Genomic DNA, 57671 nt, shown 5'->3' on the forward strand with positions numbered 1-57671 from the left:
TCGGCCACTTCCAGAACCGGCAGGCCGGTGAGGCGGCGGGCGGCCACCGACGGCTCCGCGGCCGTCGCCGAGGCCAGCAGGAACACGGGCGACGCGCCGTAGCGGGCACACAGGCGGCGCAGCCGGCGCAGCACCTGGGCGACGTGCGAGCCGAAGACACCGCGGTAGGTGTGGCACTCGTCGATGACGACGTACTTCAGCGACTTCAGGAAGGAGGACCAGCGGGGGTGGGAGGGCAGGATGCCCCGATGCAGCATGTCCGGGTTGGTCAGGACGTAGTTGGCGTACTGGCGGATCCACTCGCGTTCCTCGAACGGAGTATCGCCGTCGTACACGGCTGCGCGCACCGAATGGCCCAGAGGGTGTGAAAGTTCCTTCACCGACCGGCACTGATCCGCCGCGAGCGCCTTGGTCGGAGCCAGGTAGAGGGCGGTCGCGCCCCGGCCGTTCGGGGCCTCCGCGCCCTCCATCAGGGTGGACAGGACCGGCACGAGGTAGGCCAGGGACTTGCCGGAGGCCGTGCCGGTGGCGACGACGACGGACTCGCCGTCCAGGGCGTGCTCGGCCGCCCGTGCCTGGTGGGCCCAGGGATGCTCGATGCCGGCGGCTCGCACGGCCGCCACGACCTCCGCGCGGATCCGGTCGGGCCAGACGGCATGCCGACCCTCACGTGGGGGCAAGTGCTCCGTATGAGTAATGCGCGAAGCCCTGCTCGGACCGGACGCGAGCCGGTCCAGGACCACGCCCGGCGCGGGCCGGGAGGCGGGCTCGGTCGGGGTTCGATCGGATCGGTGATTCTTGGCCATCGGCACCGAGTGTGTCACTGGAGTGACGGACAATGGAGCCAAGGCGTCGTGCACGCCTGCCGGTAAGTGATTGAATGCCATCGCGGCTGGCGAAGCGTCCAGGGGCTGAAGCCGAATGCCCCTAGGGCGACCGCTCGATAGCAAGGTGCTGGAGGATCCGTGGACCTGTCCCTGTCGACCGAAACCATGGGCGATCGCACGATCGTCAGGGTCGGTGGCGAAATCGACGTATATACCGCGCCCAAGCTGCGCGAGCAGTTGGTCGAGCTGGTGAACGACGGCAGTTTCCACCTTGTCGTCGACATGGAGGGCGTGGACTTCCTCGACTCCACCGGGCTCGGCGTACTGGTCGGCGGCCTGAAGCGCGTGCGGGCCCATGAGGGCTCCCTGCGCCTGGTCTGCAACCAGGAGCGCATTCTGAAGATCTTCCGCATCACCGGTCTCACCAAGGTGTTCCCGATTCACACCTCGGTCGAGGAAGCGGTTGCGGCCACCGACTGACGCCGGTCCCGGGCCGTGTGCCCGGGTCGGCCGATGGTCGGCGAAAGAAGACCGAGGGGGCCCGGGCTTCGGCGGCCCGGCGCCTCTCGACAGCACGCCCGTAGTTGCGAGGGGGATGCATGGCCACCGTTGAGCTCCGCTTCAGCGCGCTGCCCGAGCACGTCAGGACCGCCCGGCTGGTGGCGGCCGCGGTGGCGCGCAGGGCCGGAGTGGACGAGGCCGTCCTCGACGAGGTCAGGCTCGCCGTCGGCGAGGCGTGCACCCGGGCAGTCGGGTTGCACCAGACCGTCGGGATCTCGGCACCGGTGAAGGTGCTGCTGATCGAGGAGGAGAAGCAGTTCTCCATCGAGGTCGGCGACGAGGCTCCGCACACGGTGGCCGGCGACCGCGCTCCCGGCGCGGGACCCGGCGGCCCCGAGGGTGAGGCCGACGAGGACGAGATGGGCCTCGCGGTCATCAGCGGACTCGTCGACGACGTCGAGGTCAGCGCGGGCGAGCACGGCGGGCTGATCAAGATGACCTGGCCGACCACGCCGCCGCCGACGATTCTGGTCTGATTGCGCCACCGCACATCCCCGTTCTTCCGAAGGGCCCCACCCGTGGGGCCCTTCGTCATGTGCGGGTGTCAGTGCTCGCCTTTACAGTGGTTCCTGTGCTGTTCATCGCGTGAATTCGTTCACGATCATTCGCGCGCCTTCCGGCAGCCTCAGAATGCTTTCAGGGCATTACCTCGGAAGGCCAATTCCGTTTATCGCGCTCTGTTTTGATCAGGTTCCGGTACCTACAATCCCGTCCACATCTTGAGCTCAGCCCAAGCGTCAAGGAGGACGAATGGCGGGGCTTTCCCTCTCACAACAGTCGGGCCATCCCACCGACCTCGCAGCCGCCGTGCTGACCGATGGCAACCGCGTTCTCATCGTGGTCATCGCGGTCGTGGCACTGGCGGCACTGGCGGTCGCGGGCGTCCTGGTGCGCCAGGTACTCGCGGCCGGCGAGGGCACCGACAGCATGAAGAAGATCGCGGCAGCGGTCCAGGAAGGCGCGAACGCCTATCTGGCCCGTCAGCTGCGCACGCTCGGCGTATTCGCCGTGGTCGTGTTCTTCCTGCTCATGCTGCTGCCCGCGGACGACTGGAGTCAGCGTGCCGGACGTTCGGTGTTCTTTCTGATCGGAGCGGCGTTCTCGGCGGCCACCGGCTATATCGGCATGTGGCTCGCCGTGCGCAGCAATGTGCGTGTCGCCGCGGCGGCACGTGAAGCCACTCCGGCCGAAGGCGAGCCGGAAAAGGATCTGACCGCCGTCTCGCACAAGGCGATGAAGATCGCCTTTCGCACGGGTGGCGTGGTCGGCATGTTCACGGTGGGCCTCGGCCTGCTCGGCGCCTCCTGTGTGGTGCTGGTGTACGCGGCCGACGCGCCGAAGGTGCTCGAGGGCTTCGGCCTCGGGGCCGCGCTGATCGCGATGTTCATGCGTGTGGGCGGCGGCATCTTCACCAAGGCCGCCGACGTCGGCGCCGACCTGGTCGGCAAGGTCGAGCAGGGCATTCCGGAGGACGACCCGCGCAATGCCGCGACCATCGCCGACAACGTGGGCGACAACGTCGGAGACTGCGCGGGCATGGCGGCGGACCTCTTCGAGTCGTACGCCGTGACCTTGGTGGCCGCGCTCATCCTGGGCTCGGCGGCCTTCGGCGACGCCGGGCTCGGCTTCCCGCTGCTCGTGCCGGCGATCGGTGTGATCACCGCCATGATCGGCATCTTCGCGGTGGCGCCCCGGCGCACCGACCGCAGCGGCATGAGCGCCATCAACCGCGGGTTCTTCATCTCCGCGGTGATCTCGCTGGTGCTGGTGGCGGTGGCCGTCTTCGTCTACCTGCCGGGGAAGTACTCCGAGCTCGACGGCGTCACCGACACCGCGATTGTGGGCAAGGACGGCGACCCGCGGGTCCTCGCGCTGGTCGCGGTGGCCATCGGCATCGTGCTCGCCGCCCTGATCCAGCAACTGACCGGCTACTTCACCGAGACCACCCGCCGCCCCGTCAGGGACATCGGCAAGAGCTCCCTCACCGGCCCGGCCACCGTCGTCCTCGCCGGTATCTCCGTCGGTCTCGAATCCGCCGTCTACACCGCCCTGTTGATCGGTCTGGGTGTGTACGGGGCGTTCCTGCTCGGCGGCACGTCGATCATGCTGGCGCTGTTCGCGGTGGCACTGGCCGGCACCGGCCTGCTCACCACGGTCGGTGTGATCGTCGCGATGGACACCTTCGGGCCGGTCTCCGACAACGCGCAGGGCATCGCGGAGATGTCCGGCGACGTCGAGGGCGCGGGCGCGCAGGTGCTCACCAACCTGGACGCGGTCGGCAACACCACCAAGGCGATCACCAAGGGCATCGCCATCGCCACGGCCGTGCTCGCGGCGGCGGCGCTGTTCGGGTCGTACCGCGATGCGATCTTCACCGGCGCGCGGGACGTGGGCGAGAAACTCAGCGGGGACGGTGCCCCGATGAGTCTGATGATGGACATCTCGCAGCCCAACAACCTGGTGGGTCTCATCGCCGGCGCGGCGGTCGTCTTCCTCTTCTCGGGGCTGGCGATCAACGCAGTGTCGCGGTCGGCGGGTTCCGTGGTCTACGAGGTGCGGCGCCAGTTCCGGGAGAAGCCCGGGATCATGGACTACAGCGAGACTCCGGAGTACGGCAAGGTCGTCGACATCTGCACCAAGGACGCCCTGCGCGAGCTCGCCACGCCCGGTCTGCTGGCCGTGATGGCGCCCATCTTCATCGGGTTCACGCTCGGCGTCGGCCCGCTCGGCGCGTTCCTGGCGGGTGCGATCGGCGCGGGCACGCTGATGGCGGTGTTCCTCGCCAACTCCGGTGGCGCCTGGGACAACGCCAAGAAGCTCGTCGAGGACGGCCACCACGGAGGCAAGGGTGGCGAGGCCCACGCGGCGACCGTGATCGGCGACACGGTCGGCGACCCGTTCAAGGACACCGCGGGCCCCGCGATCAACCCGCTGCTGAAGGTCATGAACCTGGTGGCCCTGCTCATCGCGCCCGCGGTGATCGAGTTCTCCTACGGTCCGGACAAGAGCATCGGGGTACGGATCCTGATCGCCGTCCTCGCGTTCCTCGTGATCGCCGGGGCGGTGTACGTCTCAAAGCGGCGAGGAATCGCCATGGGTGACGAAGACAACGCCGGATCGGAGCCCAAATCGGCGGATCCGGCGGTGGTTTCGTAGGGAGGTTTCTCCAGCCCAGCTCAAGGTGCGGGCGGGCGGCACGCGTTGGCGTGTCGTCCGCCCGCGCTGTGTGGGTACACGATCACGCGTGAGCCTTCTCTCGCTTGGTGCAAAAGGTTACAAAAAGGTCTTAATAGACGTCTGGCGTGCGGTTGTCGTGCATCTGGCGTGTATGTTCCGGGGCCGAGAGCCATGGAAGGGACCAAACCGGTGAACAAGAAGCTCGCGGCCGCACTGTCCGGCGGTGCGGTACTGGTACTGGCGCTGTCGGGCTGCGGCGGCGACGACGGCAACGACAAGCTGGACTCCTGGGCCAAGCAGGTCTGTGACGCCGTGCAGCCGCAGGCCAAGAAGATCGAGTCGGCCAATGCCGCGATCCAGAAGGAGACCTCGGACAACAGCACGCCGAAGGACGTCCAGAAGACCGACGCACAGGCCTTCCAGGACATGTCCGACGCCTACAAGGCGATCGGCACCGCTGTGAACAAGGCCGGGGCGCCTGACGTCGAGAACGGCGAGAAGAAGCAGAAGGAAGCGGTCAAGGAGCTCAACTCGATCTCCGCCTCGTACGCCTCCCTGAAGAAGCAGGTCGACGAGCTCGACACCAAGGACCAGGGCAAGTTCGCCGACGGGCTGAAGGACATCGCCACCGAGCTGGACAAGCTGAGCCAGAGCGGGAGCGACGCCCTCAGGAACCTGGAGGAGGGCGAAGTCGGCCAGGCGATGGCCCAGCAGTCCAGCTGCAAGGCGGCCACGGCGTCGGCGGGTGCCACGCAGAGCTGAGAGGCCATGAGGCCGGCGGGGCTGCACGAGGCTGACAGGCCACGACGTCGGCGAGGGCTGCCCGGAGGCTGAGAGGCCACGAGGTCGGCGAGGGCTGCCCGGAGGCTGACAGGCCACGACGTCGGCGAGGGCTGTCCGGAGGCTGAGAGGCCACGAGGTCGGCGAGGGCTGTCCGGAGGCTGAGAGGCCACGAGGTCGGCGAGGACTGCCCCGAAGCCGAGATGCCACGAGGCCGGAAGAGGCCACGACGTCGGCGGGTGCCACGCAGGGCTGAGAGGCCACGGCATCGGCGGAGGTCATGGCGGAGTTGAGAGGCCGGGCGGCACGGTGACGACGGTGTGACGGCTGTGTCGAGGGCGACCGTGGGCGCCTCATGTGCCGAACGGCAGAAACGTATGCGCTCCTCCGCACGGGCGCGTGCGGCGCCGGAACCGGCGGCCACAATAGGGGGCGTGAGTAACGCCAGCCAGTCACCCCTGCCCCCGCTGCCCTCCTCCGACCGCCCCGAGGTCGCCGCCCGGCTCCGGGACGCCCTGCTCGCGGCCTCCTTCACCGCCGACGGACTGCTCGAACTGCTCGGCGCCCCCGCATACGCGGCGCTCGCCCGGAGCGAGACCGTGCCCGCGCTCCGGGCGACCCGCGGGGACACGCCGCTGGAGGTGCTCGTCCGGCTGTTCCTGCTCCAGCAGCCCGTGCCGCACGCGCGCGTGGCGGACGTCCTGCCCGTGGACGCCTGCCTGGAGACCGGCTGGCTGGCCCGGACCGGCGGGAACGACATCTCTGCGACGGTCGACGTCCGGCCCTACGGCGGTCCCGGCGGCGAGGACTGGTACATCGTGTCGGACCTCGGCTGCGCGGTCGGCGGCGCCGGCGGTATCGGCCGGCGGGACGAAGGCGTCGTCCTCGGAGTCGGCGGCGCCTCCACGACCCTCGCCGGCATCACCGTGCGTACGCCCGTCGCCACGGCGCTCGACCTCGGCACCGGCTCCGGCATCCAGGCCCTGCACGCCGCACAGCACGCGACGCGCGTGGTGGCCACCGACCTCAACCCGCGCGCCCTGCACATCACCGGCCTCACGCTGGCGCTGTCCGGCACCGCGGCCGCCGACCTGCGCGAGGGTTCCCTCTTCGAACCGGTCCGGGGGGACGAGACGTACGACCTGATCGTCTCCAACCCGCCGTTCGTGATCTCGCCCGGCGCCCGGCTCACCTACCGCGACGGCGGGATGGGCGGGGACGATCTGTGCCGCACGCTCGTTCAGGAGGCAGGGGAGCGCCTGAACCAGGGCGGGTTCGCGCAGTTCCTCGCCAACTGGCAGCACGTGGAAGGGGAGGACTGGCAGGACAGGCTGAGGTCATGGGTGCCCCGCGGGTGCGACGCGTGGATCGTGCAGCGCGAGGTGCAGGACATCAATCAGTACGCCGAGCTGTGGCTGCGGGACGCCGGTGACCACCGGGGCGACCCTGCGGAGTACCAGGCGCGGTACGACGCATGGCTCGACGAGTTCGAGGCGCGCAAGGTGAAGGCCGTCGGCTTCGGCTGGATCACCCTGCGCAGGACGGACGCCGCCGTGCCCTCGCTCACGGTCGAGGAGTGGCCGCACCCGGTCGAGCAGCCGCTCGGCGACACGATCCGGGCCCACTTCGACCGGCTCGACCACCTGCGCGGCCACGACGACGCCGCCCTCCTCGAAGGGCGTTTCCGGCTCGCCGCCGAGATCGTGCAGGAGCAGGTCGGGCTGCCCGGTGCGGAGGACCCCGAGCACGTCGTGCTGCGCCAGAACCGCGGTATGCGCCGGGCGACCCGGGTGGACACGGTCGGCGCGGGCTTCGCGGGCGTCTGCGACGGCACGATGACCGCCGGCCGCATCCTCGACGCCATCGCCCAGCTGATCGGCGAGGACCCGGTGCTGCTGCGCGACCGCACCCCGGCCCAGATCCGGCTGCTGGTCGAGCAGGGGTTCCTGGAACCGGTCCGCTGAGCGGCCCCCGCCGAGGGGCGACCGCGGGGGTGCCGAGGCGACCTGCCAACAAATTCGAGTCGATTTGAACACCTCGACCGGAACGGGTCACGAGGAAGCGGACGCCCTTGATCCACCGTCGTGTCGCCCCGGCGTTCACCTCGGGTTCGCCTGCCCGCCGCCCGCGCGTGTCAGCCTCCCGTCGCTGGGAATGCGCGACAGGGGAAAAGGGGCACGACGGGTCATGGAGAGCGAACCGGCGATCTTCGCGGGAGTGGTGTTCTCCCTGTTCGGAGGCGCACTGCTGGCCTGGACCGTGATGCGCGTGCGTCGGCACCTGCCCGTCGCCGAGGGTGTGAGTCCGGTCCCCTCGGCGGCCCTCGCGAGCGTCGTCGCGGTGCTCGCCCTGGCGCTCGGCGCGTGGTGCTTCAGCCGCCTCTGAGGCCCGCGTCGGGGACACAGCTGCCGGTGACCGGGAGGTCGCAGTCCGCACAGGGCAAGGCCTGCCCCCGGCACTCCGGGCGGCAGGATCGGTGGTAGTCGGGTTACCGTTCGAGTGGCCGTTGCGGGCTTTTCCCGTTTGACACGGGGGCGGGATGTACCGTCACACTCCGCAGCGTCACCACGTACCCAGCCCCGGTAAGCGACTCCGGGGAGGCCCCAGCGTCGACCGGAGAGAAGAGCGAAGTTGTCCCCGACCAGCGAGACCGCGAAGGGCGGCCGCCGACTCGTCATCGTCGAGTCGCCTGCCAAGGCGAAGACGATCAAGGGCTATCTCGGCCCCGGCTACATCGTCGAGGCGAGCGTCGGGCACATCCGCGACCTTCCCAACGGCGCCGCCGAGGTGCCCGAGAAGTACACCGGTGAGGTCCGCCGCCTCGGTGTGGACGTCGAACACGACTTCGCGCCGATCTATGTGGTCAATGCCGACAAGAAGGCGCAGGTCAAGAAGCTCAAGGACCTTCTGAAGGAGTCCGACGAGCTCTTCCTCGCCACCGATGAGGACCGCGAGGGCGAGGCCATCGCCTGGCACCTCCAGGAGGTGCTCAAGCCCAAGGTCCCGGTCAAGCGGATGGTCTTCCACGAGATCACCAAGGCCGCGATCCAGGCCGCCGTGGCCAACCCGCGCCAGCTCAACCAGAAGCTCGTCGACGCCCAGGAGACCCGCCGCATCCTCGACCGCCTCTACGGCTACGAGGTCTCGCCGGTCCTGTGGAAGAAGGTCATGCCGCGGCTGTCCGCGGGCCGTGTCCAGTCCGTCGCCACCCGACTCGTGGTGGAGCGGGAACGCGAGCGCATCGCCTTTCGTTCGGCTGAGTACTGGGACCTGACGGGCACCTTCGCGACCGGCCGCGCCGGAGACTCGTCGGACCCGTCGTCGCTGGTCGCGCGCCTGCAGACCGTCGACGGCAGGCGGGTCGCGCAGGGCCGCGACTTCGACTCCCTGGGACAACTGAAGAGCGCGAACACCCTCCACCTCGACGAGGCGAACGCCCGCGCCCTGGCCGCCGCCCTGGAGCAGACGCGGTTCGCCGTCCGCTCGGTCGAGTCCAAGCCGTACCGCCGCTCGCCGTACGCCCCGTTCCGTACGACGACGATGCAGCAGGAGGCCAGCCGCAAGCTCGGCTTCGGTGCGAAGGCCACGATGCAGGTCGCGCAGAAGCTGTACGAGAACGGCTACATCACCTATATGCGTACGGACTCCACGACCCTGAGCGACACGGCGGTCGCCGCCGCCCGCGCCCAGGTCACGCAGCTGTACGGCGCCGACTACCTGCCGCCGCAGCCGAGGACGTACGCCGGGAAGGTCAAGAACGCGCAGGAGGCCCACGAGGCGATCCGCCCCTCGGGTGATCGTTTCCGCACTCCCGCCGAGACCGGACTGACCGGTGACCAGTTCAAGCTGTACGAGCTGATCTGGAAGCGGACCGTCGCCTCCCAGATGAAGGACGCGACCGGCAACAGCGTCACGGTGAAGATCGGCGGCACGGCGGCCGACGGCCGCGACGTCGAGTTCAGCGCGTCCGGCAAGACGATCACCTTCCACGGCTTCCTGAAGGCCTACGTGGAGGGCGCCGACGACCCGAACGCGGAGCTCGACGACCGCGAGCGCCGGCTGCCGCAGGTCTCCGAGGGCGACGCCCTGAGCGCCCAGGAGATCACGGTCGACGGGCACGCCACCAAGCCCCCGGCCCGCTACACCGAGGCCTCCCTGGTCAAGGAGCTGGAAGAGCGCGAGATCGGCCGCCCCTCGACGTACGCGTCGATCATCGGCACGATCCTGGACCGCGGCTACGTCTTCAAGAAGGGCACGGCCCTCGTGCCGTCCTTCCTGTCCTTCGCCGTGGTCAACCTCCTGGAGAAGCACTTCGGGCGGCTCGTCGACTACGACTTCACCGCCAAGATGGAGGACGACCTCGACCGCATCGCCCGCGGTGAGGCGCAGTCCGTGCCGTGGCTGAAGCGGTTCTACTTCGGCGAGGGCACCGCCAGTGGTGGCGCGGCCGACGCCGGCAACGGCGACGGGGACCACCTCGGCGGCCTCAAGGAGCTGGTGACGGACCTGGGCGCGATCGACGCGCGCGAGGTGTCGTCGTTCCCCGTGGGCAACGACATCGTGCTGCGGGTCGGCCGCTACGGGCCGTACATCGAGCGCGGCGAGAAGGACACCGAGCAGCACCAGCGCGCCGACATCCCCGACGACCTGGCGCCCGACGAGCTGACCGTCGACCTCGCGGAGGAGCTGCTCGCCAAGCCGAGCGGCGACTACGAGCTGGGCACGGACCCGGCCACCGGCCACACGATCGTCGCCAAGGACGGCCGCTACGGCCCGTATGTGACGGAGATCCTCCCCGAGGGCACCCCGAAGACGGGCAAGAACGCGGTCAAGCCGCGCACGGCGTCCCTGTTCAAGACGATGTCCCTGGACACGGTGACCCTCGACGAGGCCCTCAAGCTGATGTCGCTTCCGCGTGTCGTCGGCGCCGACGCCGAGGGCCAGGAGATCACCGCGCAGAACGGCCGCTACGGCCCGTACCTGAAGAAGGGCACGGACTCGCGTTCGCTCCAGGCCGAGGAGCAGCTCTTCACGATCACGCTGGAGGAGGCGCTGGCGATCTACGCCCAGCCCAAGCAGCGTGGCCGGGCCGCGGCCAAGCCGCCGCTGAAGGAGCTGGGCACCGACCCGGTGAGCGAGAAGCCGGTCGTGGTCAAGGACGGCCGCTTCGGCCCGTACGTCACCGACGGGGAGACCAACGCGACCCTGCGCTCCGGCGACAGCGTCGAGGAGATCACCCCGGAGCGCGGTTTCGAGCTGCTCGCCGAGAAGCGCGCCAAGGGGCCGGCGAAGAAGACCGCGAAGAAGGCGGCCAAGAAGGCGCCGGCGAAGAAGACGACGACGGCGAAGAAGACCGCGGCGAAGAAGACCACGACCGCGAAGAAGACGACGGCGAAGAAGACCACCGCGAAGAAGACGGCCGCCAAGACGGCGACCGCCGCCAACTCCGCGGAGGACTGAGCGACGGATTCGTCCCAGGTTCCGCGGAGGGCTGAGCGACGGATTCGTCCCAGGTTCCGCGGAGGGCTGAGCGACGGATTCGTCCCAGGTTCCGCGGAGGGCTGAGCGACGGATTCGTCCCAGGTTCCGCGGAGGGCTGAGCGACGGATTCGCCCCAAGTCCGCGAAGGACTGAGGCCGTTCGAGCCCTGTCCGGAAACCGGACCGCCGCGTCCGGTTATTCGCCCAGGGTTCGGAATGCGAACGCCCCGGCAACACTTCGGTGTCGGGGCGTGCGCATGCCAGCCCGCGCCCTCCGGGGTGTCGGTGGCTCCCGATAGGCTGAACGCATGACGCGAGCCGACCACCCAACGGCCCCTCAGCCCGCCCCCGACGACGCCCTGGTCGCGGACTCCCGCGAGCGTGCCGTCCGCGCCCTGCTGCGACGACCGCAGCTGAAGCGGTTGTGGAGCGCACAGCTCGTGGGCGGCGTGGGGGACACCCTCGCCCTTCTCGTGCTGGTCCTCCTGGCACTCCAGGCGTCCGTCGCCGAAGGATCGTTCGGGGGCGGCTACCGGGGCGCGGCGTTCGCAGTGGCGACCGTTCTCGGGGTGCGCATCCTCGCGACCCTCCTGTTCGGCGCCGTTCTGCTCGGCCCGCTCACCGCCCTCACCTCGCAGGACGGTCCGCTCGACCGCCGCTGGACCATGGTGGGCGCCGACGGGCTGCGCGCGGCACTGCTCATCGTCGCCCCCCTGTGGATCGACTGGACGCCCGACAACGCACTGCCCCTCCTCCTCGTCACGGCGTTCGTGACGGGAGTCGCCGAGCGGTTCTGGACGGTGTGCCGCGAGAGCGCGGCCCCCGCGCTGCTCCCCGCCCCGCCGCCGGAGGGGGCGACGGTCCGGCCGCTGCCCGACCACATGGACGCCCTGCGCCGCCTGTCGCTGCGCACCGGCTTCGCGGCGATCCCCCTGGCGGCCGTCGTGCTGGTCGTCGCGGCCCTGTTCAACAACCTGCTGGGCGCCGGCATCGACTGGTTCGGCCAGCACCAGGCAGCCCTCGCCTCCTACGTGGCCGCCGGGCTGTTCGCCGCGTCCCTGTCCGTGCTGACCTTCCTGGAACTGCCCGGCACGCGCACCCCGCGCGCGCGGTCGCCGCTGGAGGGACTGCGCCGCCCGAAGACCACCACCGGCGCCGACAAGGGCCGCACCGGCGCGATGCCGCTGCTGGTCCTGTCCTGCGCGGCCGTCGCGGCGGCGGTGGCGGCCGCCGTCGCCGTGGCCGTGCTGCACGCCAAGGACCTGGGCGGCGGCCCGGTGCTCTACGGCCTGTTCGTGGCCGCGCTGACCGGCGGCGTGGTCGTCGGCATCCGTACCGCGCCCGCCCTCGTGCCCGCCTTGTCGCGCCGCCGGCTGCTCGCGTTGACGATCGCCTTCACCGGTGTCGCCCTGCTGGCCGCCGGGCTGGTCCCGGACGTCACGACCGTGCTGCTGATCCTCGCGCTGGCCGGCATCGGCGCGGGCCTGTCCGCCAACATCGGGCACACCCTGCTCGACCAGGAGACCGAGGAGAACCGGCGCGCCCGCACGACGGAGCACCTGCACGCGGTCGTGCGGGTCTGTGTCGCGCTCGGCGCGGTGATCGCCCCGCTGGTGGCGGCGGCGATCGGACCGCACCGGCTGGAGAGCGGCAAGTTCGTCTTCGCGCACGGCGGCGCGGCCTTCACGCTGATGCTGACCGGCGCCCTGCTGTTGCCCGTCGCCGCGCTGGTGCTGGCCAAGGTCGACGACCGTTCCGGCGTGCCGCTGCGCCAGGACCTGAAGGACGCGCTGCTCGGGGGCGACGACCCGCGGCAGGGGGCCGCCGCCTCCGGCTTCTTCATCGCCCTGGAGGGCGGCGACGGGGCCGGGAAGTCCACCCAGGCCGAGGCGCTCGCCGAGTGGATCCGCGCCAAGGGCCACGAGGTGGTGCTGACGCGCGAGCCGGGGGCCACGCCCGTGGGCAAGCGGCTGCGGTCGATCCTGCTGGACGTGTCGAGCGCGGGCCTGTCGCACCGCGCGGAGGCGCTGCTGTACGCGGCCGACCGGGCCGAGCACATCGACACCGTCGTACGGCCGGCCCTGGAGCGCGGAGCGGTCGTCATCTCCGACCGGTACATCGACTCGTCCGTCGCCTACCAGGGTGCCGGCCGCGACCTGTCGCCGACCGAGATCGCCCGGATCAACCGCTGGGCGACGAACGGACTGGTGCCGCATCTGACCGTGCTGCTGGACGTCGCCCCGGAGACCGCGCGCGAGCGGTTCACCGAGGCACCGGACCGGCTGGAGTCGGAGCCCGCGGAGTTCCACGCGCGCGTGCGGGCCGGTTTCCTGACCCTGGCCGCGGCCGACGCCGGGCGGTACCTGGTGGTGGACGCCGGCCAGGAGCCCGAGGCCGTCACGACCGTCATCCGGCACCGCCTCGACCAGGTGCTGCCGCTCTCCGAGGCCGAGATCAAGGCCCAGGAGGAGGCACGGAAGAAGGCCGAGGAGGAAGCCCGCCGCAAGGCCGAGGAAGAGGCCGCCCGCAAGGCCGAGGAGGAGCGCCTGGAGCGCGAGCGCCAGGAGCAGCTCGCCAAGCTGCGCGCCGAGGAGGAGGAGCGCAAGCGCCGCGAGCTGGAGGAGGCGCAGCGCCGCGAGGCCGAACGGCAGGCGGAGGAGGCCCGGCGCCGGGCGGAGGAAGCGCGCAAGAAGGCCGAGGAGGAGCGGGCCCGGCTCCTCGCGGAGGAGAAGGCCCGCGCCGAGGAGGAGGCCCGCCGCAAGGCGGAGGAGGAGCGGCGCCGCAAGCAGGCCGAGGAGGAGGCGCGACTGCGTGCCGAGGCCGAGGCGCTCCGCCTGGAGAAGCAGCGCAAGGCCGAGGCGGCGCTGCTGCGGGCCGAGGAGGCCCGGCGGCTCGCGGAGGCGGCTGCCGCGGCGGCCGAGGCCGGCCCGAAGAGCCCCCCTGCGAAGAAGGGTGCCGCGGGCTCGGCGCCCGCTCAGGACGCGGCGACCGTGCCCACGCCGGTGGTGACACCGGGCGGTGCGGCCGACGACACGACCGTGCTGCGCCCTGTACGGGACGAAGAGCGGCGTGCGGACCGGGGCCGTGCCTCCGGTGAGTCCGATGCCGAGGTGACGGCCGAGCTGCCGAAGCCGCCGGTTCCGCCGGCGGCCGGGGAGGGGACGGAGGCCCTGCCGCCGTTCTCGCCTCGCGCCGGGGACGAGACCGAGGTGCTGCCGCGGGTGCGCGAAACCGACTCCTCCGGTGCTGCCGACGAGACGGCGGTGCTGCCTCCGGTCCGGCCGGGTGACGCCGAGGAGACGGCGGTGCTGCCCCCGGTCCGGTCCGAGGACGCCGAGGAGACGGCCGTACTCCCGCCGGTGCGCGGAGACGAACCGGCGGACCGGGTTCCGCCCGGGTACTTCCGGAAGGAGGCCCAGGCCGCCCGGCCCGACGGCACCGAGGACCGTACGCGGGAGATGCCCCAGGTCGACGCCGAGGGGACGCCGCGCCGCCCCCGGTCCGACTGGGCCGAGGAGACGCCGCTGGACGACCTGCCCTCGCTCGCGGACGAGCTGCTCGGACCGCACGACGACGAGCCGGACCAGGGCCGCGGGCGCCGCGGGAGGGGCGGGAGGGGCGGCCGGGGGCGCTGAGACCTCCGGCGGGCCGATGCGGGAGCCCGGGCCCCGGACCGCGAGGCCGGGTGGGGGCGGCGGGCGTTGTCAGTGGTCGCCCCCACAATGGATCTCGCAACGCGGAACGTGACGGAAGGGCGGCGTGACCCATGACCGTGTGGGACGACCTCGTCGGGCAGGAGAGGGTGAGCGACCAGCTGGCCGCTGCCGCCCGGGACGCCGACGCCCTGGTCACCGCGGCCACCACCGGCACCCCGCCGCCCGAGGCGTCGAAGATGACGCACGCGTGGCTGTTCACGGGCCCGCCCGGCGCCGGGCGCAACCAGGCGGCGCGCGCGTTCGCGGCGGCGCTGCAGTGCGTCAGCCCCGACCGGGCACTCGGCGGCTCCCCGGGCTGCGGCTTCTGCGACGGATGCCACACGGCACTGATCGGCACACACGCCGACGTCACCACCGTCGCCGCCGTCGGCACGCAGATCCTCGCCGACGACATGCGCGACACCGTCCGCAAGTCGTTCACGTCGCCGGCGAACGGCCGCTGGCAGATCATCCTCGTCGAGGATGCCGAGCGGCTGAACGAGAAGTCGGCCAACGCCGTCCTCAAGGCCGTGGAGGAACCCGCCCCGCGTACGGTCTGGATGCTGTGCGCCCCCTCCATCGAGGACGTCCTGCCGACCATCCGCTCCCGCTGCCGCCACCTGAACCTGAGCACGCCGAGGGTCGACGCCATCGCCGACATGCTCGTACGCCGCGAGGGCATCGAGCCGGACGTCGCCGCCGCGGCGGCCCGCGCGACCCAGGGCCACGTCGACCGGGCGCGCCGCCTGGCCACCGACCCGGCCGCGCGCGAGCGCCGTGCCGCCGTGCTCAGGCTGCCGCTGCGCGTCGAGGAGATCGGCGGTGCGCTGAGGGCCGCCCAGGAACTCGTCGACGCGGCCGCCGAGGATGCCAAGCAGCTCGCGGAGGAGACGGACGCGAAGGAGACCGAGGAGCTGAAGGCCGCTCTCGGCGCCGCCCAGGGCGGGCGCATGCCGCGCGGCACCGCAGGCGTGATGAAGGACCTGGAGGACAAGCAGAAGCGCCGCAGAACGCGCACGCAGCGTGACAGCCTCGACCTCGCCCTCACCGATCTCACGGCCTTCTACCGCGACGTCCTCGCCCTCCAGCTCGGCTCGCGCGTGGCCATCGCCAACGCGGACGCCGAGGACGCCCTGGAGCGCCTCGCCCGCGGCAGCTCCCCGGAGGCCACGCTCCGCCGTATCGAGGCGATCGCGGCCTGCCGGGACGCCCTCGACCGCAATGTGGCGCCGCTGCTCGCGGTGGAGGCGATGACGATGGCGCTCAGAGCGGGCTGAGGCCGGGCAGGACATCCGGGTCGGGCAGGCGGTTGACGTCGTAACTCGTACGAGGCACGACGTGCGCGCAGAGCACCCATTCCGTCGCCCAGAGTTACGATCGCTGGATGGACACACGGCGTACCTCCCGTTCCGCCTCCGGCGCGGGTCTCCACCGCAGGACACGCAACCGGGCCGAGACCGCCGCCGGTCTCCTCGCCACGGCCGCGCTGCTCGTCTCCGCCTGCTCCTCGGGCAGCGCGACGACCTCCGCCGCCTCCGCGGCGCAGGAGGCGGCCCTGGTCGCGTTGCCGAAGGCCACGCCTGCGGCGCTCTCGTCGTACTACGGGCAGAAGCCGGCCTGGCGCGGCTGCGGTACCCCCGGTTTCGAGTGCGCCACCCTCAAGGCACCGCTCGACTACGCCGAGCCGTCCGCCGGCGACGTCCGGCTCGCCCTCACCCGCAAGAAGGCCACCGGCCCGGGCAAGCGGCTGGGCTCGCTGCTCGTGAACCCGGGCGGGCCGGGCGGCTCGGCGATCGGCTACGTGCAGACGTACGCGGGCATCGGCTACCCGGCGGATGTGCGGGCCCGCTACGACATGGTGGCGGTCGACCCGCGCGGCGTGGCCCGCAGCGAGCCCGTGGAGTGTCTGGACGGGCCGGGGATGGACATGTACACGCGGACGGACACCACGCCCGACGACGCGAAGGAGACGGACGGGCTGGTCGCGGCGTACCGGACGTTCGCCGGGGGCTGCGGTGCGGACGCGCCTCGGCTGCTGCGCCATGTGTCCACCGTGGAGGCCGCCCGGGACATGGACATCGTGCGGGCGGCGCTCGGCGACGAGAAGCTGAACTTCGTCGGGGCCTCGTACGGCACGTTCCTCGGGGCGACGTACGCCGGGCTGTTCCCCGACCGGGCGGGCCGGCTGGTGCTGGACGGCGCCATGGACCCGTCGCTGCCGGCCCGGCGGCTGAACCTCGAACAGACGGCGGGCTTCGAGACGGCGTTCCGGTCGTTCGCGAAGGACTGCGTGCGGCAGACCGACTGCCCGCTGGGCGGCAAGGGCACCTCGCCCGGGCGGGCGGGCGCGAACCTCAGGGCGTTCTTCGAGAAGCTGGACACTCGGCCCGTCCGCACCGGTGACGCCGACGGCCGCAGGCTCACCGAGTCGCTCGCCACGACCGGCGTGATCGCGGCCATGTACGACGAGGGCTCCTGGGAGCAGCTGCGCGAGGCGCTGACATCCGCGATGAAGGAGAACGACGGATCCGGACTCCTCGTGCTGTCCGACGGCTACTACGAGCGGGACGCCGACGGCGCCTACAGCAACCTGATGTTCGCCAACGCGGCGGTGAACTGCCTGGACCTGCCGGCCGCCTTCGACACCCCCGACCAGGTGCGCAGGGCCCTGCCCGAGTTCGAGAAGGCGTCGCCGGTCTTCGGTGAGGGCCTCGCCTGGGCTTCCCTGAACTGCGCCTACTGGCCGGTGCACGCCACGGGTGAGCCGCACCGCATCGAGGCGAAGGGCGCGGCGCCCATCGTCGTGGTCGGCACCACCCGGGACCCGGCGACCCCCTACCGCTGGGCACAGGCCCTGGCCGGCCAGCTCTCCTCGGCGCGCCTGCTCACCTACGAGGGCGACGGCCACACCGCCTACGGCCGCGGCAGCTCCTGCATCGACAGGACGATCAACGCCTACCTCCTGCGCGGCACCCCGCCCACGGACGGAAAGCGCTGCTCATAGCCCTGCTGCCGGCCCCGGAAGGCCTGCCTCCGGGACCGGTACGGAGCACCCTCGGAAACTGTGTAGACTTACCGTCGTTGCTGATCGCACCATAGTGCGGACAGCGCGCCGCCTTAGCTCAGATGGCCAGAGCAACGCACTCGTAATGCGTAGGTCTCGGGTTCGAATCCCGAAGGCGGCTCCACCTGAGGCCAGGTCAGACTCTTCTGACCTGGCCTTTTGTGTTGCCCCTCTGAGGGGCGGCCAGCTTGCGTGACGGCGTCACCACACCGATGACCCAACCGGTCGGCAGTCACGACAGACACCGTTGCGGTATCAAGCCCCCGGAGACACGGGCGTGCGGTAGCGCGGACGGGGCTTTTGTGCGATATACAGTCATTTGGGTGCCCAAGCTTGCCGTCAGGCCTGATTCTCTGGAGTCCTCCCGATGACGTCGATGAGCTGCCTGCCATGAGACCCCACCCGGCGCGGGGGCGGATCACGGCGCTGGACGCCTGCGACATCCGGTTTCCCACGTCGCGTCGGCTCGAAGGGTCGGACGCCATGAATCCCGATCCCGACTATTCGGCGTCCTACGTGATCATCCGCACCGATGCCGGGGACGGGCTGGAGGGGCATGGGTTCTGCTTCACCATCGGCCGGGGCAATGAGGTCGAGGTGGCGGCGATCGACGCGTTGCGCCCGCATGTGGTGGGGCTGCGGCTGGGAGAGGTCCTGTCCGACCTCGGGGGGTTCTGTCGCTCGCTCGTCGGCGACAGCCAGCTGCGCTGGCTGGGGCCGGAGAAGGGCGTGGTGCACATGGCCATCGGGGCCGTGGTGAACGCCGTGTGGGACCTGTACGCGAAGCGGGAGGGGAAGCCGCTGTGGAAGCTGCTGGCCGACCTGTCGCCCGAGCAGGTGGTCGGGTTGATCGACTTCCGCTATCTCGAAGACGCGCTGACCCCCGATGAGGCGCTGGAGATTCTGCGGCGGGCGCGGGGCGGGACGGCGGAGCGGGAGGCGCGGCTGCTCGCTGAGGGGTATCCGGCGTATGCCACGTCTCCTGGCTGGCTCGGTTACCCGGACAGCAAGGTCGCCGGGTTGGCCCGGGAGGCCGTGGACAGCGGGTTCGGGCAGATCAAGCTCAAGGTCGGCGCCGATCCGGAGGACGATGAGCGGCGGTGCCGTACCGCGCGGGGGGCGATCGGCCCCGGGGTGCGGATGGCGCTGGACGCCAATCAGCGCTGGGGGGTCGACGAGGCGGTCGGGTGGATCCGGCGGCTGGCGGAGTTCGACCCGTACTGGATCGAGGAGCCGACCAGCCCGGATGACGTTCTCGGCCTCGCGGCGATCCGCCGGGAGGTGGCGCCGGTGCGGGTGGCGACCGGCGAACATGTGCACAACCGGGTGATGTTCAAGCAGCTGCTCCAGGCGGAGGCGCTCGACTTTCTGCAGGTGGACGCCTGCCGGGTCGGGGGAGTCAACGAGAACCTGGCGATCCTTCTGCTCGCGGCCAAGTTCGGGATCCCGGTGTGCCCGCACGCGGGCGGGGTGGGCCTGTGCGAACTCGTGCAGCACCTGGCGATGTTCGACTGTCTGGCGGTCTCCGGCACCCTCCAGGGCCGGGTCATCGAGTATGTGGATCATCTGCACGAGCACTTCCTCGACCCGGTCGTGATCGTCCGCGGGCGGTACGCGGCCCCGACCGCCCCCGGCTTCAGCTCGGCGATGCGGCCCGAGTCGCTCGCCGCGTACGCGTTCCCCGACGGCGCCGCCTGGCAGGCCTCGTACGACGTGCCTGCGGCCGAGGGCCCACCGGCATGAACCCCGGCGAGGAGTTCCAGGGACTGGCCGCGGTCATCACCGGCGGGGCGTCCGGGATCGGCCTGGCCACCGCCGAGACCCTGGCCGCGAGGGGGTGCCGGGTGGCGGTGCTCGACCGGAGTCCCGGGCCCGTTCCCGCACGGCTGCACCCGGTACAGGCCGATGTCGGGGACGCCGTCTCGGTGGCCGACGCCGTGAGCCGGGTGGCGGACTTGTTCGGGGGCCTGGATGTGCTGGTCAACAACGCCGGCATCGGCGCGCTGGGCACCGTCGAGGACAACGCGGACGAGGAATGGCACCACGTGCTGAACATCAATGTGCTCGGCATCGTCCGCACCAGCCGGGCGGCACTGCCTCATCTGCGCCGGTCTCCCAGCGCGTCCATCGTCAACACCTGCTCGGTCGCGGCGCTGGCCGGGCTGCCGCAGCGGGCGCTGTACGCGGCCAGCAAGGGCGCGGTGCTCGCGCTGACCCTGGCGATGGCCGCCGACCTCACCGGCGAGGGCATCAGGGTCAACTGCGTCAACCCAGGAACCGTGGACACCCCCTGGGTGCGTCGGCTGCTCGAACACTCCGACGACCCGGAGGCCGAACGCGCCGCTCTCGTCGCCCGTCAGCCCACCGGCCGCCTGGTCACCGCCCAGCAGGTCGCGGACGCCATCGCGTATCTCGCCGGGCCGCTGGCCGGTGCCACCACCGGGACGGCACTCGCCGTGGACGGAGGGATGCAGGGCATCCGCCCGCTTCCGGATTCCTTCCACTGACATGACCGACCACTGACCACGTACCGGAGCCGAGCACCATGAAGCGACGCATCGCCGCTGTCGGAACAGCCCTCGCTCTCGGCTGCGGGCCGGCCGTCACCGCCTGCGGTGGGGGCACGAGCAGCACCACCGAGACCGCTTCGGGCAAGGTCGGGGTGGTGCTGCCGCTGCTCACCTCACCGTTCTGGGAGTCCTACGACTCCTACGTCCCCGAGCAGGCCGCCGCCCAGGACGTCCGCGTGCTTCAGACGGTGAACTCCGACTCCGATCCGAGCAAACAGATCACCGACATCCAGAATCTGCTCGCCCAGAACGTGAAGGGCCTGGTCGTCTCGCCGCTGGACTCCGCGGCGATCGTCGCCGGGCTGAATGCCGCGCAGCGCAAGGGCGTGCCGGTGGTGGCCGTCGACGTGGCGCCGGACAAGGGCAAGGTCGCGATGGTGGTCAGGGCCGACAACCGTGCCTTTGGGGAGAAGGCCTGTCGGCAGATCGGCGACGCGGTGAGGACGGGCAAGGTCGTACAGATTCAGGGCGATTTGGCGTCGGTCAACGGGCGGGACCGGTCCGAGGCGTTCAGCGCGTGCATCAAGAAGAACTATCCCGGCATCAGGGTGCTGGACATTCCCGCCGCCTGGAAGGCGGAAAGGGCGGCGGCCGGTCTGGAGGCGCTGTACACCGCAAACCCCGATATCAAGGGCATCTACCTGCAGTCCGGCGGCGTGTACCTGGCCCCCGCGTTGAGCACGCTGCGGCGGCACAACGCGCTGGTGGCGGCGGGTAGTCCCCGGCACATCGTGATGGTCTCCAACGACGGCATCCCGCAAGAGCTGGATGCGATCCGCAAGGGCCTGATCGACGCGACCGTCTCCCAGCCGGCCGACCAGTACGCCAAGTACGGCATCTACTACATCAAGCGGGCGATGGAGGGCCAGACCTTCCGCCCCGGCCCGACCGACCACGACAGCACCATCGTCCGGCTGCCCAGCGGGATCCTGGAGGACCAGCTCCCGGCACCGCTGGTGACCGAGGACAATGTCGACGACGCGTCGCTGTGGGGCAACCGGATCGGCAAGAGCTCCTGATCACCCGGAAGACGGTCTCCCCGGGCCCCCAGGAAGCGAGAGCGCGATGAACCAGACGCCACTGACCCGCCCCCGCGCCGATGGCGACGGCCGCCGCGTGGTGGCCGAGGCCCGCGGGATCCGGAAGCGCTACGGGCCCACCGTGGCCCTGGACGACGTGCGGATCGCCGTCCGGGCCGGTGAGTCGCACGCCCTGGTCGGCCGTAACGGGGCCGGCAAGTCGACCCTGGTGGCGATCCTGACCGGACTGCAGCGGCCGGACCGCGGCGTTGTCCTGTTCGACGGCGAACCCGCGCCCGGCCTGGCGGACCGTGAGGCGTGGCAGCGGCGGGTCGCCTGCGTCTACCAGCAGTCAACGATCATCCCTGATCTCACGGTCGCCGAGAACCTGTACGTCAACCGGCAACCCACGGTTCGCGGCCGGGTGATCAGCTGGCGGCGGATGCGCGCGGCGGCCCGCGAGCTGCTGGACCAATGGGGTGTGGAGGTCGACGAGAACGTGCCTGCCGGCGGGCTGACCGTCGAGGACGCCAAGATGGTGGAGATCGCACGGTCGATCTCGCGCGGAACCCGGTTCATCATTCTGGACGAGCCGACCGCCCAGCTGGACAGCCGGGCCATCGACCGGCTGTTCACCCATGTTCGGCGGCTGCAACGGGTCGGGATCACCTTTCTCTACATCTCCCACCATCTGGAGGAGGTCTACGCCGTCTGCCAGGCCGTCACCGTCTTGCGGGACGCCCACTGGATCACCACGGCGCCCGTGGGCGAGCTGGGCAGGAGCGAACTCGTCCAGGCGATGACCGGAGAGCGGAGCGCGGGTGCGGTCCCCGGCTTCGGCGCGATCCGGTCGCGGCCGGCGGACGACGCGCCCGCGGCCGTACGGGTGGACCGGCTGAGCGGCGCGCATTTCACAGAAGTCAGCTTCGCCGTCCGGTCCGGGGAGACGGTGGGGCTGACCGGGCTCGCGGGCTCGGGGAGCCGTCAGGTCGCCGAGGCGGTGGCCGGGCTGTACCGGCCCGACAGCGGACGGATCGAGGTTCTCGGCCGTCCGACGCGGCCGGGCAGCGTGGCCTCGGCGCTCGCGGCGGGCGTGGGCTGTGTGCCGCGCGACCGGCACCATGAAGGGCTGGTACCGGAACTTTCGGTGGCCGAGAACGCCTCCATGACCATCATGGACCGGCTGGGGCGACTGGGTGTGATCTCGCGCCGGGCCAGGGACGCCTTCGCCCAGCGGACGATCACCGGTCTCGACATCACGACGGACGGCCCGGCCCAGCCGGTCAAGGACTTGTCGGGCGGCAATCAGCAGAAGGTCGTCATGGGCCGGGCGCTGGCCAACGACCCGGGGGTACTGGTGCTCATCAACCCGACGGCGGGTGTCGACGTGAAGTCCAAGCGGGCGCTGTTGGCGGTCGTCGACCGGGCCAGGGCCGCGGGACGTGCGGCGATCGTCGTCTCGGACGAGCTGGCGGACCTGCGGACCTGCGACCGCGTCCTGGTGATGTTCAACGGCTCTCTCGCCGCCGAGTACACCGGCGGCTGGACCGACGAAGAACTGGTGGCCTCGATCGAAGGGGTCAGCGGCGGCCATGAATGACACCGCGCCGAACGGCCCGACGCCCGGTGGCGGGCCGGACCTGGCGGTCCGCCGCCCCGTCCGCGCGATCGCCCTGGGCCGGATCCGCGACCTGGCGCTGCTGCCCGCGGTGCTTCTGCTGCTGGTCATCGGTGCGGTCAGCAACGAGAGCTTCCTCGAGCGGGACAACCTGCTGAATGTGCTCAGCGCATCTTCGGCGCTCGGACTGCTGGTGCTCGCCGAGGCGGTGATCCTGATCAGCGGCAAGATCGACCTCTCGCTGGAGTCGATCGCGGGGCTCGCCCCGGCCCTCGGCTTCATGGCCGTGATCCCGGCCGCCTCGGCGGGATTCGGCAGCGAGTTGCCCGCCTGGTTCGGCCTGCTGATCATTCCGCTCGCCGGAGCGCTGATCGGGGTCGTGAACGGTCTGCTGATCGTCAAGCTCCAGCTCAACGGCTTCATCGTGACCCTGGCGATGAACATCGTGCTGCGCGGAGTCCTGGTCGGCCTGGTGTCCGGCAAGACCTTGTTCGATGCCCCGGCCGCGTTCTTCTCCCTGGGGTCCGACAACTGGCTCGGCGTCCCCGTCTCCGTATGGGTGACCGGCGCCTGTTTCGCTGTCGCCGGGTGGGCGCTGCACTACCACCGGCTGGGGCGCGCGGTGTACGCGGTGGGCGGCAACGCCCCGGCGGCGCGGGCGGCGGGCATCCGGGCCGACCGGGTGGCCTGGGGGGTTCTGGTCATCGGCGGGACGCTGGCCGCGCTGGCGGGTCTGGTGATCGCCGGACGGGTCGGGGCGATCAACGCCAATCAGGGACAGGACCTGATCTTCACCGTGTTCGCGGCCGCTGTCATCGGCGGCATCAGCTTGAACGGCGGCAAGGGATCCCTGGCCGGGGCGTTGCTCGGGGTCCTGCTGCTGGGCATGCTGGAGAACCTGCTCACCTTGGCGCAGGTGTCGTCCTTCTGGATCCAGGCCATCTACGGCGCGATCATCCTGGTGGCGCTGATGATCGCCCGGCTCACCACCGGCGAGGGCCAGGAGTAGCGCACGGCCCAGAAGCGGCCCGAAGGGCGCAACGCCATGTGATACGCCCTAGAATGGCGCATATGCCATCCGCCAGTTAGGACGGCTGCCATGGTGTTCCACGCGGAGGTAACACCGAACGGAACGCATGGACCGTTCGAGACGGCGAACGTAGCTGCTGCGGTGATCGACGCGGAGGGCAAGGTCATCGGCTGGACAGGGGCCGCTGAGCGGCTCCTGGGATACGGCGCGGCGGAGATCCTCGACCGCTCCGCCGCAACGCTGCTGGCGCAGTCCGAAGACGCCTCACGGGCGGCCGAGGTCGCCGAGGAGTGCGGGACCCGGGAGAGCTGGGGCGGCCTGGTGGGCGCCCGGCACCGTGACGGCCGGCGTCTCGAGGTCGGGCTGCGGGTGACCGCGATGTCCGACACCGACGACCGCAAGGCCTGGCTCGTGTCGGCGATCGATGTGTCGAAGGCCCCGACCTGGGCGGTCAGCGGGGAGGTGCTGGAGGGTTTCCTCACCCGCTCACCGCTCGGCATGGCCGTGCTGAGCCCCGACCTGCGGTACGTGTGGTTGAACGACACCCTGGAGCGCTACGGCGGCGTGCCGCGCGATGAGCGGCTCGGGCGCCGGATGTCGGACTCGTTGCCGGGCCTGAACACCGAGGCGCTCGAAGCGCAGATGCGGCGGGTGCTGGAGACCGGCGAGCCGGTCGTCGACTACGAGTACCGGGGCTGGACCTGGGCAGATCCGCACCAGGAACACGCCTACTCCACCTCGTTCTTCCGGCTCGACGCCCCGGACGGCAGCCCGCTGGGCGTGTGCTACATGGGCATGGACGTCACCGACAGATGGCGGGCCCGGGAGCGCCTGGCCCTGCTCAGCGAGGCCAGCGCCTGTATCGGGGGCACGCTGAATGTGATGCAGACCGCCCAGGAGCTGGCCGACTTCTCGGTGCCGAGGCTCGCCGACTTCGTGACCGTCGATCTGCTGGAAGCGGTGCTGCACGGCGACGAACCCGGTTCGGGGCCGGCTGACAGCACGTACGTGGTGCGGCGTGCCGGGCAGCAGTCGATCCACGAGGGCTGCCCGGAGTCGGTGATCGCCACCGGCAACTCGATCGACGCGCCCAGGTCCTCGCCGTACTTCGAGAGCATGGTCAACGGCAGCCCGGTGCTGGAACCGTTCCTGGACCCGGCCACCGCCCCGTGGGTCGCGCAGGACCCTGCGCGGGCCAGGAGCATCGCGGAGTTCGGGATGCACTCGGTGATGTGGGTGCCGCTGTCCGCGCGCGGCGCCGTGCTGGGAGTGGCCACCTTCTTCCGGACGGAGCATCCGCAGCCGTTCGAGGAGGACGACCTGCTGCTCGCCGAAGAGCTGGTCAGCCGGGCCGCGGTGTGGGTGGAGAACGCCCGCCGTTACACCCGTGAGCACGCTGCGGCGCTGGCCCTGCAGCGCAGTCTGCTCCCGCGGGGGCTGAACGGCGGGACCGCCATGGAGGTGGCCTCGCGCTATCTGCCGGCCGGTGCCCGGGAAGGGGTGAGCGGCGACTGGTTCGATGTGATCCAGCTCTCCGGCGCCCGGGTCGCCCTGGTCGTCGGTGACGTCGTCGGGCACGGCCTCAACGCCGCGGCGACCATGGGCAGGCTGCGTACCGCCGTACAGACGCTCGCCGACATGGACCTGCCGCCCGATGAGCTGCTGGCCCACCTGGACGACCTGGTGATCCGCCTGACGGAGGAGAAGGGCGGCGACGACGAGCCCATCGCCACCGCGGTGCTGGGCGCCACCTGCCTCTATGCCGTCTACGACCCGGTCACCCAGCTGTGCACCATGGCCCGGGCCGGACATCCGCCGCCCGCCGTGGTCACCCCCGGCGGCAAGGTCGTCTTCCCGGACCTTCCGGCGGGTCCTCCGCTGGGTCTCGGCTCGTTGCCCTTCGAGTCCGCCGAGATATCCCTCCCCGAGGGAAGCCTGATCGCCCTCTACACCGATGGCCTCATCGAGACCAGTGACCAGGACATCGACGTCGGGCTGTCCCGCCTCAGCCATGTGCTCGCGCAGTCCGGCCTGCCGCCGGAGGCGCTGTGCTCGGCGGTCGTGAACAATCTGCTGACCGGCCCGCAGACCGACGATGTCGCCCTGCTCCTGGCCCGGCCGCATGCGCTGGGTGCCGACCGGGTCGCCTCGTGGGACCTGCCGACGGATCCGGCGATCGTCGCGAGCGCCAGGGAGCTGGCTGTCCGCGCGTTGCTCGGATGGCAGCTGGACGACCTGGTGATGACCACGGAACTGGTGGTCAGCGAGTTGGTCACCAACGCCATTCGGCATGGCACCGGACCCGTCAGGCTGCGCATGATCCGGCATGACAAGTTGATCTGCGAGGTGTCCGACGCCAGCAACACCTCCCCCCGGATGGGCCATGCGCGGACCACCGACGAGGGTGGCCGGGGGTTGTTCCTGGTCGCCCAGCTGACCCGCCGTTGGGGTACGCGCTACACCCCGGCCGGAAAGATCATCTGGGCCGAGCAGGACCTCCCGGACGAGTGGGCCACCGGGGCGGGGACTGACGGCCCGGGTACTTGAGAGCCCCTCTCCGGCGGCGTTGTCCACGGTGTGCGCGAGAAGGGATCCGATGCGACCGCGAGGCTCTGAAACCCCGGGCCGGACCTAATCCGGCCCGGGGTTCTTGCGTGTTTCAGCGGGTGGTTTCCCGTTCGACCGGCAGCCACAGCTCGGCGTCCGCCTCCGTGCCGTCGGGTGACAGGCGGGTGCGGAGGATCTCCGGGCCGGGGCGGGTGCGGTAGGGGTTGGACGGGAACCACTCGGTGAACACGTCGCGCCAGAGCTGCTGGATGGCCTGGGGGGCGGGCCCCGAGGTGGTGAAGACCGCCCAGGTGCCCGGCGGGACCGGGAGCGCCGTGGTGCCCTCGGGAGCCGGAGCCGGAGCCGGGTCCGAGGTGATCACGGCGTGGTAGTAGTCGAGTTCCGTGCCCTCCGCGCGGCTGGGATCCAGGTCGTCGCAGACGGCGACGAGGCCACGCGGCTCCTGGTCGGACAGTTTCTCCAGGTGCTCCACCACGGGCTTGTCGAGGCCCCGGACGAAGTCGATGATCGCCTGGTTCGGGCCGGAGTGGATCAGGGGGATCCGGGTCTTGAAGCCCGTGACGGTGAAGGCCGGGCGGTCCATGACGCGGTAGTGCATGCTGCTGCTCCCTTCGACGGTGAGGCGGAAGGTCAACCGGGGCTGGGAGACGAGCGCGGCGCCGGTGCGACGGGCCTCGCCCGGGCCCACGCCGTGCATCGCGCGGAACGCCCGCGCGAACGCCTCGCCGGAGCCGTAGCCGTAGCGGACCGCGATCTCCAGGAGCGTCGCGTCCCCCGCCAGCACCTCCGCGCCCGCGACCGTCAGCCGCCGGCGGCGGATGTACTCCGACAGCGGCATGCCGGCCAGGGCCGAGAACATGCGGCGCAGGTGGTACTCCGAGGTGCATGCCGCACGCGCCAGTTCCGCCGCGTCGACGGTGTGGCCGAGGTCGCGTTCGATCCGGTCCATCGCCTGGTTGAGCCGGTCCAGCACGTCCGGTCCCCTTCCTTTCGTGCCTTCACGCTAGGCAGCGCGTGCCCTGCCGCACCCGACATCCTGTGCCCGTTCCGGTCGGGTGCCGCCCCGCACTGAAACGGCGTAGGCGCACCGCCGTCCGGCAGGCGTCCTTAAGCCGCACCCGACATCCTGTGCCCGTTCCGGTCGGGTGGCCGCCCCGCACTGAAACGGCGTAGGCGCACCGCCGTCCGGCAGGCGTCCTTAAGACGTCCCTACCGTGAACGGCTAGCATCGCCCCTCGATCAGTCAGCTGCCGACCGGTACGAGGTGAGGACATGGGGGCGCCCAGGATCGCCGTCGCCGTGGTGACGATGGGCAACCGGCCCGACGAGGTCGACGCCCTGCTGGAGTCCGTGGCCAAACAGGACGTGCCGCCCGAGCGGATCGTCATCGTCGGAAACGGCTGCCCGCTGCCCGACTTCGCGCGCCGGCTGTCGCTGCCCGGCGAGGTCACCACCGTCGAGCTCGACGAGAACCTCGGCTGCCCGGGCGGGCGCAACGCCGCCCTGGCGCGGCTGCGGGAGTTCGGCGACATCGACGTCGTGGTGGATCTGGACGACGACGGACTGCTCGTCGACCCCGACGTGCTGCGCCGCGTGCGGGACCTGTTCGCCGCCGACGAGCGGCTCGGCATCGTCGGCTTCCGCATCGCCGACGAGCTCGGCGAGACGCAGCAGCGGCACGTGCCCCGCCTCGGCAACTCGGACCCCCACCGGGGTGGTTACGTCACCGGCTTCCTCGGCGGCGGACACGGGCTGCGGATGGCGATGCTCGACGAGGTCGGCGACTGGCCCGCCGAGTTCTTCTTCGCGCACGAGGAGACCGACCTCGCGTGGCGGGCGGTGGACGCCGGGTGGCGGATCCTTTACGCGCCGGAGCTGCTGCTCCGGCACCCCAAGACCTCGCCCGCCCGGCACGCCATCTACTACCGGGTGAACGCCCGCAACCGGGTCTGGCTGGCCCGGCGCCGCCTGCCGCTCCCGCTCGTCCCCGTCCATCTGGGCGTGTGGGTGCTGCTCACCCTCGCCCGCAACCGGTCGGGTGCCGGGCTGCGCGCGTGGTTCGGCGGATTCGTGGAGGGCGTGCGGGAGCCGGCGGGGGAGCGGCGGCCCATGCGGTGGCGGACGGTGTGGCGGCTGACCCGGCTGGGACGGCCACCCGTCATCTGAGGTGCCATCCGTGGTCTGGCGTGCCGCGCGTGGTCTGTTGTGCCGCGTGCGGTCTGGCGTCCCGCGTGCGATCTGGTGTGCCGCGCGTGGTTTGGCGTGCCGCCCGTCATCTCACGTGCCGCCACCGTCTGACATGCCGCCAGTCATCTGACGTGCCACGTCGTCTGTCGCGTCGGCGGAGTCCGCCTTGCCACGGAACCCGCGGAATCCACGGAACCCACGGAACCCGCGGAACCGGCAGAACCCAGGGAACTCGCCGCGCCGGAGAGATGGAGAGGGCCCCGGCCGTTCACCTCGCCGACCGGGACCCGGACCCGGCCGCGGCGGCGACACTCCCCCGAGTTGCGCGTCCAGACGCGCGCACCGCCGGGCCAGATCCGATGTAGTGATCACATCAGGCTTTGCCAACGGATCGCTAACATATGGCCAACGCTTCGCCGTTGCGTCATCCGCCGATCGGCCGGAAGTCGCCGAACCCGAGGTCGAGGAGGGCCGGGGCATCGGCTGATCCCGACGCAGCAGGTGAAGGCCGGGTGGCGGAAATCCGTCGCCCAGGAGTGGAAACCCGCCAAGGCGGGGTGCACGGGGGGTAGTGGCGCGATGATGCGGTTCGGGCTGTTGGGCCCACCGGTGCTGTTCCGCGACGATCAGGGCGGGCCCCGGAGTGAGGCCACGCCCGTCGCCAGCGCCAAGTCCCGTGCCCTGCTGGCCTCGTTGCTCCTCGACGCCGGACGGGTCGTCTCCGCCGAAGCGCTCGAGGACGCGCTGTGGAGCGGGGCGCCGCCCGTTTCCGCCCGGGCCTCGCTGCACAATCACATCGCCCGGCTGCGGCGGTTGCTCGACGACCCCGGACGGCTGCGGACCGTGCCGTCCGGGTATGTGCTGCGGCTCGACGAGGGTGAGCTGGACGTCCACGTCTTCGACGGACACGTCACCGCCGCGCGTGCCGCGCACACCGGCCGGGCCTGGGAGCGGGTCGTGCGCGAGTGCGCGGCCGCGCTCGGGCTGTGGCGGGGCGCGCCGCTCGCCGGGCTGCCGCCCGAGGTGGGCGGGTACGCGTTCGCGCAGCGGCTGTGCGAGGCCCGGCTGTTGCTGCTGGAGTGGCGCTACGACGCCGAGCTGGCGCTGGGCGGACCGCGCCTGCACGAGCTGGTGCCGGAGCTGGCGGCGCTGACCGGCGAGTATCCGCTGCGGGAGGTCTACCACCGGCAGCTGATGCTCGCCCTGCACCGCACCGGCCGTCAGGCTGAAGCCCTGGCCGTCCACTGGGACCTGCGTACCCGCCTCGTCGGCCGGCTCGGCATCGAGCCGGGGGCGGGGGTGCGGGAAGCGCACGTGGAGGTGCTGCGGGGGGACGTGGGCGACGGTGGTGCGGGGGAGCCGGGTGGCGGCGGCAGGGAGCCGATGTGCCCGGTCGGCGGGGCGTCACCCGGTGAACCGGGCGGGCCCATGCCGCCACCCGCTCAACTTCCGCCGCCGTCAACCGGTTTCGTCGGCCGCAGTGCCGTACGCGACTCCCTGCACCGCGCGCTCACGGCACCCGGCCCCCACCCCGTCGCCGTCATCAGCGGCATGCCCGGCGTCGGCAAGAGCGCGCTCGCCCTGCAGGTCGCCCACCAGGTGGCGGAACGTTTCCCCGATGGGCAGTTGTACCTCGACCTGCACGGCGCCACCCCGGGCATGACGCCTCTCACTCCTGGCCAGGCGCTCACCGCGCTGCTGCGTGACCTCGGCACCGAGCCCTGCGGCATTCCCGAGCAGCCGGACGCCGCCGCCGCGTTGCTCCGGTCACTGCTCGCGCCGGCCCGCACGCTTCTGGTCCTGGACGACGCCGCGAGCGCAGCGCAGGTACGGCCGCTGCTGCCGGGCGGTGCCGGGTGCGCGGTGATCGTCACCAGCCGTTCGCCGCTGACCGCACTCGACGGCGCGGCCCGGTTCTCGCTGGCCCCTCTGTCGGAGGAGGAGAGCGCCGAACTCCTGCGCAGCGCCTCGGGCCGCGACGGCCTGGACGGCACGGACGCCGCCCGGCTCCTCGTCGAGCTCACCGGCCGGCTTCCGCTGGCCCTGCGGGTCCTCGCCGCGCGGCTCGCTGCCCGCCGGGCCCTGACGCCCGAGAAGCTCGCCGCGCAACTCGCCACCACCGAGGGGCGCTTGTGCTGTCTGGAGTACGACGATCTGAGCGTCCGCCGCTTGCTGACCGCCGCCTACGACGCGCTCGCCGCCTCCGAGCGCGAGGCCGACCGGGACGCGGCCCGCACCCTGCGCGGAATCGGCTCGCTCGACCTGCCCGCCTACGGCGTCCCCCCTCTCGCCCGTCTCACCGGCATCGGCGAACCCCGCACCGAGGCCGCCCTGGACCGTCTCCTCGACGTGGCCCTGCTGGAGGAGACGACGTACGGCCGCTACGTGCCGCACGTCCTGGTGCGCGACTTCGCCCGTGAACGGGCCGGAGAGCGGGGCGCCGTCGACACCGCCGGCACGGGGCTGCACTGGTACGCCGCTGTCGCCGAGCAGCTCCTCACCGCGACCGTGGGACCTGGCCTCGACCAGGACGACATCCCTCCTGGATCCGCCGCTGCCTGAGCCACCGCGGCCTGCTGCCCGGACGGGCCGGGCCGGCGTACGGAGGCGGGCGGGTCGCCGACGCGGCGCCCGGAGCACGCAGGCCGGCCGCACGACCCGCACGGCGAAATCGTCGCCCTCGGCCACTTCGGCAACCTCGTCGAGTGCACCGCAGCACGGGCCGGTATCGAGCACCAAGTGCCCCTGGCGTCCGGATGATCACTTGGCGTCCGCGTAGCACTGGCGGGCGGGTCGCCGACGCGGCGCCCGGAGCACGCAGGGCGGCCGCACGACCCGCACGGCGAAATCGTCGCCTTCGGCCACTTCGGCAACCTCGTCGAGTGCACCGCAGCACGGGCCGGTATCGAGCACCAAGTCGCGTGAGCTCCTGGCGTCCCGGTGATCACTTGGCGTCCGCGTAGCACTCCACCACGGCCGTCGTGAACGGGAACCGCACCGGCGTCTCCCCGAAGGTCAGTCGCCCGGCCAGGGCCGCCGCCTCGCGGATCGCCGCCACGACCGTCTCGGCCTCCTCCGCGGGGCAGTGCACGATCACCTCGTCGTGCTGGAAGAAGACCAGCTCGGCCGCCAGCTCCGCGCAGGTCCTGCGCAACGCGGCGAGCAGCAGCAGCGCCCAGTCGGCGGCGCTGCCCTGGACGACGAAGTTGCGGGCGAAGCGGCCGCGGGCGCGGGCATTGGTGGAGGCGTAGCCGGGCACCCACGCGGCGCTGTCGTCGGACCGGTCCGCCTCGGCGGCCGGGATGCCCGCTTCCTCGGTCGCGTCGTCCGTCCCCCGGGCCGCCGGCGGGCAGGTCCGGCCGAGCCAGGTCCGCACGAGCCGGCCCTCCTCACCGGCCCGGGCCGCGTCGTCGACGTACGCCACGGCTCTGGGGAACCGGCGTCTGAGGGCCGCGAGGTTCTTCAGGCCGTCACCGGAGGTCTGGCCGTAGACCGCGCCGAGCACGGCGAGTTTGGCCTGCGAGCGGTCGCCGGAGAAGGCCCGGTCGGAGACCGACTGGTACAGGTCGCTCTCCCGCCCGGCCACCTCCATCAGGCCCGGGTCGCGGGAGATCGCGGCGAGGACGCGCGGCTCCATCTGGTCGGCGTCGGCGACGACGAGCCGCCAGCCCGGGTCGGCGACCACGGCCCGCCGGATCACCTTGGGGATCTGGAGCCCGCCCCCGCCGTTGGTGACCCAGCGGCCGGTCACCGTCCCGCCCGCGAGGAACTCCGGTCGGAAGCGGCCCTCGCGGACCCAGTCCTGCAGCCATGACCAGCCGTGGGCGACCCAGATGCGGTACAGCTTCTTGTACTCCAGCAGTGGTTTCACGGCCGGATGGTCGACCGTCTCGATCTCCCACCTACGGGTCGAGGAGACCTTGATGCCGGCCTGCGCGAAGGCCTTGACCACGTCGGCGGGCAGGTCGGGGCGGACCCGGCGGCCGAACGCGGCGGACACCTCCTCGGCCAGCTCGGCCAGCCGGCGTGGCTCGCCGCCGCCCGCGTACCGCTCGCCCAGCAGGTCGTGCAGCAGCGTGCGGTGCACCTCGGTGCTCCAGGGCAGCCCGGCGCGGTTCATCTCGGCCGCCACCAGCGTGCCCGCGGACTCGGCGGCCGTGAGCAGCCGCATGCGGTCGGGGTGCTCGGCGCTGTCGTGCCGCCGCTGCTGCTCGGCGTACACCGCGAGGAGGTCGGCCAGGGGCAGGTGGACGCCCTGAGGCTCGAACAGGGAGGACTGGGAGCCCGGTTCCGCGGAGCGCTGCGGCGGATCGGGCGGTACGGGGCCGCCGCACAGCCGGGCCAGGGCGGCCGCGGCCGAGCGTGGTTCCCCGTACCGCCCCTCGTGGCCGAGGAGGAGCGTCTCGGCGGCTTCGATGTCGTAACACCGCTCGACTCGCACCCCCGTGGCGAGCAGGCGCGGGTAGACCTCGGCGGTGGACCGCCACACCCACCGCGTGACGCCGGGACGGCTCCGGACGGCCTCGGCGGGGTGCGCCTCCCGACGCACCGGACCGGCGGGCAGCCCGTCCGGGCCGAGGGGGGCGACGTCCACGCCACCGTCCTCGGTCGGGGCGAGCGCCCATCGGTCGGCCATGCAGCGAGTGTGACAGGGGGGTCTGACAACGCCCCCTGTCGCCGCCCGACGAGGGTCAGGACTCGTCCAGCACGTTCTCCTGTGCCCGCGCGATCTTCTCCAGCGCCCCGGCGACGTACTGCTCGGTCCGCTCCTTGCCGATGCCCAGGCCGCTGAGGACCCCCTGGCCGTTCTCGTGCTCCAGGAGGGCGAGCAGGATGTGCTCGGTGCCGATGTAGTTGTGGCCGAGGCGCAGGGCCTCGCGGAAGGTGAGTTCCAGGACCTTCTTGGCGGCCGGGCCGTACGGCACGAGCTCCGGGGCGTCCTCGACGGCCGGCGGGAGCGCCGCCGTGGCCGCCGCGCGGACCGCGTCGAGCAAGACGCCCTGCTCGACGATCGCCTTCGCGGCGAGTCCCTCCGGTTCGGCCAGCAGGCCGAGGACGAGGTGTTCGGGCAGGCCCTCGGCGTTGTGCGCGGCCTTGGACGCGTTGTGCGCCGCCATCACCACGCTGCGGGCCCGCGGCGTGTACCGGTTGAAGCCCTGGCTCGGGTCGAGATCGGCCGACTCCTTGGGCACGAACCGCTTCTGCGCCGCCTGCCGGGTGACGCCCATGCTCTTGCCGATGTCGGTCCAGGAGGCGCCGGAGCGCCGGGCCTGGTCGACGAAGTGGCCGATCAGGTGGTCGGCCACGTCGCCCAGGTGGTCCGCGGCGATCACCGCGTCCTGGAGCTGGTCGAGCGGCTCCTCGTGGACCTTCTTGATGGCCGCGATGAGGTCGTCGAGACGGATGGATGACGTGGTGTCGGGGTTCGTCATGTGTCAACCGTAGGTTGCACCCTTGAGGATGTCAACCACGAGTTGACACCTGGTCGTGGGTTCCGGGCCGGCCGTGACGGCGTGGCACCATCGGCCCGTGAGTACGTCCAGCACCGTCGACCGCGCGTTCGCAGCGGCCCTCTACGAGACCGGCGAGACGGCCCTCGACACCGGCGCCTCCCTGCTCGCCTCCGACCCGGCGGCGGACCCCGAACTGGACCGGCGCGGACAGGAGTTCGTGGCGGCGGCCTGGCGGCGCGGCTGGCAGCCGGCCGACGTCGTACGGATCGTCCGGCGCGAGCTGGACGACGTCCACGTGCTCCACGTGGCCGCGCTGATCCGTGCACAGGCGCCCGGCGACGGCCCACGGGGCCGCCGCTGGAACGGGCAGCTCGCGGACCTCCCCGCCGACGCCCCGCCCCGCACCGACCGGTTCTCGTACGCCACGGCCGTGCTGGAGCTGTACCGGCTGCTGCTGCGGCTGCCGGCCCTGGAGGCCCTCGACGAGACACCCGGGGCGGCGCCCGGGGAGGCCAGGGCCGAATCGCGGATGCTCACCCGCATCCGCGCCCTGCTGGCCAAGGCGGAGGCGACCGGGTTCCCGGAGGAGGCGGAGGCGCTCAGCGCCAAGGCGCAGGAGCTGATGGCCCGGCACAGCGTCGACGAGGCGCTGCTCGCCGCGCGGGCACCCTCGCCGGACACGCCGGGGGCCTGCCGGGTCGGGGTCGAGCCGCCGTACGAGCAGGCCAAGGCGGTGCTGCTGGACGCCGTCGCCGGTGCCAACCACTGCCGGGCGGTGTGGAACGAACCCCTCGGCTTCTCCACCGTCGTCGGCTTCGAGACCGACCTGGAGGCGGTCGAACTCCTCTACACCTCGCTCCTCGTGCAGGCCACGACCGCGATGACCAAGGCGGAGGCCGCGCAGCGGGCGGGCGGGCGCAAGCGCACCAAGACGTTCCGGCAGTCGTTCCTCGCGGCCTACGCACATCGCATCGGCACCCGCCTGACAGCGGCCGCCGAGACCCAGGTGACCGACGACCTGCTGCCGGTCCTCGCATCCCGCGAGGTCGCCGTCACCGGGCGGCTGGACCGGATGTTCCCGGAGACGACCACGACCCGGCTGCGCGGGGTGCGGGACGCGGCGGGCTGGACGGAGGGCGCGCAGGCGGCGGACCGGGCCCAGGTCCGGCACCGGCCGCCGCTGCGTTGATCTGCCGTCAGCGCCGTCAGCGCCGTCAGTGCCGTCAGCGCCGTCAGCCCCGTCAGCGCGTCAGCGCCGTCAGTCGCCCGACGTCTCGAAGCCGCTCACCGAGGGCTTCTCGTCCGTCCAGGCGACCTCGCCGTACGACCACGTCAGTTCGTGCGCCGTCCTGGTGTCGCCGGGCAGTGTGAAGGACGCCTTGCGCACGGCCAGGCTCTTCGGGGAGCCCGCCTCGCCCCGGACGTAGGTGATGGTGAAGGACGTGGTGGCGCCCTTCTCGAGGGTCAGCGACTGGGCCTTCGCGCCCTCGTCCGGGGAGACGGACGTCGTCTTGTCGTCGGCCAGCAGGTCCACCGCGGGGAAGCCCTTGAGCGTGCACCGCGCGCCCTTGTTGGTGAGCGTGACGGTGACGGTGCCGGTGTCCCCGGCGGCCGGGGCGGCGCCGGCGCCGACCTCCACGCCCATGTCGCCGAGCGCGCAGGCCGCATCGCTCGGCCGGTCCGCGTTCTTGACGTCGTCACCACCGGCCTTGTCGTCGTCGCAGCCGGTCAGCAGGAGCGTCGCGGCGAGGGCGGCGGCCAGGGTGAGGGGAAAGGTGCGCATGGGGTCCTCTGGGCGTGTCGAACGGGAGCGGCATCGGGCCCCTGGATCATCACGCACGCACGCACCGCACGGCCACGCACCCCCTGCGATTCCCCCGAACGCCGGACTCCGGGACGTACGCGTGGTAATCCGTGACGTCGATGCGCCCCGCCCACGCCCCAACGGCGGACGGGCCGCGGTCGCCATAGGCGATCCGCGGCCCGTCCCGGTGGTCCCGGTGGTCCCGGTGGTCCCGGTGGTCCCGGTGGTCCCGGTGGTCCCGGTGGTCCCGGCCCGCTGGTCCCGGTGGTCCCGGTGGTCCCGCCCGTCCCGGTGGTCCCGCCCGTCCCGGTGGTCCCGGCCCGGTGGTCCCGGTGGTCCCGGCCGTCCCGGCGGCCCCTGCCCGTCCCGGTGGTCCCGGCCCGATGGTCCCGGTGGTCCCGGCCGTCCCGGCGGCCCCTGCCCGTCCCGGTGGTCCCGGCCGTCCCGGTAGTCCCGGCCGTCCGCCCGGAGTCGGTGTGTCAGCCGAGGCTAGCCGTCGGCAGGCCCGTCGGCAGTTTGCCGCCCTCGGCCTTCGTGTAGGTCTCCGCGCCGAGGCCGCCCTCCCAGGTGACCTTCAGGCTGCTGCCGTTCACCGTGTCGACCGTGCCGGTCGCCCGGTCCTTGGAGCCGTCCGTGCACTTCAGGCGGATCATCCGCATGCCGGACTCCTCGCCCGCGGTGCCGCTGCACACGCTGCCGCCGGTGGCGAACAGCGCCGCCTGCTCGCCGGTGATCACCAGGGCCACGGCCTTGCCGCCGGTCGTCGCGAGCCAGCTGCCCGCCAGCGCACCGCCGGACGACCCGTCGGAACCGGAGCCGGAGTCTCCGCTCGCCGGGGCGGACGCCGAGGCCGACGGGGAGGGGCCGGCCGACGGGTCGTCGCCCGAGTCGCCGCCGCTGCTGCACGCGCTCAGCACGAGCGCGCCCGCCAGCCCCGCGGCCGCCGCAGCGACGCGTACGGCGCCGGAGCGGCGCGAGAAGATCACCGAAGTCACTGCAAGCCCCCAAGCTGTAGCCGGCCGACCGGCCCGGACGGCACCGGCCGGCCCCGTGGCCGGAACGACCGCAGCAAGCTACCAGGGCCCGTCAAGAGCCCCCGGGGACGCCCTTTACCAGGATGATTTGCGCACGCCGGGCAAATACCCCGCGTGCGCCTGCTCCCGCAGACTCACCCGGGACAGCCCGAACGCCCGGAAGTAGCCGCGCGGCCGGCCGTCCACCTGGTCGCGGTTGCGTACGCGCGTGGCGCTCGCGTCGCGCGGCTGCCTGCGCAGCTCCGCCTGCGCGGCGAGCCGTTCGGCCTCCGTCGACGACGGCCGCCGGATGATCTCCTTCAGCTCGGCCCGCCGGGCGGCGTACCGCGCGACGACCTCCTGCCGCCTGTCGTTCTTCGCGATCTTGCTCTTCTTCGCCATCAGATCCTCACTCCCCGGGCGCGGATCCGGGCGACGGCCGCCTCGATCCCGATCGTGTCGACGGTCTTGATCCCCTTGGTACTGAGCCGGAGCCGGACGTACCGGCCCTCGCTCGGCAGCCAGTAGCGCTTGGACTGGATGTTCGGGTCGAACCGGCGCGGCGTGCGCCGGTGGGAGTGGGAGATGCGGTTGCCGAAGCCCGGCTGTGTGCCGGTCAGCATGCAGTGCGCGGACATGGGTGGTGACGTACCTCTCTGCTCAAGTTATGGAAATGGATTTCATTTTCAGTATCATAGCGGCATGGCACGCAACGAACTCCGTCCGGTCATCAAGCTCCGGTCCACCGCCGGGACCGGCTTCACCTACGTGACCCGCAAGAACCGCCGCAACGACCCGGACCGCATGACCCTGCGCAAGTTCGATCCGGTCGTCGGCCGCCACGTCGACTTCCGAGAGGAGCGCTGACCATGCGCCAGGGAATCCACCCGGAGTACGGGCCCGTCGTCTTCCGCGACCGTGCCGCGAACTACGCCTTCCTCACCCGCTCGACCCTTTCCGCCACGGCGAGCGAGAAGACCGTCGAATGGGAGGACGGCAACACCTACCCGGTCGTCGACGTCGAGATCTCCGACGTCAGTCACCCCTTCTACACCGGCACCGCACGCGTCCTGGACACCGCCGGCCGCGTGGAGCGCTTCGAGCGCCGGTACGGAAAGAAGGGCTGATCCCGTGGCTGTCCCCCCTGGACTCCCCGTCGTGATCGTCGGGGGCTTGCACGCCGACGCCCGCAGGGCGGCCGTCGCGCGGCTGCTCGCCGACGTGCCCGGCAGTGTCGTCCTCCACCACGACCTGGCGACGGCCGCCGCGGGCACGGTCGTACGGACCATCCGGGATGCCTCCGGTGTCCTCGACGCGGGGGAGGCACCGCTCGTCAACGACTGCGCGTGCTGCGCCCTGCGCGAGGACCTGGTGCCGGAGCTGGAGCGGCTGCGGGACGCCGGATCCACCCGGCTCGCCGTCGTCGAGCTGTGGGACTCCGTCGAGCCCAAGGCCATGGCCGAGGTCGTCACGGCGGGCGGGCTCACCGTCACCGGCGTGATCACCGCTGTCGACCCGGCCCTGGTCCTGCCGTACCTCGGCAACGGCGACGACCTGGCCGACGCCGGTCTCGCCGCCGCCGCGACCGACCAGCGCACGGTCGCCGACACCTTCGCGCGCCAGCTGGAGTACGCCCCCGTCCTCGCCGTCGCCGACTCCCCGGAGGCCGACGACGAGGACCACGAGCTGCTCGCACAGCTGCACCCGACCGCCCGCCGGGCCCCGGTCGGAGAGGGAGCCCCCGCGGACCGGGCCGACGACGACGCCCTGACCGTGCCGGCCCCGCGCAGGCGTCCGCTCTCGCCGCTGGCAGAGGCCGCCCTGGCCGGCTTCGACGTCGAGGCGGCCGCCGCCGCCCAGCACCCGGCCTGCGCGCTGCTCCCCGCCGAAGCCGACGCGCACGGCGTCTCCACCCTGGTGTGGCACCGGCGCCGCCCCTTCCACCCGGAGCGGCTGTACGCCGCACTGGAGGACCTGACCTGCGCGGCCGCCCGCAGCCGGGGCCGGTTCTGGCTCGCCGACAAGCCCGACACGCTGTTCCACTGGGACGCGGCGGGCGGGGCCCTGTGCGTGGAGAGCACGGGCCCGTGGCTGGCGTCCCTCCCGGACGCGGCCTGGGAGATGGTCCCGCCGGTGCGCCGCGCCGCGGCAGCGCTGGACTGGCACCCCGAGCACGGTGACCGCGGCCAGCACCTGGTCTTCACCTCGCCCGGCCTCGACCGGGACGGCCTGGAGCGGCTGCTGGAGTCCTGCCTGCTGACCGACGCCGAGTACGCGGCCGGGCGCGACGCCTGGCAGCGGCTGCCGCACGCCTTCGACACCCTCCTGGAGGTCTGACCCGCCATGCCCCGCAAGCCCGACCGCAAGCCCGCCAAGGACCGGCCCAACCCCCTGTACCAGGCCGGGATCACGTACATCGACTACAAGGACACCGACCTGCTGCGGAAGTTCATCTCCGACCGCGGCAAGATCCGAAGCCGCCGTGTCACCCGGGTGTCGTCCCAGCAGCAGCGGCAACTGGCCAAGGCCATCAAGAACGCGCGCGAGATGGCGCTGCTGCCGTACGCCGGCCGCTGAGCCCCTCCGGGCCGGGTGAGGTTCCCCACGCTTGACGGGTGGGGAACCTTTTGCCCGTGCCGTGACCGGCCGGGGTGCGCCACCGGCCGACCGGCGTCGTGGCGCGCGGCGGGTCGTCCAGACCGGGCCCGACGCCGGTCGGACCGGCCGCGCGGCGGCATTCCCGCGCGCCCCGCCGAGGTGCTCCGGGACGCGGGCCGCGCGGGTCGGCGGGAGCCGCAGGCCGAGCGCGGGTCCGGCAATGGTCCGAGCCGGGCACCGGCCACCAGGACGACCCCGGTCTCCTGCGACCGGCCCATTTCTCCCCGTCCTCGCAGGCCGCGACCGCCTTCCGGATGCGGGTCGGTCGGTCGAACGCCTTTCGCCCGGCCGTGCGTCTCAGCTCCCGCTTCTCCGGTGCGGCCCCCGCGCCGCCGCCTCGTCCCGCCGCCGAGTGGATGCTCCGCCTCCACCGGACCTCCCCGAACCGGGCCACTTCGGCGCAGTCCGCAGGGAACGTGAGGCGGGGGCGAGCCGTCAAACAGTCGAGAGCTTCGGTCAAGCGGTCGTCCATCTGTAACCGCAGGAGCACCCCGCGTGCACGTGCATCTGCCCAAGCATCTGCACATGAACAGGGCTATGATCCGGGTCAGTTGACCACTGCACCAATGGCCACACCAGCCAGTGCACCACCGGGGAGCGACCTGTGGACCACGACGTGTACAACGGTATGGCGGCCGCCGGACTGCGCGGTGTGGCCTGGCAGAAGAGCCGGCACAGCAACTCGCAGGGCTCGTGCGTGGAGTTCGCCCGGCTGCCGGGCGGTGACGTGGCCGTGCGCAATTCGCGCTTTCCCGACGGCCCCGCGCTGGTCTACACCCGTGCCGAGATCGAGGCGATGCTGCTCGGCGTCAAGGACGGCGAGTTCGACCACCTGGTCGGCGGCTGAGGCTCCGTCTGCCCCTGTGAAAAGGGGACGATCCGCCCTCAGTGCGCGGTGACGCGCGTAGAACCGCGGCGCGAGAATGCGCCGCGGTCTCTCATTTCCCGTCGGGTCGTGAACCGGCGTGCGACAGCCGGAACAGCGCCCAGACCACCTTGCCCTCGAGCGCGCCCGCGAGCGGGTGCCAACCCCAGCTGTCGCTGAAGGAGTCGACGAGGAACAGCCCGCGTCCCGACTCGGAGGAGAAGTCGTCGGTCTCCCGGGCGACCGGACTGTCGTGACTGGGATCGCGTACCGCGCACACCAGCCGCTCGGTCCACCGCATCAGGTGCAGCCGGACAGGGGGTTCACGGTCGCCGGTACACGCGTTGCCCGCCGGCAGGCCGTGCCGCAGCGCGTTGGTGACGAGTTCCGAGACCACCAGGCAGACGTCGTCGAACCGCTCGCCCATGTCCCACTGATCGAGGGTGCTGCGGGTGAACCGCCGTGCCTCGCGCACCGCTTCGTAGCGGGCGGGAAGGGCACAGGAGGCGGCGTCGGACACGGCCGCGGGATCCAGCGGCGGAAGGCCCTGCCGTAACGGCTCGAGCATGGTCGATCCATTCGTCCCCATGCGAGGCACTCCCGGGAATTCGCGGTCGGTGCGATGCGGCGGTGGTGCGGGACCATGGTTTCGGATGCGTACAGCAGATGCAAGGGCAGATGCACGTGCACGTGACCGGAATGAGATGGCCCGTACCGGTTGTTGGGAAATTTTTCCGTCATCTTCGCGTCGTCCTTTGGCCGTTCACTTGCCTTCTCCTTGCTCCCGCGCGCGGGCGTCGACCGTCTCGATTCCGTTTCCGTAACCGGGCGAGTACTGCTCGGAGTGATTTAGTGGCAGACTGCGGCCCCTGAAGACGTTGGGGAGGCTGGCGAACGTGAGCGCGGGAGAGCCGGGATCGGTGGTGCGGCGCATGCTGCTCGGATCACAACTCAGGCGACTGCGTGAGGCGCGGGGCATCACGCGTGAGGCGGCGGGCTATTCGATCCGCGCCTCCGAGTCGAAGATCAGCCGGATGGAGTTGGGCCGGGTGAGCTTCAAGACCAGGGACGTCGAGGACCTGCTGACCCTGTACGGCATCACCGACGAGCAGGAGCGCCTCTCCCTGCTGTCCCTGGCCAAGGAGGCCAACGTCGCGGGGTGGTGGCACAGTTACTCGGACGTGCTGCCCAGCTGGTTCCCGACCTATGTCGGCCTGGAGGGCGCCGCCTCGCTGATCCGGGCGTACGAGGTGCAGTTCGTGCACGGTCTGCTGCAGACCGAGGCGTACGCCCACGCCGTGGTCCGGCGGGGCATGCAGGGGGCGAGCGAGGCCGACGTCGAACGCCGCGTGGCGCTGCGGCTGGAGCGGCAGAAGCACCTCTTCGACGAGCGCTCGCCCGACTTCCACATCATCCTGGACGAGGCCGCCCTGCGCCGCCCGTACGGCGACCGCGAGGTGATGCGGGGCCAGCTCCAGCACCTCATCGAGATCTCCGAGCGGCCCAACGTCCGGCTCCAGGTGGTGCCGTTCAGCCTCGGCGGCCACTCCGGCGAAAGTGGCGCGTTCACGATCCTCAGCTTCCCGGAGTCCGACCTGTCGGACGTCGTCTACCTGGAGCAGCTCACCAGCGCGCTGTACCTGGACAAGGTCGAGGACGTCGCCCAGTACGAGAAGGCGCTCAAGGAGCTCCAGAGCGAGAGCCCGGGCCCGTCGGAGAGCCGGGACCTTCTGCGGGGCCTCCTTCAGCTCTCCTGAAGTACTCCTCCAACTCGCCTGAAACATCAGTACGATGACGTGTGATCAGATCGTGAAGGCGCGATCAGGGGTCTGCCAGGGATCGAGGGATCACACATGTCGTCGTCCTACTTCACCGACCTTGCACAGCAGTACATCGACGGTGAGTGGCGCCCGGGTACCGGTTCCTGGGACATCATCGACTTCAACCCGTACGACGACGAGAAGCTGGCGTCGATCACGATAGCCACGGCCGACGAGGTCGATCAGGCGTACCGGGCGGCGGCCCGCGCCCAGAAGCAGTGGGCCGCGACCAACCCCTACGCCCGCCGGGCGGTCTTCGAGAAGGCGCTGCGCCTGATCGAGGAGCGCGAGGCCGAGATCTCCGAGGCCATCATCGCCGAGCTCGGTGGCACACGTCTGAAGGCCGCCTTCGAACTGCACCTCGCCAAGGAGTTCCTGCGCGAGGCGGTCCATCTGGCGCTGGCCCCCGAGGGGCGGATCATCCCCTCGCCGGTGGACGGCAAGGAGAACCGCGTCTACCGCGTGCCGGTCGGTGTCGTGGGCGTGATCAGCCCCTTCAACTTCCCGTTCCTGCTGTCGATCAAGTCCGTCGCCCCGGCGCTCGCGCTCGGCAACGCGGTGGTGCTCAAGCCGCACCAGAACACCCCGATCGTCGGCGGTTCCCTGGTCGCGAAGCTCTTCGAGGACGCGGGGCTGCCCGGCGGGCTGCTGAACGTCGTCATCACCGACATCGCGGAGATCGGCGACGCCTTCCTCGAGCACCCGGTCCCCAAGGTCATCTCCTTCACCGGTTCCGACGCCGTCGGCCGGCACGTGGCGACCGTCTGCGCCCGGCTGTTCAAGCGGTCCGTCCTCGAACTGGGCGGCAACAGCGCGCTGGTGGTCCTCGACGACGCCGACATCGACTACGCGGTCGACGCGGCCGTCTTCAGCCGCTACGTCCATCAGGGCCAGGTCTGCATGGCCGCCAACCGGGTCCTCGTCGACCGGGCGGTCGCGGACGAGTTCACCGAGAAGTTCGTCGCGAAGGTCAAGACCCTCAAGGCGGGCGACCCGCGCGACCCGGAGACCGTCATCGGCCCGGTCATCAACTCCTCGCAGGCGGACGCCGTCTCCGGCGTGGTCGAGCAGGCCCTCGCCGAGGGCGCCACGGCCCTGGTGCGCGGTGGGCGGACCGACAACCTCGTCGAGCCGTCGGTGCTGACGGACGTCCCCGCCGACTCGGCGCTGCTGCGGCAGGAGGTCTTCGGGCCGGTCGCGTTCCTGGTCCCGTTCGACGGCGAGGAGGAGGCCGTACGCCTCGTCAACGACACCCCGTATGGCCTGAGCGGTGCCGTCCACACCGGGAACATCGAGCGGGGTGTGGCGTTCGCCAAGCAGATCGACACGGGCATGTTCCACGTGAACGACGGCACCGTCCACGACGAGCCGATCGTCCCCTTCGGCGGTGAGAAGCACTCGGGCATCGGCCGGCTCAACGGCGACACGATGCTCGACTCCTTCACCACGACCAAGTGGATCTCTGTGCAGCACGGCCGGAGCGGGTTCCCGTTCTAGAGGCCTTCTGGCATCCGGCCGGAAGCCTCGCGCGCCCGGGCCCTTGCGGACAGAACCTGACCGCAAGGGCCCGTAGCTTTGTCGGTGTCGGGGGAGAGGCCCCCTGACCAGGCGAAAGGCGGCGTTTCATGGTCACTCACGTTCCGGCGGAGGCACACGGCGACGAGCGCGGGGCGCTCCTGTCCTTCATCGCCGAGCAGCGGGGCGGCGTGCGCCGGGCGGTGCTCGGGCTGACGGACGAGCAGGCCTCGTCGCGGCCGAGTGCGAGCGAGCTGTCCCTTGCCGGGCTGGTCAAGCACGTCGCCGAGGTCGAACAGATGTGGATCTCCCTGGCCAAGGGCGAGCCGCCGGCCGTCGTGCGGGACCAGAGCAACTGGCACGAGTGCTTCCAGTTGGTCGAGGGCGAGACGGTCGAGTCGCAGCTGGCGTACTGGGAGAAGGTCGCCGCCGAGACGGAGGCCTACATCCGCTCGGTGCCGAGCCTCGACGACACCTTCGCGCTGCCGGCGCAGCCCTGGTTCCCACCGGACGGCCGGGTCTCGCACCGCTGGCTCTGCCTGCACCTCATCCGCGAGACGGCCCGGCACGCCGGTCACGCCGACATCGTCCGCGAGTCCCTGGACGGCAGGACCGCCTTCGAGCTGGTGGCCGAGGAACAGCGGGCGGTGGCCGAGGCATAGCCTTGGCCGCATGTCAACGATCCGCCTCCTCGTGCTCGGCGCGGTCCGTATGCACGGGCGGGCCCACGGCTACCAGGTGCGCAACGACCTGGAGTACTGGGGCGCGCACGAGTGGTCCACCGCCAAGCCCGGCTCGATCTACCACGCCCTCAAGCAGATGGCGAAGCAGGGGCTGCTGCACGCGCACGAGATCGCTCCCTCCACGGCCGGCGGTCCGCCGCGTACGGAGTACGAGATCACCGGGCCGGGCACCGAGGAGTACTTCCGGCTGCTGCGGGAGGCGCTGGTCACCTACGACCAGCGCGGGGACATGAAGACGGCCGCCGTCGGCTTCGTCGTCGACCTGCCGCGTGCCGAGGCGGTCGCGCTGCTGAAGGAGCGCACCCTGCGCATCGAGCAGTGGCGGGCCGCCGTCCTGGAGCACTACGTGCCCGAGGAAGGGCCGGGGCAGCTCGGGCACATCGGCGAGATCATGAACATGTGGGTCCACACGGCCGACTCCGAGGCCGAGTGGACCCGCGGTCTCATCGAGCGCATCGAGGGCGGCGCCTACACCTTCGCCGACGAGGGCGATCCGTTCGTCGGGGTCCTGGCCGACGGCGAGGAGAACCCGTACGCGACGGGGGAGAAGCACCCCGGGGACGCTCACTAATCAAGTTTGACGAATGGCTCGGACGGGTTTACGTTTGAGCTCGTAGTCAAGTTTGACTAGCGAGGGAGACTCAGTGGCCGACACGGCGATCACCGTCGAAGGCGCGGAGAAGACGTACGGCGACAAGAAGGCGCTCGACGGGCTCGACCTCACGGTCGCGCGCGGCACGGTGCACGGAGTGCTCGGCCCGAACGGCGCCGGCAAGACCACCCTGGTGAGGGTCCTGTCCACCCTGCTGCGGCCCGACGCGGGCCGCGTCGAGGTGGCCGGGCACGACGTGGTGCGCGAGGCGTACGCCGTGCGGCTGCGCATCGGCCTGCTCGGCCAGCACGCCGCGCTCGACGAGGAGCTCGGCGGCCGGCAGAACCTGGAGCTGTTCGGCCGGCTGCACCACCTGGGAGCGAGGCGGGCACGCGCGCGTGCCGGGGAACTCCTGGAGCGCTTCGATCTGACCGACACCGGCCGCAAGGCGGTCCGGCAGTACAGCGGGGGCATGCGGCGCCGCCTGGACCTGGCCGCCTCCCTGATCACCGAGCCGGAGGTGCTGTTCCTGGACGAGCCGACCACCGGCCTCGACCCGCGTGGCCGCGCCGAGGTGTGGGCGTCCGTCCGCTCCCTGGTCGGCGGCGGTACGACGGTCCTGCTGACCACGCAGTATCTGGAGGAGGCCGATCAGCTCGCCGACCGCATCTCGGTCGTCGACGCCGGCCGGGTCATCGCCGAGGGCACGGCGGACGAGCTGAAGGCCGAGACCGGCGGCGACCGCATCGACGTGACCCTGCGGCACGCAGGCCAACTGGGGGCCGCCGTCGCCCTGTTGCCCCTCACCGGGGTCAGCGTCGACGCCGACCGGCGGCTGCTGAGCGCGCCGGTGACCGACCGCATGGAGGCGCTCTCCGGGGTCGTACGGGCCCTTCACGAGGCCGGGATCGAGGCGGAGGACGTCGCGCTGCGCCGCCCGACGCTGGACGAGGTGTTCCTGCACCTCACCGGTGACGACCGCCGAGTGAAGGAGGCCGCGTGACCGCCTACGCCCTGACCGACTCCTGGACCATGACCCGCCGGGAACTCGCCCGCTGGGGACGGCAGCCGGTGCAGCTCGTCGTCAACCTGGTCTTCCCCGTGATGCTCCTGCTGATGTTCGGTTACCTCATCGGCGGCGGCCGGGGCGTGAGCGGCGAGTACCGCGACTACCTGATCCCCGGCATGCTCGCGCTCACCATGGCCTTCGGCCTGGAGGGCACGATGCTCGCCGTCACGCAGGACCTCAACAAGGGCGTGATCGACCGCTTCCGCTCGATGCCCATGGCCAACGGGGCGGTGCTGGTGGGCCGTTCGGCCGCCGACATGCTCCAGTCGGCGCTCGCCCTGGTCGTGCTCATCGGCGTCGGCGCCGCGCTCGGCTGGCGTCCCGGCGGCGGCCCGACGGCCCTCCTCGGGGCGATGGGCCTGCTGCTCCTGTTCCGGTTCGCCATGCTGTGGATCGGCATCCACCTGGCCCTGGTGGCGGGCAAGCCGGAGATGGTCCAGGCCGTGCAGATCCTGGTCTGGCCGGTCGGCTTTCTGTCCAACGCCCTGGCCACCCCCGGCTCGATGCCCGGCTGGCTGGGCACGGTCGTCGAGTGGAACCCGATGTCCCACACGGCCACGGCCGTCCGCGACCTGTTCGGCGTGCCCGGCACGGAGTCCGGGCACGTCTGGGCGGCCGTCGCCTGGCCCCTGGCTCTGCTGGCGGTGTTCTTCCCGCTGGCGGTGCGCAGGTTCGGTCGGCTCAGCCGGTGAGTGCGGAGGTTTCAGCCGTCCGTGCGCGACGGGAGGACGGCTGATGCCTCGCCGGCCTCGGGGGAGGGGCCGCCGCCCGGACCGGAACGCGCCTTGACGTCCGCATGCACGAGAAGGCGGGCGCCCCTGCTCTCCGCGATGCGGCACACGTCGGTCAGGGCCTCGCTCATGCGGGCGAGGAGGTAGCGGAGCTGGACGGCGGTCACGTGCTCGTCGTCGAGCATGTCGCAGAGGTGGGCGAGCAGGTCGGCGGCCATGTCGAGCTGAATGCTCTCGGCGGTGTCGGCGGCCCGGGAGAGGCGACCGCTGCCGTCGGTCAGGAGATAGCAGGGCCTGCCTTCGGGACTTGACCAGGGCAGGAGGCGGGCGGGGGTGAGGGCGTGGTGTGTCATGCGGTCAGTCCCAGGTGCGTCGGGTGGGGGTGCGGGTGCGGGGGCAGGTGGATGCGGATGCCCTGCGGGGTGATCAGCAGGGAGCGGCGCCGGGCTTGTCGGCGTCGCTCCTGCTCTCGGCGCTCGTGCGCGATGACGTAGGGGCGTACGAGGTTGTGGTCCTCGCCGCGGAGGGGGCGCGCGCCGAAGCAGTGCGGGGGCGGCCCCGCGGCGGGCGGCGGCGCGGGGCTGTCGTAGCCGTCCCGTGCGTCGAGCCGACGTCGTCCCGTACCGGGGGCGACGAAGTTGAGCAGCGGTACGAAGAGGCGGGCGATGAGGCCGAGCATGACGTGACTCCTGATCGATGTCGCGTTCTGTAGCGATCGACGTACAGAGTGAAACGGCCCGTACTAGGCTCGCCAGGGGGTTCGATGTGACAGAGCATTTGTCACAGGGGAGTTGATCTCGTGGGCACCAACTACGGTGACTGGCTCAAGGAGCAGCGCGAGGCGGCGGGGCTGACGCAACAACAGCTGGCCGAGGCCGCGGTCATGACTCGAACGCACATCGCGCATATCGAGGCGGGGCGTCGGGTGCCGTCACGGGAGGACGCGCGGCGGCTGGATGACGTGCTGAACACGGGAAACGTGCTGAGTCGCTTCCTGCCGCAGGAGGAAGTGGCGGTCGCCGACTACTTCGAGGCGGCCCGGCTGCTCGAACAGCAGGCGGTGATGATCCGGGAGTTCGCCCTGTCGTTCGTCCCGGGCATCCTCCAGACGGAAAGGTACGCGCGTGCGGTTTTGAGCACGTCGTTCCCTCAGGTGAGTGAAGAGGAATGTGACAGGCTCGTTGTCACACGCCTTGAGCGGGCGAAAATCCTGGACGACCCGGTCACGCCCGTAGTGTGGGCGCTGTTGGACGAGGCGGTGTTGCGGCGCCGCATCGGCGGACCAGGTGTCATGGCGGAGCAGCTCAACCACCTTGTGCGTCTTGCCGAGACCGGTCGGATCCAGGTGCATGTCTTGCCGTTTGCCCTGGGGACTCACCCACTCCTGAGCAATATGCTCACGCTGATGTGGTTCGAGGACCAGCCACCGGTGGCCTACGGCGAGGGCCTGTGGATGGGACGGGTCCATGACTCCCCGTCCATCGTCCAGGAAATTCAGCATCGCTACGATTTCGCGCTGGGCAACGCCCTGCCTCTGAAGGAATCCCTGGCTCTGCTCAGGGCGACAGCAAGGGACTGCGAACGCCATGACCGACCGAGTCATACCGAGCACGGCGGGGCTGGAGGGGTGGCGTAAGTCCTCCTACAGCAACGACCAGGGTGGCAGCTGCCTCGAAGTCCTCGACGACCACCGCCGGGGCGTTCCCGTACGCGACTCGAAGACCCCCGACGGACCCGCACTGATCGTTCCGGGGCCCGCTTGGTCGACGTTCGTCACGGCGGTCAAGAGCGGCTGCTTCCCCTCCTGACCGCCTGCCGACGCACCCGACTCGCTAGTGGTGGAAGCTCGTCGCCGCGCCCCTGCCCTCCGTCAGCGGGCGCGGCTGCCGCCGCAGTTCCGGCAGCAGGCGTTCCAGGTCCTCCATGAGGAGCTCGGCGAGATCGGCGGTGAAGCCGCTGCGGCACACCACCCGCAGCACCGACAGGTCCTCGCGGTTGGCCGGGAAGGTGTACGCGGGCACCTGCCAGCCGCTCTCGCGCAGTCGGCGGGAGACGTCGAAGACGTTGTACGCCTTCACGTCCGGGGCCGTCGTGAAGGCGAACACCGGCAGCTCGTCGCCCCGGGTCAGCAGCCGGAAGTCGCCGAGCTCCTCGATGCGTGCGGCCATGCCCATGGCCACGTCCCGCGCGGCCTGCTGAACGGCCCGGTAGCCGGCCGTGCCCAGCCGCAGGAACGTGTAGTACTGGGCCACGACCTGCGCGCCCGGCCGGGAGAAGTTGAGCGCGAACGTCGGCATGTCGCCGCCCAGGTAGTTCACGCGGAACACCAGCTCCTCCGGCAGCGCGTCCGCGTCCCGCCACAGCGCCCAGCCGACGCCCGGGTAGACGAGGCCGTACTTGTGCCCCGAGGTGTTGATCGACGCCACCCTCGGCAGCCGGAAGTCCCACACCAGCTCCTCGTCGAGGAACGGCGCGACCATCGCGCCGGACGCCCCGTCGACGTGCACGGGGATGTCGAGCCCGGTCCGCTCCTGCAGCGCGTCCAGCGCCGCGCACAGGTCGGCGACCGGCTCGTAGGACCCGTCGAAGGTCGAGCCCAGGATCCCGACGACCCCGATGGTGTTCTCGTCGCACAGCTCGGCCGCGGCCTGCGGGTCCAGGTGGAACCTCTCGCCCTCCATCGGGACCATCCGGGGCTCGACCTCCCAGAAGGCGCAGAACTTCTCCCAGCAGACCTGCACGTTGATGCCCATCACCAGATTGGGCCGGGCCCCCGGATACCGGTCGGCGTTGCGCTTCGCCCAGCGCCGCTTCAGCGCCATCCCGGCGAGCATGCACGCCTCGCTCGACCCGGTCGTCGAACACCCCATGGCCGTCGCCGGGTCGGGCACGTGCCACAGGTCGGCGAGCATCGCCACGCACCGCCGCTCCAGCTCGGCGGTGCGCGGGTACTCGTCCTTGTCGATCATGTTCTTGTCCCGGCACTCCGCCATCAGCAGCCCGGCCTCCGGTTCCATCCAGGTGGTGACGAACGTGGCGAGGTTCAGCCGCGCGTTGCCGTCGAGCATCAGCTCGTCGCGTACCAGCTGGTGGGCGATCTCCGGTGGCATCGGCAGGTCCGGGAGCCGGTGTGTGGGAGGGGCCTCGGCCATGTCGGCGAGGGGGTTGGCGGGACCGTAGAAGGGGTTGACGGACATCCGGCGTTCGTCGGGCGTGCGGGGGCCTTCGTGGAGCGGCAAGGGAGCCTCCTGTCGGTCGGGTGCGAAAGGGCGATGTCATCGGACCGGTGTCCCGTCCCGCCGCAGCTGCATCTGCGGCCGTCCCGTCACCAGCAGCCAGGCCGGCAGCGAGGCGATGCACAGCAGGGCGATGACCCCCGGCTCGGCGACCAGCACGGCGGCGACGAACAGGCTGATCCAGCCCTGCCGCGTGATCGCCAGCAGCACCCCGAGCACACCGGCGGACACCCCCACCGAGGGATGCACCCCGGACACCAGCGCGTGCGCGCACAGGCCGAGGGCGGTGCCGACGAACACGGCGGGGAAGATCCGCCCGCCACGGAAGCCGCAGGACGCGGCGACGACCAGCGCGGCCAGCTTCACCACCGTCATGACGGCGAACTCCCCGGCCGACCAGCCGTCCGGGTCGTGCGCCAGCGTGGCGATCTCGTCGAGCCCCTTGAACAACGTCAGATGGCCGCCCAGGGCCGCGAGAGCGCCGAGCACGACCCCGCCCGCCGGGAGCATCAGCATCGGATGCCGCAGCCGCCGGAACGCGGCGTGGACGTACGGGAACGCGCGCACGGCGCCCATGCCGAGCAGCGCGCCCTCGGAGGCGACCACCGCCGCCGCGAGGAGGTCCGCCCAGCCCGCGTCGCCGAACGACGGCAGGTCCAGGTCGAAGCTCGGGTGATCGAGGAGGGAGACGGTCAGGGACCCGGCGGCCGCGGCGGTCAGCGGCGCAAAGAGGTTGTCCCACAGCAGTCCGCGCGTCTCCTGCCGGCTCAGCACCTCGGAGATCACCAGGGCGGCCGCCACGGGCGTGCCGAACAGCGCGCCGAGGGTCGCAGCCTCCGCCAGTGCCGGCCAGATCCGGCCGGGAGCCCGGGGGATGAACCGGCCGCCCAGCCAGACCGCCAGGGCGACGTTCGTGGTGATGACCGGGTTCTCGGGGCCGAGACTCGGGCCGCCGGCCAGCATCAGCGCGTTCGCCAGCAGCAGCCCGGGGATCACCAGGGGCGGCAGGACGGGGGCGTCCAGACCGACGGTGGCGGGATCGGGGCCCGCGTGCCCTGGGACCTTCCACACCACCAGCCCGACCGCGATGCCGGTCGCGACGAGAACCACGAACATCCACGCAACGGAATACCGGCCGATCCCGAGCGCGTCGGGCACGGTCTCCCACAGCACGTCCTGGAGCTGGTCGGCGGCGGCCTCCACCCCCACCAGGATCAGGGCGGAGACCACGCCCACGGTGACGGCGGGCACGATCGACGGCAGCAGGGTACGGGCGGGAGTCGACGGGGTGACGGAGGGCGCCTGGTCTTCGGAGTCCTGGACCACGGGCACACGATAAACGGATCAAACGGCACAAACGGGAAACACGCTTGCACCTCACGTGGCGTGAGGCCCGACCGTGGAGCACGGAAGAGGGGAGCGGAAGTGAACTACTCGGTGGGACAGGTCGCGGGCTTCGCCGGTGTCACGGTGCGCACGCTGCACCACTACGACGACATCGGCCTGCTCGTCCCGAGCGAACGCAGCCACGCGGGCCACCGGCGCTACAGCGACGCCGACCTCGACCGGCTGCAGCAGATCCTGTTCTACCGGGAGCTCGGCTTCCCCTTGGAGGAGGTCGCCGCCCTGCTCGACGATCAGGCCACCGGAAAGGCAGACCCGCGCGTGCACCTGCGCCGCCAGCACGAACTGCTGACCGCCCGGATCGAGAAGCTGCGGAAGATGGCGGCGGCCGTGGAGCACGCCATGGAGGCACGCACGATGGGACTCAACCTCACGCCCGAGGAGAGGTTCGAGGTCTTCGGGGACAACGACCCGGAGCAGTACGCGCAGGAAGTGGAGGAGCGCTGGGGCGGCACCGACGAGTACGCCGACTCGCAGCGCCGCACCGCGAGCTACACCAAGGAGGACTGGAAGCGCATCCAGGCCGAGGCCGCCGACTGGGGCGAGCGCTACGGCGCCCTGATGGCGGCGGACGAGCCGCCCACCGGCGAGGCGGCCATGACCCTGGCGGAGGAGCACCGGCAGCACATCTGCACGTGGTTCTACGAGTGCTCCTACGAGATCCACCGCTGCCTCGGCGACCTGTACGTCTCCGACGAGCGGTTCAAGGCGTTCTACGAGGTGCTGCGCCCGGGCCTCGCCGAGCACCTGAGGGACGCGATCGTCGCGAACGCGGCACGCCACACCGCCTGACCCCCGGCCCGGGAGTGCCTCACTCCCGGGTCAGGACCACCGCCGTGCCGTACGCGCACACCTCGGTGCCGACGTCCGCCGCCTCCGTCACATCGAAGCGGAACGCCAGAATCCCGTTGGCGCCACGCGAGCGCGCCTGCTCGACGAGCCGCTCCATCGCCTGGTTGCGGGTCTGCACCAGCGTCTTGGTGAGACCGCGCAGCTCGCCGCCGACCATCGACTTCAGCCCGGCACCGATCTGGCTCCCCACGTGCCGGGAGCGCACGGTCAGGCCGAAGACCTCGCCGATCACCTCCCGCACGTGGTAGCCGGGTACGTCGTTCGTGGTGACGACGAGGACCTCGGGGTCCGGGCCCTGTCCGCCGCCGTATTCATCGATGCCCATGCTTCACAGCTTTGACCGGGGCCGGGCACAGTGCATCCTGAGTACGCCCATGGAACCTGGGCCAAGACGGCTGCGTTGATACTTTGAAGCAGTCAGCCCCCGCCCGTACCCCCCAGCAGCAGGAGCCACATCCCCGTGACCACGCTTGCGCTCGGCCCCGAGTGGCTCAGCCCGGACTATCTGATCTCGACGTTCAGCCTGCCCGGCATCCTGCTCATCGTCTTCGCGGAGTCCGGGCTCTTCGCGTTCCTGCCGGGTGACTCCCTGCTGTTCACGGCGGGCCTCTTCGTGGCCGAGGGCACCTACATCACCCAGCCGCTGTGGCTGGTCTGCACGCTGATCGTGCTCGCCGCCGTCATCGGCGACCAAGTGGGCTACATGATCGGCAAGTTCCTGGGCCCGAAGCTCTTCAACCGTCCCAACTCCAAGCTCTTCAAGCAGGAGAACCTGGACAAGGCCCACGAGTTCATGGAGAAGTACGGCCCCAAGGCGATCGTCCTGGCCCGCTTCGTCCCCATCGTGCGCACCTTCGCCCCCATCGTGGCCGGCGCCGGCCGCATGCAGTACCGCACGTTCCTCACGTACAACGTCATCGGCGGCATCGCCTGGGGCACCGGCGTCACCCTCGCGGGTTACTGGCTCGGCCAGATCGGCTTCATCAAGAAGAACGTCGAGTCGATCCTCATCCTGATCGTCCTGCTCTCCGTCGTCCCGATCATCATCGAGTACCTGCGCGACCGCTCGAAGAAGAAGCGCGCGGCGGCCGAGGCCCCCGAACAGCGGCAGCAGCAGCCCCCCGCCATGGACGACGCGACGACCCAGCTGCGCCGCATCACCCCCGACGACCAGCAGCCGCAGCAGCCCACCTACGGCAACCAGAACGGCTACGACGACCAGCAGTACTACAGCCAGTACCCGCAGAGCCCGGGTTACGGCCACCAGCAGCAGAGCGGTCACCAGCAGCCCGCCCCGGGCTACGGCCACCCGCAGCAGGGCGGCGGACAACAGCAGCCCGCCCCGGACTACGGCCGTCAGCAGGGCGGCCCCCAGCAGCCCGCCCCCGGCTACGGCCACCAGCAGGGCGGCCCCCAGCAGCCGTACAACGGCGGTTACTGAACCGCGGACCCCTCCACCCGTCCCACCGGCCCGAGGCCGCCGAACGTGCTAGAAACCCCTGGTGCGCTTGGCGGCCCGCCGCTTTTCCGCGGACCCGATCCGCAGGAACATCCGGGAGATCTCCGACCCGAGGTTCACCCCGATGGCGATGGCCATGGCGAGCGCCACCGCCTTCGACAGCGACACCAGCCCCTCGTCCACCTCGTTCTGCGCGATCGCCAGCAGCCCGAAGTACGTCGCGGAACCCGGCAGCAGGGGCCCGATCGCCGCCGTCGTGTAGGGCAGGGCGGAGGCGAACTGATACCGGGACAGCAACTGCCCGAACAGCCCCACCAGCCCCGCAGCCGCCGCCGTGGACGCCACCGGCGAGATGTCCCCCACGTAGTGCATCGCGCCGTAGACGACCCACGCGACACCGCCGTTCAGCGTCACCCACATCACGGTGGATCGTTCCTGCTGGAGCAGCACCGCGAACGCCAGTGACAGCAGCATCGACGCGCCGATCATCATCAACGGGTCGTCGGAGGCCCCGAGCGCCTGGTCGGGGTTGAGCCGCGCCCCCAGCTGCACGCCGAAGTACAGCACCAGCAGCACACCCGCGACGATGCCGACGAAGAAGTACATGACCTCCAGCAGACGCGCGGACGCGGTGATGTAGAAGCCGGTCAGACCGTCCTGCACACCGGCTACCAGCGCCCGCCCGGGCAGCAGTGCGAACAGCCCACCGGTGATCACCGCCGACGCCTTCACGTCGACGTGGGCCAGCGTCAGGGCGATCCCGATCGCGGCCGGCGGCGTCGCGGCCACGGTGAACTGGTAGAACTCCGGCAGCCCACGCCCCGCGCACAGCCACGCCAGCCGGTCACCGAGCATCGCGCCCAGCGCCGCGGCGACGAACACGATCAGGTCGCCGCCCACGAGTACGGAGGCCGCACCGGCCAGCAGCCCGCTCGCACCGGTGAGCGCCCAGCCGGGGTAGGGGTGCCGGTTACGGCGGATCTCCGCCAGCCGCCGGTAGGCCTCCTCCAGGGAGACGGCCGTCTCGTGGTCACTGAGGTCGTCCACCAGCTGGTACACCGCCGCCAGCCGCGTGTAGTCGGTGCCCCGGCGGCGCACGGTCCGCGACGCCGTGACCGGGTCGTCGACCAGGGACGGCTGGTACGAGATCGCCAGCAGGGTGAAGGTGACGTTGGGCTCGCAGCGGTCCAGGCCGTAGGACCGGCAGACGGCGAACATCGCCGCCTCCACGTCCTCGGCGCCCTCACCGCCCGCCAGCAGCAGCTCGCCGATACGCAGCGTCAGGTCGAGCACACGGGGCACCGCGGGCCCACTGTCGTCGGTGCCGCGCTGGATCGCCTCCGGCGCCGGCCGTTCCGCCACCGGCATGCGCAGCATCGTGCGCATCCGGTCCTGCCAGGGCACGTCCTTGGTCAGGCTGACCACGGGAATGCCGCTCGGCGGTGTGAAGGCCGACGGGGCGTGCTTCGAGCTGTACGTGCTCGGCGGGGTGAAAGCCGACCCCTCCTGCTCCACCGGGGGCGCCGCGTGGACGTCCAGCCCGCGCGGCACGGCGAACTCGGAGGTCGTGTCGGACTCCGCGCCGGCCGTTCTGTGCAGGGCCAGCCCCTCGGGGATCGCGAACTCCGACGTCGTCGACATGTCCCCGTCGACGCCGGTCCCGGCCGGGGGCAGAAACCCACTCCTCGCCTCGTCCGACCTCGGTTTGCGGTCCTCCGCGTCCGTCACTGCCTGGCGCTCCCTGTACGACACGTCAGCCTCGTACCCCCCACAGCCTCAGTATGCGCACACACGGACGAACGGGCCGCACACGCAGGCGTGCGGCCCGTCAGCATCAGGAGAGGAGGTCAGTGACCGCCCTGGTCCTTGAACCGCTTGTAGGACCGCTCGATCTCGGCCTCGGCTTCGGTGCGGCCCACCCAGTCGGCGCCCTCGACCGACTTGCCGGGCTCCAGGTCCTTGTAGACCTCGAAGAAGTGCTGGATCTCCAGGCGGTCGAACTCCGACACGTGGTGGATGTCCCGCAGGTGCTCCACGCGCGGGTCCGTCGACGGCACGCACAGCAGCTTGTCGTCGCCGCCGGCCTCGTCCGTCATGCGGAACATGCCGATCGCGCGGCAGCGGATCAGACAGCCCGGGAACGTCGGCTCGTCGAGGATGACCAGCGCGTCCAGCGGGTCGCCGTCCTCGCCGAGGGTGTTCTCGACGAAGCCGTAGTCGGTCGGGTAGGCGGTCGAGGTGAAGAGTCGCCGGTCCAGGCGGATACGACCGGTCTCGTGGTCCACCTCGTACTTGTTGCGCGAACCCTTCGGAATCTCGATCGTGACGTCGAACTCCACCGGTGGCTCCTCCATGATCAACACATAGTTCTGGTGATTAAGTGTCCCTCACGCAGGTGTGTGATCGCGAAAGGGGCTGGTGGTCGTGCCAGAGCTGAGGCCTTGGCGGGCCGCGAAACCGCACGTGGTGCGGCTCGCGGATGCCGTACGACCGCACCTGGCCCGGGCCGCAGCAGCCACGAAACCACAGCTCGCGCGGCTCGCACGAGCCGGGAAACCGCAGGTCGCGAAGGTCGCGCGGCCGAAGACCTGGCAGTACACCGCAGGCGCCGCCACCGCCGGACTCGCACTGACCGCCGGTGTGGTGACCGCCGCCGGTCCCTGGGACTCCTCGGGTCAGCGTACGGCGGAGCGGGACCGGGCAGTGGCCCTGGGCCGCGCGGGTGGCGCAGATCACGGCAGCGCCCCCGGCACACCCGGCCGGCCCCGGCCCGCCCCCAGCGCCGGACCCGTGCTGACCGGCCTCGGCGGCGTCAGCACCGTGAAGTCCGCCCCGGACGGCAAGGCCCTGGCGGACGCCCTGCGCCCCCTGCTCGAGGACCCGGCCCTCGGACCCCGGCCCGCCGCGGCGGTCATGGACGTGACCACCGGACGGCGCCTGTTCGGCTCCGGCGCGGGCACCGGGCTCACCCCGGCCTCCACGACGAAGGTCGCCACGGCCGTCGCCGCGCTGTCCGCGATGGGCCCCGACCGCCGCCTCACCACCCGCGCCGCGCTGGAGCCCGACACGAAGGAAGTCGTCCTGGTCGGGGGCGGTGACCCCACGCTCACCGCCCGGGAGAAGGCCGAAGGCGCGGCGAGTCTGCGCGCCCTGGCCGCCCGGACGGCCGCCGCTCTCGCCGACCGGGGCGTGCGCGAGGTGACCCTCTCCTACGACACGACCCTCTACGCGGGCGACGAAAAGCACCCGATCGGGGACAACCCCAACCTCGCACTCGTCAGCCCCCTGATGGCCGACGAAGGCCGCACGAACGACTCGGCGAGCGGCCCGGCCGAGCGCGTGAAGGACCCGGCGGCGGACGCGGCCCGCCGCTTCGGGGAGCTCCTGACGTCGCACGGCATCAGGACCAAGGCCCCCGGCCCGTCCAAGGCCACGACCCGCGCCGAGACCCTCGCGGCCGTCTCCTCGCCCCCGCTCTCCGCCCTCGTCGAGCGCATGCTGACCAACAGCGACAACGACATCGCCGAGGCCCTCGCCCGCCAGACGGCGATCGCCACGGGCGAACGGGCCGACTTCGCCGGAGCCGGCCGGGCCATCGGCTCCCAGCTGCGCAAGCTCGGCCTGCCCTTGAAGGGAGCCGCCTTCAAGGACGGCAGCGGCCTCGACCGCGCCGACCGGCTGACCCCCGACCTCCTCACCGCGCTGCTCGCGAAAGCGGGCGACCCCTCCCACCCCGAGCTCCGCCCGGCCCTCACCGGCCTCCCCGTCGCCGGCTTCACCGGCACCCTGACCGCCCGCTACCGCGAGGGAGCGTCCGGTGTGGTCCGCGCCAAGACCGGCACCCTCTCCGGCGTCCACACCCTCGCGGGCACCCTGGTCGA

At 71.5% G+C, this 57671-nt stretch carries 51 protein-coding genes and 1 tRNA gene (2 of these 52 running past the window's edge); 36 read left to right on the top strand and 16 right to left on the bottom strand.

Annotated features, from left to right (window positions below; translation table 11 throughout):
- Positions 1-887 carry the 5' portion of a DEAD/DEAH box helicase gene (locus ACZ7EG_RS13620; RefSeq protein ID WP_471076719.1) on the bottom strand. The gene continues 1642 nt to the left of window position 1, outside the view, so the window shows 887 of its 2529 coding nt (coding positions 1-887); it begins with the start codon at positions 885-887; its stop codon lies beyond the left edge, outside the window.
- Between the two features lie 78 nt (positions 888-965).
- Here ACZ7EG_RS13620 and bldG point away from each other — a divergent pair, with 78 nt between their 5' ends.
- The 17 genes from bldG (at position 966) to ACZ7EG_RS13705 (ending at position 26368) form a co-directional block, all read left to right on the top strand.
- A complete protein-coding gene (gene bldG / locus ACZ7EG_RS13625) occupies positions 966-1307 on the top strand; it encodes an anti-sigma factor antagonist BldG (protein WP_003991900.1) in 342 nt (113 codons plus the stop codon).
- A 119-nt stretch (positions 1308-1426) separates the two neighbouring features.
- Positions 1427-1864: an ATP-binding protein gene (locus ACZ7EG_RS13630; protein ID WP_471076722.1), complete on the top strand. Its 438-nt coding sequence runs from the start codon at positions 1427-1429 to the stop codon at positions 1862-1864.
- A gap of 274 nt (positions 1865-2138) precedes the next feature.
- Positions 2139-4544, top strand: coding sequence for a sodium-translocating pyrophosphatase (locus ACZ7EG_RS13635; protein ID WP_471076725.1), 2406 nt, complete (start codon positions 2139-2141; stop codon positions 4542-4544).
- A 192-nt stretch (positions 4545-4736) separates the two neighbouring features.
- Complete coding sequence (locus tag ACZ7EG_RS13640) at positions 4737-5327, top strand: small secreted protein (RefSeq protein WP_471076728.1); 591 nt, start codon at positions 4737-4739, stop codon at positions 5325-5327.
- Between the two features lie 443 nt (positions 5328-5770).
- Positions 5771-7309: a DUF7059 domain-containing protein gene (locus tag ACZ7EG_RS13645; protein WP_471077083.1), complete on the top strand. Its 1539-nt coding sequence runs from the start codon at positions 5771-5773 to the stop codon at positions 7307-7309.
- Between the two features lie 223 nt (positions 7310-7532).
- On the top strand, positions 7533-7730 hold the full coding sequence (locus tag ACZ7EG_RS13650; protein WP_471076731.1) for a hypothetical protein: 198 nt from the start codon (positions 7533-7535) through the stop codon (positions 7728-7730).
- A 246-nt stretch (positions 7731-7976) separates the two neighbouring features.
- Positions 7977-10805 (top strand): type I DNA topoisomerase, encoded by a 2829-nt coding sequence (gene topA, locus ACZ7EG_RS13655; RefSeq protein ID WP_471076734.1) that lies wholly within the window; start codon positions 7977-7979, stop codon positions 10803-10805.
- A gap of 328 nt (positions 10806-11133) precedes the next feature.
- Positions 11134-14460 carry a dTMP kinase gene (gene tmk, locus ACZ7EG_RS13660; RefSeq protein WP_471076737.1) on the top strand — a complete coding sequence of 1109 codons (3327 nt, stop codon included), beginning with the start codon at positions 11134-11136 and terminating at the stop codon, positions 14458-14460.
- A gap of 131 nt (positions 14461-14591) precedes the next feature.
- A complete protein-coding gene (locus ACZ7EG_RS13665) occupies positions 14592-15797 on the top strand; it encodes a DNA polymerase III subunit delta' (protein WP_471076740.1) in 1206 nt (401 codons plus the stop codon).
- 107 nt (positions 15798-15904) lie between these two features.
- Positions 15905-17524, top strand: coding sequence for an alpha/beta hydrolase (locus tag ACZ7EG_RS13670; protein WP_471076743.1), 1620 nt, complete (start codon positions 15905-15907; stop codon positions 17522-17524).
- A gap of 107 nt (positions 17525-17631) precedes the next feature.
- Positions 17632-17708: transfer RNA gene (locus ACZ7EG_RS13675), tRNA-Thr, on the top strand.
- 266 nt (positions 17709-17974) lie between these two features.
- Positions 17975-19327 carry an L-fuconate dehydratase gene (locus tag ACZ7EG_RS13680; protein WP_471076746.1) on the top strand — a complete coding sequence of 451 codons (1353 nt, stop codon included), beginning with the start codon at positions 17975-17977 and terminating at the stop codon, positions 19325-19327.
- Positions 19324-20091 carry an SDR family NAD(P)-dependent oxidoreductase gene (locus ACZ7EG_RS13685; protein WP_471076749.1) on the top strand — a complete coding sequence of 256 codons (768 nt, stop codon included), beginning with the start codon at positions 19324-19326 and terminating at the stop codon, positions 20089-20091. The genes ACZ7EG_RS13680 and ACZ7EG_RS13685 overlap by 4 nt, the downstream gene beginning before the upstream one ends.
- A 38-nt stretch (positions 20092-20129) precedes the next feature.
- A complete protein-coding gene (locus tag ACZ7EG_RS13690; protein ID WP_471076752.1) occupies positions 20130-21173 on the top strand; it encodes a sugar ABC transporter substrate-binding protein in 1044 nt (347 codons plus the stop codon).
- A 46-nt stretch (positions 21174-21219) separates the two neighbouring features.
- Positions 21220-22773 (top strand): sugar ABC transporter ATP-binding protein, encoded by a 1554-nt coding sequence (locus tag ACZ7EG_RS13695; RefSeq protein ID WP_471076755.1) that lies wholly within the window; start codon positions 21220-21222, stop codon positions 22771-22773.
- Positions 22766-23800: an ABC transporter permease gene (locus ACZ7EG_RS13700; protein ID WP_471076758.1), complete on the top strand. Its 1035-nt coding sequence runs from the start codon at positions 22766-22768 to the stop codon at positions 23798-23800. Before ACZ7EG_RS13695 ends, ACZ7EG_RS13700 begins: the two co-directional genes overlap by 8 nt.
- A 90-nt stretch (positions 23801-23890) precedes the next feature.
- Entirely contained in the window at positions 23891-26368 is a 2478-nt protein-coding gene (locus ACZ7EG_RS13705) for a SpoIIE family protein phosphatase (RefSeq protein WP_471076761.1), read from the top strand.
- A gap of 112 nt (positions 26369-26480) precedes the next feature.
- Here ACZ7EG_RS13705 and ACZ7EG_RS13710 read toward each other — a convergent pair whose 3' ends face one another.
- The gene (locus ACZ7EG_RS13710; protein WP_471076765.1) at positions 26481-27362 is read right to left on the bottom strand and encodes an AraC family transcriptional regulator; all 882 of its coding nucleotides are present in this window, start codon (positions 27360-27362) and stop codon (positions 26481-26483) included.
- Between the two features lie 299 nt (positions 27363-27661).
- Between ACZ7EG_RS13710 and ACZ7EG_RS13715 the strand changes: the two genes are divergently transcribed.
- Positions 27662-28555, top strand: coding sequence for a glycosyltransferase family 2 protein (locus ACZ7EG_RS13715; RefSeq protein WP_471076768.1), 894 nt, complete (start codon positions 27662-27664; stop codon positions 28553-28555).
- Between the two features lie 600 nt (positions 28556-29155).
- Positions 29156-31138 carry an AfsR/SARP family transcriptional regulator gene (locus tag ACZ7EG_RS13720; protein WP_471076771.1) on the top strand — a complete coding sequence of 661 codons (1983 nt, stop codon included), beginning with the start codon at positions 29156-29158 and terminating at the stop codon, positions 31136-31138.
- A gap of 382 nt (positions 31139-31520) precedes the next feature.
- Here ACZ7EG_RS13720 and ACZ7EG_RS13725 read toward each other — a convergent pair whose 3' ends face one another.
- Both ACZ7EG_RS13725 and ACZ7EG_RS13730 read right to left on the bottom strand, forming a co-directional pair.
- Complete coding sequence (locus ACZ7EG_RS13725) at positions 31521-33212, bottom strand: bifunctional 3'-5' exonuclease/DNA polymerase (protein ID WP_471076774.1); 1692 nt, start codon at positions 33210-33212, stop codon at positions 31521-31523.
- 55 nt (positions 33213-33267) lie between these two features.
- On the bottom strand, positions 33268-34008 hold the full coding sequence (locus ACZ7EG_RS13730) for a Clp protease N-terminal domain-containing protein (RefSeq protein WP_471076777.1): 741 nt from the start codon (positions 34006-34008) through the stop codon (positions 33268-33270).
- A 97-nt stretch (positions 34009-34105) separates the two neighbouring features.
- On the opposite strand from ACZ7EG_RS13730, the gene ACZ7EG_RS13735 reads away from it, so the two are divergent.
- The gene (locus tag ACZ7EG_RS13735) at positions 34106-35218 is read left to right on the top strand and encodes a DUF2786 domain-containing protein (protein WP_471076780.1); all 1113 of its coding nucleotides are present in this window, start codon (positions 34106-34108) and stop codon (positions 35216-35218) included.
- Positions 35219-35287: 69 nt separating this feature from the next.
- Here ACZ7EG_RS13735 and ACZ7EG_RS13740 read toward each other — a convergent pair whose 3' ends face one another.
- From ACZ7EG_RS13740 to rpmB, 4 genes are all read right to left on the bottom strand, one after another.
- Positions 35288-35812: a DUF4232 domain-containing protein gene (locus ACZ7EG_RS13740; protein ID WP_471076783.1), complete on the bottom strand. Its 525-nt coding sequence runs from the start codon at positions 35810-35812 to the stop codon at positions 35288-35290.
- Between the two features lie 500 nt (positions 35813-36312).
- Positions 36313-36828 carry a hypothetical protein gene (locus ACZ7EG_RS13745; RefSeq protein WP_471076785.1) on the bottom strand — a complete coding sequence of 172 codons (516 nt, stop codon included), beginning with the start codon at positions 36826-36828 and terminating at the stop codon, positions 36313-36315.
- 114 nt (positions 36829-36942) lie between these two features.
- Complete coding sequence (gene rpsN / locus ACZ7EG_RS13750) at positions 36943-37248, bottom strand: 30S ribosomal protein S14 (RefSeq protein WP_062928325.1); 306 nt, start codon at positions 37246-37248, stop codon at positions 36943-36945.
- The gene (rpmB, locus tag ACZ7EG_RS13755) at positions 37248-37484 is read right to left on the bottom strand and encodes a 50S ribosomal protein L28 (RefSeq protein WP_344461052.1); all 237 of its coding nucleotides are present in this window, start codon (positions 37482-37484) and stop codon (positions 37248-37250) included. Before rpmB ends, rpsN begins: the two co-directional genes overlap by 1 nt.
- 64 nt (positions 37485-37548) lie before the next feature.
- Between rpmB and rpmG the strand changes: the two genes are divergently transcribed.
- From rpmG to ACZ7EG_RS13780, 5 genes are all read left to right on the top strand, one after another.
- Positions 37549-37713 (top strand): 50S ribosomal protein L33, encoded by a 165-nt coding sequence (rpmG, locus tag ACZ7EG_RS13760; protein ID WP_053669727.1) that lies wholly within the window; start codon positions 37549-37551, stop codon positions 37711-37713.
- Between the two features lie 2 nt (positions 37714-37715).
- Entirely contained in the window at positions 37716-37973 is a 258-nt protein-coding gene (locus ACZ7EG_RS13765) for a type B 50S ribosomal protein L31 (RefSeq protein ID WP_185012383.1), read from the top strand.
- A 4-nt stretch (positions 37974-37977) separates the two neighbouring features.
- Positions 37978-39183 carry a CobW family GTP-binding protein gene (locus ACZ7EG_RS13770; protein ID WP_471076790.1) on the top strand — a complete coding sequence of 402 codons (1206 nt, stop codon included), beginning with the start codon at positions 37978-37980 and terminating at the stop codon, positions 39181-39183.
- Positions 39184-39189: 6 nt separating this feature from the next.
- Entirely contained in the window at positions 39190-39423 is a 234-nt protein-coding gene (rpsR, locus tag ACZ7EG_RS13775; RefSeq protein ID WP_351631386.1) for a 30S ribosomal protein S18, read from the top strand.
- Between the two features lie 709 nt (positions 39424-40132).
- Complete coding sequence (locus ACZ7EG_RS13780) at positions 40133-40351, top strand: DUF397 domain-containing protein (RefSeq protein ID WP_050810297.1); 219 nt, start codon at positions 40133-40135, stop codon at positions 40349-40351.
- A gap of 91 nt (positions 40352-40442) precedes the next feature.
- On the opposite strand, the gene ACZ7EG_RS13785 is transcribed toward ACZ7EG_RS13780, so the two are convergent.
- Positions 40443-40958: an ATP-binding protein gene (locus ACZ7EG_RS13785; RefSeq protein WP_471076794.1), complete on the bottom strand. Its 516-nt coding sequence runs from the start codon at positions 40956-40958 to the stop codon at positions 40443-40445.
- Positions 40959-41301: 343 nt separating this feature from the next.
- Here ACZ7EG_RS13785 and ACZ7EG_RS13790 point away from each other — a divergent pair, with 343 nt between their 5' ends.
- From ACZ7EG_RS13790 to ACZ7EG_RS13815, 6 genes are all read left to right on the top strand, one after another.
- The gene (locus tag ACZ7EG_RS13790) at positions 41302-42126 is read left to right on the top strand and encodes a helix-turn-helix domain-containing protein (RefSeq protein ID WP_471077086.1); all 825 of its coding nucleotides are present in this window, start codon (positions 41302-41304) and stop codon (positions 42124-42126) included.
- Between the two features lie 96 nt (positions 42127-42222).
- The gene (locus ACZ7EG_RS13795) at positions 42223-43686 is read left to right on the top strand and encodes an aldehyde dehydrogenase family protein (protein ID WP_471076797.1); all 1464 of its coding nucleotides are present in this window, start codon (positions 42223-42225) and stop codon (positions 43684-43686) included.
- Between the two features lie 128 nt (positions 43687-43814).
- On the top strand, positions 43815-44366 hold the full coding sequence (locus ACZ7EG_RS13800) for a DinB family protein (protein WP_471076800.1): 552 nt from the start codon (positions 43815-43817) through the stop codon (positions 44364-44366).
- Positions 44367-44376: 10 nt separating this feature from the next.
- Entirely contained in the window at positions 44377-45018 is a 642-nt protein-coding gene (locus ACZ7EG_RS13805; RefSeq protein WP_471076803.1) for a PadR family transcriptional regulator, read from the top strand.
- A gap of 73 nt (positions 45019-45091) precedes the next feature.
- Positions 45092-46042 carry an ATP-binding cassette domain-containing protein gene (locus ACZ7EG_RS13810; protein ID WP_471076806.1) on the top strand — a complete coding sequence of 317 codons (951 nt, stop codon included), beginning with the start codon at positions 45092-45094 and terminating at the stop codon, positions 46040-46042.
- Positions 46039-46800 (top strand): ABC transporter permease, encoded by a 762-nt coding sequence (locus ACZ7EG_RS13815; RefSeq protein WP_471076809.1) that lies wholly within the window; start codon positions 46039-46041, stop codon positions 46798-46800. The genes ACZ7EG_RS13810 and ACZ7EG_RS13815 overlap by 4 nt, the downstream gene beginning before the upstream one ends.
- A gap of 11 nt (positions 46801-46811) precedes the next feature.
- On the opposite strand, the gene ACZ7EG_RS13820 is transcribed toward ACZ7EG_RS13815, so the two are convergent.
- Positions 46812-47192, bottom strand: coding sequence for a hypothetical protein (locus tag ACZ7EG_RS13820; protein WP_471076812.1), 381 nt, complete (start codon positions 47190-47192; stop codon positions 46812-46814).
- On the bottom strand, positions 47189-47518 hold the full coding sequence (locus ACZ7EG_RS13825) for a hypothetical protein (protein ID WP_471076815.1): 330 nt from the start codon (positions 47516-47518) through the stop codon (positions 47189-47191). Before ACZ7EG_RS13825 ends, ACZ7EG_RS13820 begins: the two co-directional genes overlap by 4 nt.
- 120 nt (positions 47519-47638) lie before the next feature.
- Between ACZ7EG_RS13825 and ACZ7EG_RS13830 the strand changes: the two genes are divergently transcribed.
- A complete protein-coding gene (locus ACZ7EG_RS13830) occupies positions 47639-48475 on the top strand; it encodes a helix-turn-helix domain-containing protein (RefSeq protein ID WP_471076818.1) in 837 nt (278 codons plus the stop codon).
- Entirely contained in the window at positions 48426-48647 is a 222-nt protein-coding gene (locus ACZ7EG_RS13835; RefSeq protein ID WP_466770212.1) for a DUF397 domain-containing protein, read from the top strand. The genes ACZ7EG_RS13830 and ACZ7EG_RS13835 overlap by 50 nt, the downstream gene beginning before the upstream one ends.
- A gap of 24 nt (positions 48648-48671) precedes the next feature.
- Here the strand turns inward: ACZ7EG_RS13835 and ACZ7EG_RS13840 are convergent, their stop codons facing one another.
- Both ACZ7EG_RS13840 and ACZ7EG_RS13845 read right to left on the bottom strand, forming a co-directional pair.
- Complete coding sequence (locus ACZ7EG_RS13840; RefSeq protein ID WP_471076822.1) at positions 48672-50078, bottom strand: glutamate decarboxylase; 1407 nt, start codon at positions 50076-50078, stop codon at positions 48672-48674.
- A 36-nt stretch (positions 50079-50114) separates the two neighbouring features.
- Positions 50115-51401, bottom strand: coding sequence for an ion channel protein (locus tag ACZ7EG_RS13845; RefSeq protein WP_471076825.1), 1287 nt, complete (start codon positions 51399-51401; stop codon positions 50115-50117).
- A 99-nt stretch (positions 51402-51500) separates the two neighbouring features.
- On the opposite strand from ACZ7EG_RS13845, the gene ACZ7EG_RS13850 reads away from it, so the two are divergent.
- Complete coding sequence (locus ACZ7EG_RS13850) at positions 51501-52271, top strand: MerR family transcriptional regulator (RefSeq protein ID WP_471076828.1); 771 nt, start codon at positions 51501-51503, stop codon at positions 52269-52271.
- A gap of 19 nt (positions 52272-52290) precedes the next feature.
- On the opposite strand, the gene ACZ7EG_RS13855 is transcribed toward ACZ7EG_RS13850, so the two are convergent.
- The gene (locus ACZ7EG_RS13855; RefSeq protein WP_471076831.1) at positions 52291-52656 is read right to left on the bottom strand and encodes a YbjQ family protein; all 366 of its coding nucleotides are present in this window, start codon (positions 52654-52656) and stop codon (positions 52291-52293) included.
- Positions 52657-52791: 135 nt separating this feature from the next.
- Here ACZ7EG_RS13855 and ACZ7EG_RS13860 point away from each other — a divergent pair, with 135 nt between their 5' ends.
- Positions 52792-53772 carry a DedA family protein gene (locus tag ACZ7EG_RS13860; RefSeq protein ID WP_471076834.1) on the top strand — a complete coding sequence of 327 codons (981 nt, stop codon included), beginning with the start codon at positions 52792-52794 and terminating at the stop codon, positions 53770-53772.
- A 48-nt stretch (positions 53773-53820) separates the two neighbouring features.
- Here the strand turns inward: ACZ7EG_RS13860 and ACZ7EG_RS13865 are convergent, their stop codons facing one another.
- Together ACZ7EG_RS13865 and ACZ7EG_RS13870 are read right to left on the bottom strand one after the other, a co-directional pair.
- Positions 53821-55518, bottom strand: a complete 1698-nt coding sequence (locus ACZ7EG_RS13865; protein WP_471076837.1) for a threonine/serine exporter family protein — start codon at positions 55516-55518, stop codon at positions 53821-53823.
- A 119-nt stretch (positions 55519-55637) separates the two neighbouring features.
- Positions 55638-56129, bottom strand: coding sequence for an inorganic diphosphatase (locus ACZ7EG_RS13870; RefSeq protein ID WP_003975424.1), 492 nt, complete (start codon positions 56127-56129; stop codon positions 55638-55640).
- Between the two features lie 79 nt (positions 56130-56208).
- Here ACZ7EG_RS13870 and dacB point away from each other — a divergent pair, with 79 nt between their 5' ends.
- Positions 56209-57671 carry the 5' portion of a D-alanyl-D-alanine carboxypeptidase/D-alanyl-D-alanine endopeptidase gene (gene dacB, locus ACZ7EG_RS13875; protein ID WP_471076840.1) on the top strand. It continues 124 nt past the right edge of the window, so 1463 of the gene's 1587 nt are visible here — the first part of the coding sequence; it begins with the start codon at positions 56209-56211; its stop codon lies beyond the right edge, outside the window.

This window comes from Streptomyces sp. NPDC037100, from assembly GCF_055606225.1.

Coding starts and splice junctions, on each gene's coding strand:
- ACZ7EG_RS13670 (WP_471076743.1), top strand. CDS start 15,905: ATGGACACACGGCGTACCTCCCGTTCCGCCTCCGGCGCGGGTCTCCAC.
- ACZ7EG_RS13780 (WP_050810297.1), top strand. CDS start 40,133: ATGGCGGCCGCCGGACTGCGCGGTGTGGCCTGGCAGAAGAGCCGGCAC.
- ACZ7EG_RS13685 (WP_471076749.1), top strand. CDS start 19,324: ATGAACCCCGGCGAGGAGTTCCAGGGACTGGCCGCGGTCATCACCGGC.
- ACZ7EG_RS13740 (WP_471076783.1), bottom strand. CDS start 35,812: ATGCGCACCTTTCCCCTCACCCTGGCCGCCGCCCTCGCCGCGACGCTC.
- ACZ7EG_RS13695 (WP_471076755.1), top strand. CDS start 21,220: ATGAACCAGACGCCACTGACCCGCCCCCGCGCCGATGGCGACGGCCGC.
- ACZ7EG_RS13730 (WP_471076777.1), bottom strand. CDS start 34,008: ATGACGAACCCCGACACCACGTCATCCATCCGTCTCGACGACCTCATC.
- ACZ7EG_RS13825 (WP_471076815.1), bottom strand. CDS start 47,518: ATGCTCGGCCTCATCGCCCGCCTCTTCGTACCGCTGCTCAACTTCGTC.
- ACZ7EG_RS13705 (WP_471076761.1), top strand. CDS start 23,891: ATGGTGTTCCACGCGGAGGTAACACCGAACGGAACGCATGGACCGTTC.
- ACZ7EG_RS13855 (WP_471076831.1), bottom strand. CDS start 52,656: ATGGGCATCGATGAATACGGCGGCGGACAGGGCCCGGACCCCGAGGTC.
- ACZ7EG_RS13630 (WP_471076722.1), top strand. CDS start 1,427: ATGGCCACCGTTGAGCTCCGCTTCAGCGCGCTGCCCGAGCACGTCAGG.
- ACZ7EG_RS13785 (WP_471076794.1), bottom strand. CDS start 40,958: ATGGGGACGAATGGATCGACCATGCTCGAGCCGTTACGGCAGGGCCTT.
- ACZ7EG_RS13835 (WP_466770212.1), top strand. CDS start 48,426: ATGACCGACCGAGTCATACCGAGCACGGCGGGGCTGGAGGGGTGGCGT.
- tmk (WP_471076737.1), top strand. CDS start 11,134: ATGACGCGAGCCGACCACCCAACGGCCCCTCAGCCCGCCCCCGACGAC.
- ACZ7EG_RS13795 (WP_471076797.1), top strand. CDS start 42,223: ATGTCGTCGTCCTACTTCACCGACCTTGCACAGCAGTACATCGACGGT.
- rpsR (WP_351631386.1), top strand. CDS start 39,190: ATGCCCCGCAAGCCCGACCGCAAGCCCGCCAAGGACCGGCCCAACCCC.
- ACZ7EG_RS13650 (WP_471076731.1), top strand. CDS start 7,533: ATGGAGAGCGAACCGGCGATCTTCGCGGGAGTGGTGTTCTCCCTGTTC.
- ACZ7EG_RS13790 (WP_471077086.1), top strand. CDS start 41,302: ATGCTGCTCGGATCACAACTCAGGCGACTGCGTGAGGCGCGGGGCATC.
- ACZ7EG_RS13805 (WP_471076803.1), top strand. CDS start 44,377: ATGTCAACGATCCGCCTCCTCGTGCTCGGCGCGGTCCGTATGCACGGG.
- ACZ7EG_RS13635 (WP_471076725.1), top strand. CDS start 2,139: ATGGCGGGGCTTTCCCTCTCACAACAGTCGGGCCATCCCACCGACCTC.
- ACZ7EG_RS13690 (WP_471076752.1), top strand. CDS start 20,130: ATGAAGCGACGCATCGCCGCTGTCGGAACAGCCCTCGCTCTCGGCTGC.
- ACZ7EG_RS13820 (WP_471076812.1), bottom strand. CDS start 47,192: ATGACACACCACGCCCTCACCCCCGCCCGCCTCCTGCCCTGGTCAAGT.
- rpsN (WP_062928325.1), bottom strand. CDS start 37,248: ATGGCGAAGAAGAGCAAGATCGCGAAGAACGACAGGCGGCAGGAGGTC.
- ACZ7EG_RS13715 (WP_471076768.1), top strand. CDS start 27,662: ATGGGGGCGCCCAGGATCGCCGTCGCCGTGGTGACGATGGGCAACCGG.
- ACZ7EG_RS13665 (WP_471076740.1), top strand. CDS start 14,592: ATGACCGTGTGGGACGACCTCGTCGGGCAGGAGAGGGTGAGCGACCAG.
- ACZ7EG_RS13800 (WP_471076800.1), top strand. CDS start 43,815: ATGGTCACTCACGTTCCGGCGGAGGCACACGGCGACGAGCGCGGGGCG.
- ACZ7EG_RS13720 (WP_471076771.1), top strand. CDS start 29,156: ATGATGCGGTTCGGGCTGTTGGGCCCACCGGTGCTGTTCCGCGACGAT.
- ACZ7EG_RS13640 (WP_471076728.1), top strand. CDS start 4,737: ATGGAAGGGACCAAACCGGTGAACAAGAAGCTCGCGGCCGCACTGTCC.
- ACZ7EG_RS13700 (WP_471076758.1), top strand. CDS start 22,766: ATGAATGACACCGCGCCGAACGGCCCGACGCCCGGTGGCGGGCCGGAC.
- rpmG (WP_053669727.1), top strand. CDS start 37,549: ATGGCACGCAACGAACTCCGTCCGGTCATCAAGCTCCGGTCCACCGCC.
- ACZ7EG_RS13765 (WP_185012383.1), top strand. CDS start 37,716: ATGCGCCAGGGAATCCACCCGGAGTACGGGCCCGTCGTCTTCCGCGAC.
- ACZ7EG_RS13725 (WP_471076774.1), bottom strand. CDS start 33,212: ATGGCCGACCGATGGGCGCTCGCCCCGACCGAGGACGGTGGCGTGGAC.
- ACZ7EG_RS13680 (WP_471076746.1), top strand. CDS start 17,975: ATGAGACCCCACCCGGCGCGGGGGCGGATCACGGCGCTGGACGCCTGC.
- rpmB (WP_344461052.1), bottom strand. CDS start 37,484: ATGTCCGCGCACTGCATGCTGACCGGCACACAGCCGGGCTTCGGCAAC.